The organism is Methylocaldum sp. 14B (genome assembly GCF_002005105.1).
Classification (GTDB): Bacteria; Pseudomonadota; Gammaproteobacteria; order Methylococcales; family Methylococcaceae; genus Methylocaldum.
Window position 1 is genome coordinate 57,672 of the sequence record NZ_MSCV01000013.1, and the last position, 57,671, is coordinate 115,342.

48 protein-coding genes (2 of these 48 cut by a window edge) are annotated in these 57,671 nt (G+C 59.2%); 24 read left to right on the plus strand and 24 right to left on the minus strand.

Annotated elements, in window-relative coordinates:
- From glcE to lnt, 8 genes are all read left to right on the plus strand, one after another.
- On the plus strand, positions 1-416 hold the 3' portion of the coding sequence (glcE, locus tag B2A78_RS11450) for a glycolate oxidase subunit GlcE (RefSeq protein ID WP_077730125.1). The gene continues 646 nt to the left of window position 1, outside the view; the window shows 416 of its 1,062 coding nt (coding positions 647-1,062); its start codon lies off the left edge, out of view; its stop codon occupies positions 414-416.
- Positions 416-1,621, plus strand: coding sequence for a glycolate oxidase subunit GlcF (glcF, locus tag B2A78_RS11455; protein ID WP_077730126.1), 1,206 nt, complete (start codon positions 416-418; stop codon positions 1,619-1,621). The genes glcE and glcF overlap by 1 nt, the downstream gene beginning before the upstream one ends.
- Before the next feature lie 133 nt (positions 1,622-1,754).
- Entirely contained in the window at positions 1,755-2,294 is a 540-nt protein-coding gene (locus tag B2A78_RS11460; protein WP_077730127.1) for a hypothetical protein, read from the plus strand.
- 116 nt (positions 2,295-2,410) lie between these two features.
- Positions 2,411-3,784, plus strand: a complete 1,374-nt coding sequence (gene miaB / locus B2A78_RS11465; protein WP_077730198.1) for a tRNA (N6-isopentenyl adenosine(37)-C2)-methylthiotransferase MiaB — start codon at positions 2,411-2,413, stop codon at positions 3,782-3,784.
- Between the two features lie 13 nt (positions 3,785-3,797).
- Complete coding sequence (locus B2A78_RS11470) at positions 3,798-4,775, plus strand: PhoH family protein (RefSeq protein WP_086135619.1); 978 nt, start codon at positions 3,798-3,800, stop codon at positions 4,773-4,775.
- A 239-nt stretch (positions 4,776-5,014) separates the two neighbouring features.
- Positions 5,015-5,470 carry an rRNA maturation RNase YbeY gene (ybeY, locus tag B2A78_RS11475; protein WP_077730129.1) on the plus strand — a complete coding sequence of 152 codons (456 nt, stop codon included), beginning with the start codon at positions 5,015-5,017 and terminating at the stop codon, positions 5,468-5,470.
- Positions 5,467-6,333: a transporter associated domain-containing protein gene (locus B2A78_RS11480; RefSeq protein ID WP_077730130.1), complete on the plus strand. Its 867-nt coding sequence runs from the start codon at positions 5,467-5,469 to the stop codon at positions 6,331-6,333. Before ybeY ends, B2A78_RS11480 begins: the two co-directional genes overlap by 4 nt.
- Before the next feature lie 13 nt (positions 6,334-6,346).
- The gene (gene lnt / locus B2A78_RS11485; RefSeq protein ID WP_077730131.1) at positions 6,347-7,843 is read left to right on the plus strand and encodes an apolipoprotein N-acyltransferase; all 1,497 of its coding nucleotides are present in this window, start codon (positions 6,347-6,349) and stop codon (positions 7,841-7,843) included.
- Positions 7,844-7,926: 83 nt separating this feature from the next.
- On the opposite strand, the gene B2A78_RS11490 is transcribed toward lnt, so the two are convergent.
- The 3 genes from B2A78_RS11490 to B2A78_RS11500 form a co-directional block, all read right to left on the minus strand.
- Positions 7,927-11,835: an EAL domain-containing protein gene (locus tag B2A78_RS11490; RefSeq protein ID WP_077730132.1), complete on the minus strand. Its 3,909-nt coding sequence runs from the start codon at positions 11,833-11,835 to the stop codon at positions 7,927-7,929.
- Between the two features lie 307 nt (positions 11,836-12,142).
- A complete protein-coding gene (locus B2A78_RS11495; RefSeq protein ID WP_077730133.1) occupies positions 12,143-12,586 on the minus strand; it encodes a response regulator in 444 nt (147 codons plus the stop codon).
- On the minus strand, positions 12,586-13,731 hold the full coding sequence (locus B2A78_RS11500) for an ATP-binding protein (protein WP_168175399.1): 1,146 nt from the start codon (positions 13,729-13,731) through the stop codon (positions 12,586-12,588). The genes B2A78_RS11495 and B2A78_RS11500 overlap by 1 nt, the downstream gene beginning before the upstream one ends.
- A 297-nt stretch (positions 13,732-14,028) precedes the next feature.
- Here B2A78_RS11500 and B2A78_RS11505 point away from each other — a divergent pair, with 297 nt between their 5' ends.
- Both B2A78_RS11505 and B2A78_RS11510 read left to right on the plus strand, forming a co-directional pair.
- Positions 14,029-14,580, plus strand: coding sequence for a DOMON-like domain-containing protein (locus B2A78_RS11505; protein ID WP_077730135.1), 552 nt, complete (start codon positions 14,029-14,031; stop codon positions 14,578-14,580).
- A gap of 22 nt (positions 14,581-14,602) precedes the next feature.
- A complete protein-coding gene (locus B2A78_RS11510; RefSeq protein WP_077730136.1) occupies positions 14,603-15,808 on the plus strand; it encodes a DUF1343 domain-containing protein in 1,206 nt (401 codons plus the stop codon).
- Between the two features lie 731 nt (positions 15,809-16,539).
- On the opposite strand, the gene fae is transcribed toward B2A78_RS11510, so the two are convergent.
- The 4 genes from fae to B2A78_RS11530 all read right to left on the minus strand — a co-directional run bounded on the left by fae (position 16,540) and on the right by B2A78_RS11530 (position 20,358).
- Positions 16,540-17,076, minus strand: coding sequence for a formaldehyde-activating enzyme (gene fae / locus B2A78_RS11515; RefSeq protein ID WP_077730137.1), 537 nt, complete (start codon positions 17,074-17,076; stop codon positions 16,540-16,542).
- A gap of 105 nt (positions 17,077-17,181) precedes the next feature.
- Positions 17,182-17,538 carry a YdbL family protein gene (locus B2A78_RS11520; RefSeq protein ID WP_077730138.1) on the minus strand — a complete coding sequence of 119 codons (357 nt, stop codon included), beginning with the start codon at positions 17,536-17,538 and terminating at the stop codon, positions 17,182-17,184.
- Positions 17,539-17,556: 18 nt separating this feature from the next.
- On the minus strand, positions 17,557-17,757 hold the full coding sequence (locus B2A78_RS11525; RefSeq protein WP_346425842.1) for a YnbE family lipoprotein: 201 nt from the start codon (positions 17,755-17,757) through the stop codon (positions 17,557-17,559).
- A gap of 84 nt (positions 17,758-17,841) precedes the next feature.
- On the minus strand, positions 17,842-20,358 hold the full coding sequence (locus B2A78_RS11530; RefSeq protein WP_077730139.1) for a YdbH domain-containing protein: 2,517 nt from the start codon (positions 20,356-20,358) through the stop codon (positions 17,842-17,844).
- Positions 20,359-20,408: 50 nt separating this feature from the next.
- Between B2A78_RS11530 and B2A78_RS11535 the strand changes: the two genes are divergently transcribed.
- Genes B2A78_RS11535 through arfB form a run of 3 tightly spaced genes read left to right on the plus strand, consistent with a single transcriptional unit; the run spans position 20,409 to position 21,449 of the window.
- Complete coding sequence (locus tag B2A78_RS11535) at positions 20,409-20,786, plus strand: YajD family HNH nuclease (protein WP_077730140.1); 378 nt, start codon at positions 20,409-20,411, stop codon at positions 20,784-20,786.
- A gap of 36 nt (positions 20,787-20,822) precedes the next feature.
- Positions 20,823-21,029 carry a SlyX family protein gene (locus tag B2A78_RS11540; RefSeq protein ID WP_077730141.1) on the plus strand — a complete coding sequence of 69 codons (207 nt, stop codon included), beginning with the start codon at positions 20,823-20,825 and terminating at the stop codon, positions 21,027-21,029.
- Between the two features lie 6 nt (positions 21,030-21,035).
- Positions 21,036-21,449, plus strand: a complete 414-nt coding sequence (gene arfB / locus B2A78_RS11545; protein ID WP_077730142.1) for an alternative ribosome rescue aminoacyl-tRNA hydrolase ArfB — start codon at positions 21,036-21,038, stop codon at positions 21,447-21,449.
- A gap of 17 nt (positions 21,450-21,466) precedes the next feature.
- Here arfB and B2A78_RS11550 read toward each other — a convergent pair whose 3' ends face one another.
- On the minus strand, positions 21,467-22,132 hold the full coding sequence (locus B2A78_RS11550; RefSeq protein ID WP_077730143.1) for a DUF480 domain-containing protein: 666 nt from the start codon (positions 22,130-22,132) through the stop codon (positions 21,467-21,469).
- Positions 22,133-22,227: 95 nt separating this feature from the next.
- Between B2A78_RS11550 and B2A78_RS11555 the strand changes: the two genes are divergently transcribed.
- The gene (locus B2A78_RS11555; protein ID WP_240502494.1) at positions 22,228-23,247 is read left to right on the plus strand and encodes a serine/threonine protein kinase; all 1,020 of its coding nucleotides are present in this window, start codon (positions 22,228-22,230) and stop codon (positions 23,245-23,247) included.
- A 156-nt stretch (positions 23,248-23,403) separates the two neighbouring features.
- Here the strand turns inward: B2A78_RS11555 and B2A78_RS11560 are convergent, their stop codons facing one another.
- From B2A78_RS11560 to B2A78_RS11590, 7 genes are all read right to left on the minus strand, one after another.
- Entirely contained in the window at positions 23,404-23,724 is a 321-nt protein-coding gene (locus B2A78_RS11560) for an RNA-binding protein (protein WP_077730144.1), read from the minus strand.
- A gap of 177 nt (positions 23,725-23,901) precedes the next feature.
- On the minus strand, positions 23,902-24,171 hold the full coding sequence (locus B2A78_RS11565) for an RNA-binding protein (RefSeq protein WP_077730145.1): 270 nt from the start codon (positions 24,169-24,171) through the stop codon (positions 23,902-23,904).
- Positions 24,172-24,954: 783 nt separating this feature from the next.
- On the minus strand, positions 24,955-26,190 hold the full coding sequence (locus B2A78_RS11570) for a lytic transglycosylase domain-containing protein (RefSeq protein WP_240502495.1): 1,236 nt from the start codon (positions 26,188-26,190) through the stop codon (positions 24,955-24,957).
- A 378-nt stretch (positions 26,191-26,568) separates the two neighbouring features.
- On the minus strand, positions 26,569-26,841 hold the full coding sequence (locus B2A78_RS11575; protein WP_077730146.1) for an RNA-binding protein: 273 nt from the start codon (positions 26,839-26,841) through the stop codon (positions 26,569-26,571).
- 301 nt (positions 26,842-27,142) lie between these two features.
- On the minus strand, positions 27,143-27,514 hold the full coding sequence (locus tag B2A78_RS11580; protein WP_139841173.1) for a hypothetical protein: 372 nt from the start codon (positions 27,512-27,514) through the stop codon (positions 27,143-27,145).
- A 247-nt stretch (positions 27,515-27,761) separates the two neighbouring features.
- Positions 27,762-28,739: a DUF6279 family lipoprotein gene (locus B2A78_RS11585; protein WP_077730148.1), complete on the minus strand. Its 978-nt coding sequence runs from the start codon at positions 28,737-28,739 to the stop codon at positions 27,762-27,764.
- 119 nt (positions 28,740-28,858) lie between these two features.
- A complete protein-coding gene (locus tag B2A78_RS11590) occupies positions 28,859-30,748 on the minus strand; it encodes a potassium transporter Kup (protein ID WP_077730149.1) in 1,890 nt (629 codons plus the stop codon).
- A gap of 457 nt (positions 30,749-31,205) precedes the next feature.
- Between B2A78_RS11590 and B2A78_RS11595 the strand changes: the two genes are divergently transcribed.
- Positions 31,206-33,581, plus strand: a complete 2,376-nt coding sequence (locus B2A78_RS11595; protein WP_077730150.1) for an EAL domain-containing protein — start codon at positions 31,206-31,208, stop codon at positions 33,579-33,581.
- 186 nt (positions 33,582-33,767) lie between these two features.
- Positions 33,768-34,751 carry a M28 family peptidase gene (locus B2A78_RS11600; RefSeq protein ID WP_143735151.1) on the plus strand — a complete coding sequence of 328 codons (984 nt, stop codon included), beginning with the start codon at positions 33,768-33,770 and terminating at the stop codon, positions 34,749-34,751.
- A 59-nt stretch (positions 34,752-34,810) separates the two neighbouring features.
- Here B2A78_RS11600 and B2A78_RS11605 read toward each other — a convergent pair whose 3' ends face one another.
- The 3 genes from B2A78_RS11605 to B2A78_RS11615 form a co-directional block, all read right to left on the minus strand.
- Positions 34,811-35,185, minus strand: coding sequence for a helix-turn-helix transcriptional regulator (locus B2A78_RS11605; protein ID WP_077730152.1), 375 nt, complete (start codon positions 35,183-35,185; stop codon positions 34,811-34,813).
- Between the two features lie 48 nt (positions 35,186-35,233).
- A complete protein-coding gene (locus tag B2A78_RS11610; RefSeq protein ID WP_077730153.1) occupies positions 35,234-35,635 on the minus strand; it encodes a DUF2202 domain-containing protein in 402 nt (133 codons plus the stop codon).
- Positions 35,636-35,698: 63 nt separating this feature from the next.
- Positions 35,699-36,199, minus strand: a complete 501-nt coding sequence (locus tag B2A78_RS11615; RefSeq protein WP_077730154.1) for a DUF1269 domain-containing protein — start codon at positions 36,197-36,199, stop codon at positions 35,699-35,701.
- A gap of 141 nt (positions 36,200-36,340) precedes the next feature.
- Between B2A78_RS11615 and feoB the strand changes: the two genes are divergently transcribed.
- Both feoB and B2A78_RS11625 read left to right on the plus strand, forming a co-directional pair.
- Positions 36,341-38,869 carry a Fe(2+) transporter permease subunit FeoB gene (gene feoB / locus B2A78_RS11620; RefSeq protein WP_077730155.1) on the plus strand — a complete coding sequence of 843 codons (2,529 nt, stop codon included), beginning with the start codon at positions 36,341-36,343 and terminating at the stop codon, positions 38,867-38,869.
- Positions 38,870-39,016: 147 nt separating this feature from the next.
- A complete protein-coding gene (locus B2A78_RS11625; RefSeq protein WP_077730156.1) occupies positions 39,017-40,423 on the plus strand; it encodes an MBL fold metallo-hydrolase in 1,407 nt (468 codons plus the stop codon).
- A 226-nt stretch (positions 40,424-40,649) separates the two neighbouring features.
- Here the strand turns inward: B2A78_RS11625 and B2A78_RS11630 are convergent, their stop codons facing one another.
- Entirely contained in the window at positions 40,650-41,831 is a 1,182-nt protein-coding gene (locus B2A78_RS11630) for a cytochrome c peroxidase (RefSeq protein ID WP_240502496.1), read from the minus strand.
- Between the two features lie 364 nt (positions 41,832-42,195).
- Between B2A78_RS11630 and B2A78_RS11635 the strand changes: the two genes are divergently transcribed.
- Genes B2A78_RS11635 through B2A78_RS11645 form a run of 3 tightly spaced genes read left to right on the plus strand, consistent with a single transcriptional unit; the run spans position 42,196 to position 44,754 of the window.
- A complete protein-coding gene (locus tag B2A78_RS11635; protein WP_077730158.1) occupies positions 42,196-43,398 on the plus strand; it encodes a hypothetical protein in 1,203 nt (400 codons plus the stop codon).
- 26 nt (positions 43,399-43,424) lie between these two features.
- Positions 43,425-43,859 (plus strand): DUF1232 domain-containing protein, encoded by a 435-nt coding sequence (locus B2A78_RS11640; RefSeq protein ID WP_168175400.1) that lies wholly within the window; start codon positions 43,425-43,427, stop codon positions 43,857-43,859.
- On the plus strand, positions 43,852-44,754 hold the full coding sequence (locus B2A78_RS11645; RefSeq protein ID WP_077730160.1) for a ZIP family metal transporter: 903 nt from the start codon (positions 43,852-43,854) through the stop codon (positions 44,752-44,754). Before B2A78_RS11640 ends, B2A78_RS11645 begins: the two co-directional genes overlap by 8 nt.
- A gap of 166 nt (positions 44,755-44,920) precedes the next feature.
- Here B2A78_RS11645 and B2A78_RS11650 read toward each other — a convergent pair whose 3' ends face one another.
- From B2A78_RS11650 to B2A78_RS11670, 5 genes are all read right to left on the minus strand, one after another.
- The gene (locus B2A78_RS11650) at positions 44,921-46,330 is read right to left on the minus strand and encodes a L,D-transpeptidase family protein (RefSeq protein ID WP_240502497.1); all 1,410 of its coding nucleotides are present in this window, start codon (positions 46,328-46,330) and stop codon (positions 44,921-44,923) included.
- A gap of 682 nt (positions 46,331-47,012) precedes the next feature.
- Positions 47,013-48,011 carry a dihydroorotate dehydrogenase-like protein gene (locus tag B2A78_RS11655; RefSeq protein WP_077730161.1) on the minus strand — a complete coding sequence of 333 codons (999 nt, stop codon included), beginning with the start codon at positions 48,009-48,011 and terminating at the stop codon, positions 47,013-47,015.
- Between the two features lie 13 nt (positions 48,012-48,024).
- Positions 48,025-51,615 carry a pyruvate:ferredoxin (flavodoxin) oxidoreductase gene (gene nifJ, locus B2A78_RS11660; protein ID WP_077730162.1) on the minus strand — a complete coding sequence of 1,197 codons (3,591 nt, stop codon included), beginning with the start codon at positions 51,613-51,615 and terminating at the stop codon, positions 48,025-48,027.
- Positions 51,616-51,617: 2 nt separating this feature from the next.
- The gene (locus B2A78_RS11665) at positions 51,618-53,258 is read right to left on the minus strand and encodes an NAD(P)-binding protein (protein ID WP_077730163.1); all 1,641 of its coding nucleotides are present in this window, start codon (positions 53,256-53,258) and stop codon (positions 51,618-51,620) included.
- A gap of 269 nt (positions 53,259-53,527) precedes the next feature.
- A complete protein-coding gene (locus tag B2A78_RS11670; protein WP_077730164.1) occupies positions 53,528-55,498 on the minus strand; it encodes a cation-translocating P-type ATPase in 1,971 nt (656 codons plus the stop codon).
- A 177-nt stretch (positions 55,499-55,675) separates the two neighbouring features.
- On the opposite strand from B2A78_RS11670, the gene B2A78_RS11675 reads away from it, so the two are divergent.
- The 3 genes from B2A78_RS11675 to B2A78_RS11685 form a co-directional block, all read left to right on the plus strand.
- Positions 55,676-56,332 (plus strand): peroxiredoxin, encoded by a 657-nt coding sequence (locus B2A78_RS11675; protein ID WP_077730165.1) that lies wholly within the window; start codon positions 55,676-55,678, stop codon positions 56,330-56,332.
- A 279-nt stretch (positions 56,333-56,611) separates the two neighbouring features.
- Positions 56,612-57,613, plus strand: coding sequence for a histidinol-phosphate transaminase (locus B2A78_RS11680; RefSeq protein WP_077730166.1), 1,002 nt, complete (start codon positions 56,612-56,614; stop codon positions 57,611-57,613).
- Positions 57,610-57,671: the beginning of a class I SAM-dependent methyltransferase gene (locus tag B2A78_RS11685; protein WP_077730167.1), read on the plus strand. It continues 577 nt past the right edge of the window; the window shows 62 of its 639 coding nt (coding positions 1-62); its start codon is at positions 57,610-57,612; its stop codon lies beyond the right edge, outside the window. Before B2A78_RS11680 ends, B2A78_RS11685 begins: the two co-directional genes overlap by 4 nt.

Here is a 57,671-nt window from a genome sequence, read left to right on the forward strand (position 1 = left end):
CGGGTTCGGACCGGGCCGTCGATGCCGTATACCGAAAATTCGGCGGCGACGTTTGCGCCGAGGGGGACGAGTTCTGGCGGGACTTGCGCGAGCAGCGTCACGAATTCTTCCGCGCCGACGGCAACCTTTGGCGGATATCCCTGGCACCGGCCACCCCGGCTCTGGATTTGCCGGGTACGTGGTTCTACGACTGGGGCGGCGCGCTGCGCTGGCTGAAGACCGGCGCTCCGTCGGAGAACGTATTCCGGGCGGCGGAAGCGGCCGGCGGTCATGCGAGCTTGTTTCGAGGTCGATCCGGCGACGGGCGGGTGTTTCAGCCATTGCCGAACGGTTTGAAAGCTTTGCATGCGAGTCTGAAGCGGGCCTTCGATCCCATGGGCTTGTTCAACCCCGCACGGCTTTACGAGGACCTCTGATGCAAACCAGGCTGGCCGATTTCGTCAAAGACACGCCCGATGGTCGGGAAGCTGACGCGATTCTCAGAAATTGCGTGCATTGCGGATTCTGTACGGCCACGTGCCCGACCTACCAGCTTTTGGGGGATGAACTGGACGGTCCGCGCGGCCGCATTTATCTGCTGAAACAGATGTTGGAAGGACAGCCGGTCACGGCCAAGACGCAATTGCACCTGGACCGCTGCCTGACCTGCCGGGCTTGCGAAACGACCTGCCCGTCCGGCGTTCGGTACGGCAGGCTGGCCGATATCGGAAGGGGAATACTCGAGGAGAAAGTCCGGCGTCCCTGGCTGCAACGCGTTCAGCGGCTGGCTCTGCGCAAGCTGATGCCGTATCCCGAGCGCTTCGGCCTGCTCGTGGGGCTTGCCAGGCTGGCTCGGCCCGTGCTGCCGGCGGCGGTCCGTGCCAAGATCCCTCCCAAGACTTGGAGCCCGGCGTGGCCGCCCGCGAGACATGCCCGCAGGGTGCTGATCCTGAAAGGTTGCGTGCAACCAGTGATGGCACCGGCCGTCGACGCCGCCGCCGCGAATGTCCTGGACAGAATCGGCATCAGCGCGATTCGCGTCCAGGGGAGCGGCTGCTGCGGGGCACTGAGCCATCATCTGGCGGCACACGAGGAAGGCGCGGCGTTCATGCGGCGCAACATAGACGCCCTGTGGCCGCATATCGAACGGGGGGCGGAGGCGATCGTCAGCACCGCCAGCGGCTGCGGGGTGATGCTGAAGGAATATGTCGACGTGCTCAAGCACGACCCACGGTACGCCGCGAAGGCCGAACGCATCTCCGCGCTGGCGAAGGATATCGGCGAGGTCTTGGCCGGCGAGGACTTGTCCCCGCTCAGGAGATCGAATGAACGCCGAATCGCGTTCCATTCGCCCTGCACGCTCCAGCACGGCCAGAAATTGAGCGGATTGGTCGAAAGCCTGCTGTCGGGATTGGGGTTCGAGCTGACTCCCGTCGACCAGCCCCATCTCTGCTGCGGTTCGGCCGGAACGTACTCGTTGCTGCAGCCGGAGCTTTCCCGGCGGCTTTTGGTCGAGAAAATCCGAGGTCTCGAACAAGGCCGGCCGGAGTGCATCGCGACCGCCAACATAGGCTGCTGGGCTCATTTGCGGTCCAGGGCCAAGGTGCCGGTCCGTCACTGGATCGAATTGCTTCAGCCATAATTCCGCAACTTTCGTCGCGACGCTGACCTCTTGACAAGCTCGATTGTCGAATGCTAAACCGACGCCGATATCAAGAAATGAATTGTTTCCTTCATGTAGCGAGTTGTGTCAATCAGCAATCAGGAGGACGGTCATGAAGCGTATGTACTATCTCACCAGTAATCTCGACAGCACCGAGCAGATTTCGAACGATATGCACCAGGCAGGCATTACCGACTGGCATTTTCATGTCGTCAGCAAAGACGAGGCAGGCCTTTACCGACGTCATATACACGCTGCAAATCTCATTCAAAAACATGACGTTATCCGATCCGGCGAACGCGGGGCGGTGATAGGCGGCATCGTTGCATTGTTAGCTACGGCGTATGTTATGGCCGCTGAGCCCTTCGGATCGGACGTCAGCGGCTTGGTCTATGTTGCGATCTTCGGCTTCATCACGCTCTTCGGAGCCTGGGTAGGCGGTTTGAGCGGCTTGGCTACGGAGAATCACGCCATAGCCCAGTACCACGACGACATTAACGCCGGGAAATATCTGATCATGATCGACGTGCGCCGCGACCAGGAGGAGAGCGTCCGCTCGCTGATGGCGGAAAAGCATCCGGAAGCACGGCTGATGCGGGTGGGCTCGACTTTCGTCAATCCGTTCGAGTTTGCCAAAACGACACCTGCCTGAATTATTAATCCTTTACGCTTGGCCCTCGGTATTCACGCGATACTAGGTCGTTTGGAACAAACGATCGGTGGCTAATTTTGGTAAAATTTGGCCACCGATTCGTTTTCCTGCCGAGAATGACCCAAAAACTTTTCATAGAAACCATTGGTTGCCAAATGAACGAGTACGATTCCGCGAAGATGCGCGACGTACTCCATGCTTCCCATGGCTTCGAGCTGACCAACGACCCCGAGGAAGCCGATGTCTTGCTGCTGAATACCTGTTCAGTCCGGGAAAAGGCACAAGAAAAGGTTTTTTCGGAATTGGGACGCTGGCGCCCGCTCAAGGACAAGAAACCCGGCGTCGTCATAGGCGTCGGCGGTTGTGTCGCCAGCCAGGAAGGGGAGGCCTTGCAGCGGCGCGCCCCCTATGTCGATATGGTTTTCGGTCCGCAGACCCTGCATAGGCTGCCGGAACTGCTGGACAAAGTAAGAAAGGATAGAGCGCCCGCCATCGATGTTTCTTTCCCGGAGATCGAAAAGTTCGATGCGCTTCCGGAGCCGCGCGCGGAAGGACCCAAAGCCTTTGTCTCGATCATGGAAGGGTGCAGCAAATATTGTACGTTTTGTGTCGTACCTTACACGCGGGGCGAAGAGATCAGCCGTCCTTTGGACGACGTGATCGCGGAAATCGTCGCTTTGACGGAGCAGGGCGTGCGCGAGGTGGTGTTGTTGGGACAGAACGTCAATGCGTACCGAGGTGTGATGGCCGACGGCGAAATCGCCGATTTTGCTTTGCTGCTGAATTACGTGGCTGCGATCGACGGTATAGAGCGCATTCGATTCACCACGTCTCACCCGGTGGAATTTACCGACAGTTTAATCGAAGCTTACGCGGAAATTCCAAAACTGGCAGACCATTTGCATCTCCCCGTACAAAGCGGCAGCAACCGAGTTTTGAGCTTGATGAAACGCGGACATACCCGCGAAGAGTACATCGAGAAAATCCAGAGGCTGCGGGAGGTCAGACCCAACCTCAGTTTGTCGTCGGATTTTATCGTCGGATTTCCCGGCGAAACCGAACAGGACTTCGAAGAGACCATGGATATGATAGAAACTCTGGGTTTCGATCATTCTTACAGCTTTATTTACAGTCCCCGTCCCGGTACGCCGGCGGCCGAAATGACAGACGATGTGCCCATGACGGTGAAAAAGGAACGCTTGGCCCGGTTGCAGACGAGAATCAACGAAATGTCGGCGGAAATTTCCCTCGGCATGGTCAATACGGTGCAGCGTATATTGGTCGAGGGCCTTTCGAAAAAGGATTACGCTCAACTGAGCGGACGTACCGAGAACAACCGGGTAGTCAATTTCTCGGGCCCGTCGAAGCTAATCGGTCAATTTCTGGATGTCCTGATCGTCGAAGCACTGCCCAACTCGCTGCGGGGCAGATGGGTAAACACCTCGGCTCCCGATTTTTCAACCCACGAGACCAGCGGTCTCACCGCATAACTTGCTTAATCATCTGAACTCCTTGCATCTCACTTTAGAACCCGCCGACAACGAGCGGCTGGCCAGTTTGTGTGGCCAATTCGATGAACATCTGCGCCAGATCGAAAGACGGCTGGGCGTGGAGATCGCCAACCGCGGCAATCAGTTCGAAATCATAGGCTCCGGCAAACCGGTGCAGGCCGCGTACAAAGTGCTTCAAAGCCTGTTCGATGCGACCTCGCACGAGGTGATGACGCCCGAGCGCGTCCATCTGTCCTTGCAGGACTCCAATATCGCCGCCATGCTGGAAAGTGCCGGCGACGAGGTCGAACCGCTCGCCATCCGAACCAAGCGTGGCGCGATCAAGCCGAAAGGCGCCAATCAGCAGCGTTATCTCAAGAATATCCAGAGCCACGATATCAACTTCGGCGTCGGCCCCGCCGGAACGGGCAAGACCTATCTGGCCGTGGCTTGTGCCGTTGCCGCCTTGGAACGGGACGAAGTCAGGCGCCTGATTCTCGCGCGTCCGGCGGTCGAAGCCGGCGAGAAGTTGGGCTTCTTGCCGGGCGACATGGCGCAAAAGGTGGATCCTTATTTGCGGCCCTTGTACGACGCTCTCTACGAAATGCTGGGTTTCGAGCGGGTGGCCAAGCTCATCGAGCGCAACGTGATCGAGGTGGCGCCTCTCGCGTTCATGCGCGGACGCACCTTGAACGAGTCGTTCATCATCCTGGACGAGGCGCAGAACACGACCGTCGAGCAGATCAAGATGTTTCTGACCCGGGTGGGGTTCGGTTCCAAGGCCGTGATCACCGGCGACATTACCCAGATCGACCTGCCACGCAACAAGGAATCGGGGCTAAGACATGTCTTGGAGGTCTTGCGCGATGTCGAAGGCATCAGCTTTACCTTCTTTACGTCTCAGGACGTCGTGCGCCATCCTCTGGTGCAACGTATCGTCGCCGCTTACGAGGCCTACGAGCGAGCGAATGTGACCGATCGATCAGCATGATCCTAGAAACGGCAGTTGACCGCTTCGATGCATCAGAAAAGTCCAATGAATTATAAGTGTCCAACCGTGTACCGATCTCACCTGTTCGGTGAAACCACTACGCGCGCGATTGCACGGCGGACGGGCCGCCTCCTGGCGGCGTTGCTCCTTCTTGTGGGGGACGGCCCCACGGCGGCGTCGCGCCTTGCCATCCGGCCCGTCCGCCGCACACTCGCGCGCGTCCAACTGCCGTTTCTAGGATGATAAGCGTCGAAGTCCAGCACGCCACAGTGCGGCAGTGGGTCCCGGAAGACGGAAAATTTCTGCACTGGGCGAGCGCGGCGGCGAAACGGGAGGATGCCGAGTTAGTCATACGGATTGTGGACGAGACGGAAAGCGCCGAATTGAACGAGCATTACCGGCACAAGGCCGGACCGACGAATATTCTCAGTTTTCCTTTTGAAGTGCCGGAAGGCGTTCCCAATCAGTTGCTGGGCGATCTCGTCATCTGTGCCGCCGTCGTCGAGCGCGAAGCGCGCGAGCAAGGCAAAACACTCGAAGCCCACTGGGCGCATATGGTGGTGCACGGTGTGCTGCACCTGCAAGGTTATGATCACATCTCGGAAAGCGACGCCGCCGTCATGGAGGCGGAAGAGATCGCTATTCTCAATGATCTAGGATTTCCCAATCCCTATGAGGAGATCATCACGTCATGAACGAGGAGCAAACGGGCGAGCATCGAAGTTGGCTCGAACGACTAGGCCTTTTCTTCACGGGTGAGCCCGAGGACCGCGAGGATTTATTGGAATTGTTGCGCGCTGCTCAGAAGCGGAATCTGATCGAGCTGGAAGCGCTTTCGATGATCGAAGGGGTCATGCAAGTCTCGGAACTCAAGGTCCGTGACATCATGATTCCCAGAGCCCAAATGGTCGTGGTTTCGCAGGATGCGGAACTGGAGACGATATTTCCGTTGGTGGCCGAGTCCGCCCATTCCCGCTATCCCGTCATTGGAGAGGATCGTACCGAAGTGGTCGGCATTCTCCTGGTGAAGGACCTTTTGATTCACAGCCTCAAGGACAAGACGAAGCGGGTAAAGGAAATCATGCGTCCCGCCCAATTCGTCCCGGAAAGCAAACGACTCAACGTGCTGCTCAAAGAATTCCGTACGACCCGCAGCCACATGGCTATCGTGGTCGACGAGTACGGCGCTGCGGCCGGTTTGGTGACGATCGAGGACGTCTTGGAACAGATCGTCGGAGAGATCGAGGACGAGCACGATTTCGGCGAAGAGGAATACATTTTCAGGAAGAACGATCGCGAATATACGTTGAAGGCTCTGACGCCGATCGACGAGTTCAACGATTACTTTTACGTCGACTTCAACGACGATGAATTCGATACCATCGGGGGGCTGATCGTTCACCAACTCGGCCATGTCCCCAAGAGGGGCGAGAAAGTGGAGATCGATCGCTTCCGCTTCATCGTGCTGCGGGCCGACAGTCGCCGCGTGCACTTACTGAAGCTGATCCTTCTGCCCCAGCCCGAAAGTCAATCCGAGACTAGCGCTCGCGTGGATTGATAAGATTCTGACCGTGTTTTACGACATCCTGGCTCTGATCGGCGGTCTATTGTTGCCGCTGGCGTTTGCCCCGTTCGACTATCCCATTCTTGCCGTCATCGGCTTATTTCTCTTGTTCGCAAGCTGGCTGAACGTCTCGCCGGGGAGGGCGTTTTTGCGCGGCTATCTATTCGGCTTGGGACAATTCGGCCTGGGCGTTTCCTGGGTCTACGTCAGCATGCACGATTACGGCGGCGCCAGTCCGCTGGAGGCCGCAGCGCTGACCTTCGTGTTCACGGCCTTCCTGGCGCTTTATCCGGCACTGGCAGGTTGGCTTTCGCGTCGCTTTTTCATCGGAAGCCGGATCTATCAATCGCTCATCGTTTTCCCGGCCGTTTGGATTTTGGGGGAATGGGTACGAGGCTGGTTCCTCACAGGGTTTCCGTGGCTGCAAGTCGGCTACAGCCAAATCGACACCCCGTTGGCCGCCTACGGCCCCGTCCTCGGGGTCTACGGTATCGGCTGGGTGGTGGCCTTCGTGGCGGGAGGAGTCCTCGCGGCATTTCACTCGGCGCGCAAACCGCGGACCCTCATAGCCGTCGCGATCGTCTTAGTGCTCGGCATGGGTAGGGTGCTGAGCGGCGTTTCCTGGACGCAGCCTGCGGGTGAGCCGTTCAAGGTGACCTTGCTCCAGGGTAACGTGCCTCAAGACATGAAATGGCAGCCCGAATTCCAGCGGGAAACGCTGCAAATGTACACCGAGATGACGCGGAAATCGTGGGGTTCGCGGCTGGTCGTTTGGCCGGAAACCGCCATTCCGGCGTTTTACCATCAGGTCAAGGAGACCTTTCTTTTCGATCTGGAGACGGAAGCGGCGGCGCGGGGTACCGATCTCCTGATCGGCGTACCGTTTTACGATCAAACCCAAGACCGCTATTTCAATGCTGTCGTTGCGCTGGGAGAAACGCCGGGGATCTATTTCAAACGGCATTTGGTACCTTTCGGAGAATATCTGCCGCTGCGGCCGGTGCTGGGTTTCATACTGGACATTCTGGAAATTCCTCTGTCCGATTTCGCCAGCGGAAACGGCGGCCAAGCGGCTCTGGTCGCTGCGGGGCATCCTCTGGCAGCCTCGATCTGCTATGAGGACATCTTCGGCCAGGAGTCGCTGGCCGTTCTACCTCAGGCGGCGTATCTCGTAAACGTTACGAACGACGCCTGGTTCGGCGACTCTATCGCACCCCACCAACATGTGCAGATGGCACGGATGAGGGCGCTCGAAACCGGACGTTACATGCTGCGCGCCACCAACACCGGTATAACCGCGATTATCAGCCCTAAGGGCAAAATCGATGTCGCCGCGCCTTTGTTTCAGCGTACTCAGGTGGCCGGGACGATCACGCCCATCGAAGGCAGCACGCCTTACGCGCGGTGGGGCGACTGGCCGGTCGTCGTGGTTCTGGTAACGGGCTTGAGTTTCGCCGCTTGGCGTCGTCGGCGCATCCTACAGACGGATTCGTCAGCCGAGTAGGTCGGGAATCCTTTCCCGACATCGCGGGTTGGTTAGGCGTTCGTCGGCAAAGGCTTGTTGATCGGCGCCTATCCCATGACGCCCTACGCCGCGATCGACGGCAATGGCAGCCTTCGGTTCTCGCGCAGCAGACGGCCGAATTGCTCCGCCGTGACCGGACGGCTCGAATAATAACCCTGCATGTCGTCGCACCTGTGCCGGCAGAGGAAAGTCAATTGTTCCAGGGTTTCCACGCCCTCCGCGATGACCTTGAGACCAAGGGTGTGGCCCAGCGAGATGACGGTCTGCACGATCACGGCGTCATTGGTGTCGGTTGCGATGTCGCGGACGAAGGACTGGTCTATTTTCAGCCGGTCGAACGGTAGCCGCTTGAGATAACTCAGGCTGGAATAGCCCGTTCCGAAATCGTCCACCGAAAGCTTTACGCCCAACTCTTTCAATTCCTCCAAAATCGGAATGAAACGCTCGGGATCGTGCATGACCATGGTTTCGGTCAATTCCAATTCCAGATAGCGGCCTTCCAGTCCGGTTTCCCGTAGCGTCTGGTTGACCAGTTTGACGAGATTTCCGCGTTTCAATTGCTTAGCCGAAAGATTGACGGCGACGTCGAACGGCGACAGTCCCGCATCCTGCCAGGCTTTGCTCTGCAAACATGCGGTTTTCAGAGCCCAAGAGCCGATCGCGTGGATTAAACCGGTTTCCTCGGCCATGGGGATAAACCGGGAAGGCAACACCAAGCCTAAGTCCGGATGGCGCCACCGGATCAGCGCTTCCGAGCCGATGATCCTTCCGCCCCTGAGTTCGACCTTGGGCTGATAAAAGAGCTCGAATTGCTGCTGTTCCAAAGCCCGCCGCAACGCGCTTTCCATTTTGATGCGTTCGATCGCGCGCTGGCTCATTTCGCGGGCATAAAGCCTGAAACCGCTGCCGCCTTCCTCCTTGGTTCGGTACATCGCCGTGTCCGCATGCTTGAGCAGCGTTTCCATGTCTTCGCCGTCGGCGGGATAAACGCTCGCTCCGATGCTGCCGCTCATGAACAGTTCGCGTCCCTCGATCAGGAAAGGTTTGGCGATAGCCCGCAAGATCTTGACGGCTACGAACTCGATGTCTTCCATTCTTTCGAGATCCGAGAGCAAGATGAGGAATTCGTCGCCGCCTTGCCTGGCTACCGTATCGCCCTCGCGGACGGACGCCTGGAGACGCTCGGCGACGGCCTGTAGCAAGGCGTCGCCGAGCGCGTGGCCGAAGCTATCGTTGACATCCTTGAACCGGTCCAGATCGAGAAACAGCAAGGCTAAAGGCCGCTCGGTGCGCTTGGCGTGGGCCAGCGCCTGGGACAGGCGGTCGGCGAGCAGGGTGCGGTTGGGTAAATGAGTCAGGGCATCGTGGGTCGCCAGGTACTCGATGCTGGCCTCATATTTCTTTCGCTCGGTAATGTCACTTGCGACGCCGTCGAGACGCATAGGGTTTCCGGCCTTGTCGTAAATGACCTTGACCCGGTCTTCCAGCCAGCGTATTTCGCCGTCCGGACGCAGAATACGGTATTCCGCGGTCAACGTACCCGTCTCCAATAGCTCTCCCAGGGTTTTCTGCATCCGCTCCCGGTCATCGGGATGGACGCTTTGCAGCCAGAGGTCCTTGTTCTTCATGAAGTCAGCGACGGGCCGGCCCCAAACTTTCTCCGCCGCGGCGTTGACGTAAAGCGTTTCGCCGGTCGTCGGCGAGAGAGACCAAACGATATTGTCTATCGAGCCGAGGATGCTGCTCAGTTTTTCTTCGGAAATCTTGAGTTCTTCCTCGGTACGTTTACGTTCCACGAACAGGCCGATTTGGCTGCCGATCGCGGTGAACATGTTCATCAAATCTTCCTTGGGTTTGCGGATTTCCCGGCTGAAAAACTCGATGGCTCCGAGCACCCGGCCCTCGAAGCGTATCGGAAAGCCGAATGCGGCGCGGAGCCCGGCATTTCCGGCGAGTGAGGCTCGCAAGAAGCTGGGGTCCCGTGAGAGATCCGCAATCCAGATGGACTTTGCGGACATCCAGATGCGTCCCGGCAGTCCTGCTCCGGGCGCAAAACTCATCGACCGGCTGGACGCTGCGAATTCCTCGGTATCGGAACCGTCCCTGCGCCAGAGGCCCGCGCAGCGCGCCACTTTCGCCCTGTCGTCCACCACCCATAGCGCCCCCACATCCACATCCCAGTTCAGAGTCTCGCAAATCACTTGCAGAATCTTTGGGCTCGCTTCCGCTACCGTTGCCGACTCGGCCAAAATCCGGGCTACTTCGTATTGCGTCGTCAGACGCCGTTCCGCGCGATCGCGGGCTGCTTGGGTTCGGAGGTTGGCTATGCCGTATGCGATATCGTCCGCCAGCTCTTCCATCAGGGCCTGTTCATCGGGACCGAACGCGCCCGGCACGTTGTCGTAAATGCTTAAGGCGCCAAATGTATGGGAGTCGGTTTTGAGGGGGAGGGCGATGACGGAGCGATAGCCCCGCGAGAGAACGTTTTCCCGCCAACCGGGCCATTCCCGAATGATCGCCAGGTCCGGCACGACAACCGTTCTTCCGCTGCGGATCGCCCTGCCGACGGGCGTGCAACAGCTGTCCGTGTCCATCTTGGTGAATCGCCATTCTTGAAGGCACCCGACTTCGCAACCTGCGTGGGCGACCGGGACCAGCGTTCTGTGTTCTTCGTCGCGGACCACGCCGATCCAAGCCATCGGATAGTGGCCCGCTTCGACCATGGTTTGGCACATCTGATCGAACAGGTCGTGCTCCTCCCGGGCATGAATCAACGCGTGGTTGCATTCGGCCATCACGGCGCGCGCACGCAAGGTTTTGCGCAACGACTCCTGAGCCTGCTTACGTTCGGTGATTTCGAGCTGCAAGGCCACGGCCCGGCGCTGCAATTCGTCGTAGAATCCGAGATTTTCATAAGCGGTCGCCACCTGGGCCGTTACGGTAGCGGCGATATCCTCATCGATTTCGTCGAATTCCGCCGCTCCCACCTTATTGGCGACATAAACCCAGCCATAGAGTCGGCTCGAGGATGCAATCGGCAAACCGAGGAGGGAATGGACCGGCGGGTGTGCGGCGGGCAGACCCAAGACCTCGGGATCGCCGCTCAATCCGGCAACGCGCAGTGGACGGCGTTCGGTCAGCAAACGGGCCAAAATTCCGCTTTTGGGCGGCAACGAGTTCGAAAGATCTATCGTTAGGTCTTCCATGCCGCGCGTGTAGACCCGGCACAGGTGTACCTCGTCCTCCTCCAGCAAGCCGACGACGGCATATTGGGCGGCACAGACGTCGTGGGCAGCCCGGCAAAAGGTCTCGAGCAGCCGTTCCGGATCGCGGACCGAGGTAAGTTCCAGTCCCAACTCGATGAGCGTGGCGAGCCTGAGACTGATCTCTTGCAGACGAGTCAGGGACATCGAGAAGCGTGCGGCAATGTCGCGTAACTCGGGCTCTCCGACTGCCGCCGGTGCGGACTCGATGATCCGCGCTACCGACTGGCGGATCGTCTCGATATCGGAGAAGTAGCCTGTGAGCTGGCCGGTTATATCGCCGAGCGACTCCGTACCGCGCTGAGTCGCCGTCTCGGGCAGACGGTCGGGTTCTATCGCGGGCAGCCCGAGCACGTTTTGTACGACGCCGAGAATTTCCTCGGGCGAGGAGGGTTTGGCCAACACGGCGGTCACTCCGCAGGCCTCGGCCAAGCTTCGCGCTTCCGGCGTGCGGTAGGTTGCGGTGTAAAAGATCACGCGGGTATCCGCGAGCGACGGTTCGGCGCGGAGACGGTTTACCAGTTCGTATCCGTCGATAGCCGGCATCAAGATATCGGTGATAACCAGATCGGGATGCTCGGCTCGGACGAGGTCCAGAGCTTCCGCGCCGTCCGAAGCCTCGAGCAGGCGATGGCCGCCGTAGCCGAGGAGCGTTACCAGAAACTCTCGGTTTAGGGGGCGGTCGTCAACGATCAGAATCTTAGCCATACCGGGCTCCGTCCAGACAATGCTCGATCATTTTCAGCGAGTCAGCGGTTCGATGGGTTTATTAACCCGGCCCATAAATGTAGGCCGAGTTATTTCGGGGCAAGGACGCCCCGGTGCGGCGACAAGCCGCGTGAGCCCAGGCCGGGCGTGTACCGGCCCGGGCGATGGCCAGTAAACGCCAGGAGGGTATTTAGGGGCCTGATTAATTGGTTTCAAGCGGTTGACGCCCTGGCTCGGCATGAGTTCCCGTGCCTTGGCACCAGGCGCCCAGGCGGCGATGAGAATGACTGGCGCGGCTCTGGCCGCTCTAGGAATGCTCCGGTCGTTCATGTTGGGCATCTTCAGGTCGGTCAAAATCGAACCCCAGCGAGTTGGAACGCAAATAGTTCGGCAAGAAACGTTCCAGTTGCCCGACGAAAGACTCCGGCTCGATGGGTTTGGAGAGATAGCCGTCGAACCCGGCAGCAAGCAGAGCGTCGCAATCGCCTGCCATGGCGAAAGCGGTAACTGCCACCACGGGAATGTTCCGGAGGTCGGTACGGCGTCTGAGTTCCCGAATCACGCCATAGCCGTCCAGCTTGGGCAGCTGGATGTCGCAAATAATAAGATCGGGCAGCTCCCGGCGGGCGATCTCCACACCCGCTTCGCCGTCGCGGGCGGCAAGCGTGACATGCCCATACGCTTCCAGCAGATAGGCCATTAGATCCATGCTGTCGGGATTGTCCTCGATGAGGAGTATACGCGCCGGCATCAGCCAGATGTCTTTGACGGCAAGCTTAGGGTGAATGTACTGCCGGCACCGAATTCGCTCCGTACATCGATGTGTCCGCCGATTAGGGAAGCCAGCTTTTGGCAAAGGTACAAGCCCAGTCCGGTGCCTTCGGAGGGACGGTTGGCGGCGGCGTTCACTTGGGTAAACGCCCGAAACAGCTTGGCTTGGTCTTCCGGTTTGATCCCGATGCCGGTGTCCAGCACGCTGACGTCGACCATCGTGTTGCCGTTTTCATGGCGCCGGCTCAACTCGATCGATATCTTGCCCTGTGAGGTGAACTTGACGGCGTTGTTCGCGAGATTGATTAGGATTTGTACGAACGCGCGCCGATCGGTTTCGATGACGATGTCGTCCCGCGGAAGCTCGATATCGAGTCCGAGGCCTTTTTGTTCCGCCATCGGACGCAGGGTTTCGGCGACCTCCCGAATCGCCTCCTGGCACACAAAGGGTTCCGGATTGGATTTGACTTTGCCCGATTCGATCTTGGCGAGGTCCAGCAAATCATTGATCAGCGACAGCAGATGCTTGGCGCTGGTCTGAATGATCCGGAGCTGTTTTTCCTGTGCCGCGGTGAGAGGCCCCGGCAGCCTCATCAGCATGGTGCCGGTGAAGCCGATGATGGCATTGAGCGGCGTGCGCAGTTCATGGGACATGCCGGCCAGAAAATGGTCCTTGGCCAGATTGGCCCGTTCCAATTCGAGAATCTTCTCGCGCAGGGACTCGTCAAAATGCTTGCGCTCCGTGATGTCTCGGATTGAGGCGATAACGAGGATGCCGTTTTCGGATTCGAGCGCGCTGAGCCCGATATCGGCCGGGAACTCGGAGCCGTCCCGGCGCAGGCCGTGTAGGTCAAATGCGGCATCGATCGGCCGAACCCCCGATTCGTCCAAAAAAGGATTGCTGCGCCCGGCCTGTTCGCCGCGGAAACGATCGGGCATCAGAATATCGACGTTGCGGCCGAGCAGTTCGCTGCGGTCGTAGCCGAACAATTTCTCGGTTTGCGAGTTTACGAATGCGATCCGGCCACCGCGGTCGACGATGACTATAGCGTCCGGCGCCGTTTCCAGTAATTCCCGGAAGCTCTCGGTTCCGGTGATCGCGCCGGACGGGCAGCCCGTTGTCATCGGATTGTTATCGGACTCGATTAGTGACGACATGCCTCAAGCAGATAATGGTGTTCCTGGTCGGACTTCGTCCGCTGTCCAAGGCGGCGAACGAACGCTGTTCTCAGTACTCGGTTCCGCTATTGGTTCGTAGACCGTTTGTCATCTGAAAAAATCCCCTTTTTAGGTGTAAAAAAGTCATTACCCGCATACGCTCCGTGACAATCGTCGATCCGGTTAGCCGGTACTGGATAGCCATGGACCTTCAATCGGCGCGGTTTGTACGGGCTCCCGGTCGGCTCGGGATATAATCCTCCCATGCAAACGATTCCGTTGAATAGTCACCCGTCCACGCCCTGCGAGCTCATCCGCCGTTTCACGGTGCGTGTGCAGAAGACATCGGATGGGGTGCTCGCCCTCGAGTATACGGTCGAAGGGGATGTGGCGGGTCTGCATATTCCGCGCCCTCGGGTTGCACGACGCACCGACGGCCTTTGGCGGCATACTTGCTTCGAGGCATTTCTGATGCACCGCGAAGGGTATTATGAATTCAATTTCGCGCCGTCGAGCGAATGGGCCGTCTATCATTTTGAGTCTTATCGAGACGGCATGTCGGTCGTTAGACAAGCCCCACCTCCGAAAATTTCCCTGACGCTCGATGCCTATCGGCTTGGGCTGAATGCAATGATCGACCTGAACGGTCTATCGACCGAGATCGAGAGCGCAACCCTGAGCCTGGCATTGTCTGCCGTGATCGAAGAGCAGGACGGCAGGCTATCGTATTGGGCGTTCAAGCACCCGCCGGGCCAGCCGGATTTCCATCACCCGGACGGTTTCGCGCTCAGGCTCGATTCCGCCGGCAACAACTGAGATTTGCCACAAGGAGACATCGATGAAGTTTGGCATCGACCGGCTGCTCGACAGCCCGGATCTTCGCAAGCCGCTCCGGGGCCGCCGTGTGGCCTTGCTCGCTCATCCAGCCTCCGTCACCGCCGATCTGGTTCATTCCTTGGACGCGCTGGCCGCGCTCGACGGCATCAAGCTCGCGGCCGCTTTCGGACCTCAGCACGGTCTGCGCGGCGACAAGCAGGACAATATGGTCGAGTCGCCGGATTACACCGATCCAGCGCACGGCATTCCGGTCTTCAGCCTATACGGCGAAGTCCGGCGCCCGACCGACGCCATGATGGACAGCTTCGACGTGCTGCTGGTCGATCTGCAGGATCTCGGCTGCCGAATTTATACCTTCATCACGACTTTGCGATACGTACTGGAGGAGGCGGCCAAGAAAGGCAAGACAGTCTGGGTGCTGGACCGGCCGAATCCGGCGGGCCGTCCGATCGAGGGGCTGCGATTGCGAGCCGGTTGGGAGAGTTTCGTGGGGGCCGGCGCGGTTCCCATGCGGCATGGACTTACGCTGGGCGAGTTGGGCCGCTGGTTCGTGGAGAGCCTGCGCCTCGACGTGGATTACCACGTGGTGACGATGGAAGGCTGGGACCCGGCGAATGCGCCGGGCTACGGTTGGCCGCTGGGCGAACGCACCTGGATCAATCCCAGCCCTAACGCGCCGAATCTATGGATGGCGCGCTGCTACGCCGGCACGGTCATGCTGGAAGGCACGACCTTGTCCGAGGGCCGCGGCACCACCCGTCCCTTGGAACTTTTCGGCGCGCCCGATCTGGACGCGAACCGGATCGTCGCCGAGATGCGGGCGCTGGCTCCGGACTGGCTGCAAGGCTGTCGGCTGCGCGTCTGCTGGTTCGAACCGACGTTCCACAAGCATGCCGGAAAGCTATGCGAAGGCGTGCAGATTCACGTCGAGGACGGCGCCTACGATCATCAAGGATTTCGGCCCTGGCGCTTGCAGGCACTGGCATTCAAAGCGATTCGCAATCTCTGGCCGCACTACGATCTCTGGCGCGATTTTCCCTACGAGTACGAATACCATCGTCTCGCCATCGATCTGATTAACGGCAGCGAACTGCTGCGCCAATGGGTGGACGACGCCGCCGCCGCTCCGCGCGATTTCGATGCGCTGACATTGCCCGACGAGCGCTCGTGGCAGGAGGAGCGGGAAGGGATACTCCTGTATCGGTGATCAGTTTCCAGCCGGTATTCTTCCGTTTTGGGGATACGGCCAAAAACAGCCGACGTTTCAAATGGTCCTCGGTCCAAGTCTTTGTTTCTTTACCGTAACATGTTTGTTTTTGCGGCTTTTGGACCTCGGGCAATAGCACGTAAATTCTTATTGATAGCTCGCGGGCGCCGTATCATCTAGCTTTGCGAGATAGAGCAAAACGAGCTGACGGGAGCGGTTCATGCCGTGGGCCCATTATTTGTAACGGAAATGATGCAATTTCCATCTCAGCTTTCCCGTTTGCGGCGTCAGGGAATTTTACGTATCTAACGCCTTGTTTTAGTGTGAGAAGCCGGTCAGATATCACTATTGTGAAACATCTCCGGTCGGATAAAGGGCTCCTTTGGCCTCGTTTTTTTGAAGAGCGCGTCAAAGATTTTTACGGGTCTGAGGCTGCATGGCAGAAGCCGTTTGTCGAGCAAGATGTGCAGGTTGAGGGAATGTTCACCGACCGCCAACCGCAGTAAACGTGAATCCAGCGGCCGAAACAGGAAACGCCATCGGCAGCGAGTTTTTGGAAAACGGCTCTGCCCTCATCGTGAGAAAAGACGAATCGTCCGCCTTTGCCGCGGAGCATCGCGTGATATACGGTTGAATAAACGAAAGCCGGCTGAATGCTCCTGAAACGCGCTTAGAAGAGAAAAAATGCCGGCAGGAAGCCGGCGTTTTTGTTTCGATTCGGCCAAATGACTCTAAGCTTCCGGATCGTACATATCGTGCTTTATCGTATGGCGGTTGGCTATCAGTTCGTCGATCGACGGTTCGTCGTTGAGCGCTCGCTTGATGGCCAGTTTGGTCGCTTCGTAATTGGTGCGGTACAGGTCCTTTTCGTCCAGATTGGGATCTTTGGCGCACTCTGGATCGATCCAGACCAGGCTGATGATGCAGAGGTCATTGACCTGATCGCGAGGAATGATGCCTTCGATCACGCAATCCAGCACGGCATCCGCCGTGGCCGACTGAACCACGCCGCCGAACAGGTTGACGTAGGCACTGCTTTTCATGGTGACTTTCGGCACCATCAGCGTCGCCGGGCGCACCTGCTGATTGCAGGCTCTGATCGCGAACATGCGGGTATGGCCCGCGGTCTGCCCCATCATGTTGGCGAAGGCTTGTCCGACCGGGCCGTTCACGTCGCCGATCAGAATTTCCGGCATGGCGTCGGTATATTGTCCCTCGGCGGCGAGTACGGTGGCTTCGCCGGTCTTGAAGATAATCTTGTCGGACATGGTCTGTCTCCTTAATTGTTTTTTGAAAAAGTCGATATCCGGGGTAGGGAACCGAAGGTGTACGCGATCCCGACGCCGCCGGAATATTTTCGGACCGTCGTCACTCTATTTCTTAATCCAGCGCCCCGATGGCGATCTGACGTACTGACCCGGCGGAGTTTTCTCGATCGCCGTTTTCCCAGCCAATGTCTCGACAACATTTAAACTGGTGCCGTTGGTTTTGGCGACCTGTTCATATTTCTGGCGGCGCTTTGCGTTGATATCCGCGATGAGAGCCTTGACATCCGCGGGCGGATTGGGCACGACCGCCTCAAGATAACCGTTAGGCTGTTCGCCCACCAAACCTTGCCTCTTCGCCTCGTCGAGACCGATCGCCCAACTCTGCGACGGCCAGCCGACCATGGCTAGCAGCAACGCCAATAAGGGAGCAATGACCCCACGCAAAGGAAAATATTTGGACATGGCAAATCCTCGTTCGAATCAGAACAGTCCGCTCTCTTTCGAGAGAATCTCTTCCAAGTCTTTTTCGACTTTGACCCGGACTTCGTGATCGATCTTGACGTTGAGATTGATGGTGATGGGCTCCTGCGGCGCAGCCAACTCGACTCGAGGGGTACATGCTGCCAAGAGCGCCATCACGGCGACAGAAGAGACCTTTGCAAAAAAAGTGTCTCGCATCATTGTTGTTTTCTGTATCGAGGCCGAAAAGAGCGGCTGAGGATAGCATCGGGATTTCCCGAGATCTAGCCGCCTTATCGATTCCGTCTAATGTATTTTCCGGTAATGCTCCTGGATTTGCCGGTTCATGCGGTCGGTCAAATCGTCGGCGACGCTCAGGCTGCGCAGGAGCATCAAGATGTTTTCCTGGAGGTTTAGATTGAGATGTATAGGCCGGCCGGACTGCCAATCCGGGTTGTGCCCCTTCAGTTCGACCCGTAGCGTCAAGTCGCCTTTTGGGGTGCTGTCGGCCTTGGCCTTCAGTGTGTTGTACTGGAGGTTGCTCAGGGCCTGATTCACGAACTGTAGGCTCAAATTGTCTTTCGCCATCGCTTCGACTTGTTCCGTCGGCCGATAGCGAATCCAGCCTCCGGGCGGACGCGCCTCAAGCTCGCCCCCGCGGAGCGCAACGTGGGTATTGGTGATTTCCAAGGGCAGCCGTCCGTCGAGGAGGCCCGAACCTTCCACGCCTTGGTGTTTTTCAAGCGCGATGATTTGACTCAGGGACAGCCCTTTTAGCGTAAGGGTCACTGGGGTCCCCGGATGGACGGTATCCCATCGAACGGGGATGGCATGGACCGTTCCGCCGAGGATATTGGCGCCAAACTGCCTTAGGTCGATTATCGGGCCGGCGCTTCCGGCATAACTTGTAACCGCCGCTTTCATGTCCAGGTGGGTGACGGAAACTCCCGAATCCAGGTGTTCGACACTGACTCGAGCGGGATCGACGGTTCGTAAACCGTCTCGGTCAGACAGGACGAGATGGGCGTCCAAGCCTTCAAACCGGATCGTTTTGAATCGGCCGGCCAGACCATTTGCGTCGACGGTGACCTCGTTTTCGAACCGTAGCGTTTCGCCGGCGCCATGCTTGGCCGACCGGCTCCAGGAGCTGCCCCCGAAGCCGTGGATACGGCCCCCATGGAAGTCGATGGGAAAAGGCCAGGGTTCCAGCAATCGGCTCAGCGTGAAGCCGGATTCACCGAAAACGACGGGTGCCAGTTCGAACTGCGCCGATCCTTGGCCGCTGGCGAATTGATGCCGTGCCCGACCGTTAAGGAGCAATTTTCCCTGGGAAAGCGTTGCAGTACTCTGGAGATCAAGCTGCTTCGAATCTCCCTGGAATTTGATCAGTATGTCGCCGGCGGGTAAGGGCTTGCCCTGAAATTTCGGTTTGAGGCCCTTAATGCGCAGATCGCCTCTAGCTTTCCAACCGGCGTTTCCGCCACCGAGCTCGGCGACCTCGAAGCTGAGCGCATCGGCCTCGATCGCGCCCTTCGGCGCAGTTAGGGCTGCCGGCCGTGTCGAGAGCGTAAAAGGCTCGAAGTCCCATCGGGTGGGTTCCGTGCCGTAGCGGAGTTTCGCTCCATTGGCGAGTTCGACATCGATTCCGGAGGATGAGATGCCATTCCAGTCGACTGGGGCAAGATGTATCGGAAATTCGGGCGTGAAGTTAAACGTCAGATTCTCCGGTGCTATTTCGACGAGGCCAGCCAGGCCTTTCGGGAAAGTCATCGCGACCATGGGCTCAGCCGGAGAGTTCATCGGACTCTTGATGCGCGCCGACAACTCCGATTTATCCCCGATGCGCCAACGGATTCGGCTCCCTTCGATCCAAGCGCTAGCTTCGATGCTGGACGCGGCGGTTCGGATGGCGCCGTTCGATGGTTCGGTCCTGATCTCGAGATGATGATCGCTGCTGATCTTCACGCCTTCCCATGTTTTGCCCTCAACCGGAACGGCGCCTTGCCAGCGGCTTTCTACGCTGCCCGCCAGCAACGGGAGTTTTTGGTCGGGTCCGAACCAAGGCCGCAGCAAACCGTTGACGGCGTCCAGCCTCGCCCGAGCCGAGCCGGCTATGTTCAGGTGGCCTTTTTCGGTTTCGTCGGCACGGTTGGCGACATAAAGGACCGGAGGTGCCGAAGTTTCGGCAGGCCGGATATCCAGTTCGAACTCGCCGCTCACGGCGGCATGTGCCGAGAACGTGAACACTTGTTCCTCCGCCGGACGGATTTCTCCGGTCAGTGTCCCCTGTCCGTTTCGGATCTGGGCCGTCGCGTGCGCCGTGTAATTACCGCCTGCTGGAGTTCGGAAATATAGGTCTAAGCGCTCGAGAGACAGTTCATCCGCCGGCAAACGGGACAGCCAATGATTCGGTGCGAAAGCGGTAGGTGCGATGTTTTTGCCGGCATCATGTTGAGCCGGCACCTGGCTATCGACAAAGCTGCTTTCGACCTCTGCTCTTGCGATCCGAATGCTGACAAGCCGCCCCGACAGCAATTCCAAGGGTCGATAGCGAGCCTTCAATCCCGTCGCGCGCAGGGTAAGCGCCCGGTTTCCGGAACGGCGGCTCATTTGAATGGTGTCGAAGCGCAGTTCATCCCAGGGCGGGCGTCCGGAATTGACGTCGATCCGAGTAAACCCGGCCAGGGCGAGTCGGTATCGAAGAAATTCCGCAATGACTGCGGGGAGCGCCCAATATATCGTGATGAGCGCCAGCATGCCGGCCAGCAGGACGAAATAGCGCCGTTTTTGAGCCGCGGGACCGGTTGCTTTCATCGCGAACATCGGGTGTATTCTTGAATCAAACTTGGCTATGAACGATCGGAGGGCGAATCATGACCGTCATGAAAACCGGGTCCGATAGCAATAGGCTCGATCAGGTCGTTGCCGAAGCCCGGCGTAACCGGGAGGAGCGGGAACGCGGCTATCGGGAGCAGGCTCTGAAACTATACCCTTGGGTTTGCGGGCGTTGCGCCCGTGAGTTTTCACGCGAAAATCTCAGCGAGCTTACGGTCCATCATAGAGATCATAATCACGACAATAATCCGCCGGACGGAAGCAATTGGGAACTGCTTTGCATCTACTGCCACGATAACGAACATTCCCGTTATTTGAACGCAGGGCAATCGAGCGGAGAAGAACGGCAGAATGCGAGCACCACCTTCAAGCCGTTCGCCAACCTCGATGCCCTGTTGAAAAAGCAGGAATCATGAGGCCTAATCCGCGTTTTCCATCTCGAAGGTCGAAGCATGATCGAAGAACGCTTGGTAGACTTGGAAACCAAACTCGCCTATCAGGAAGATACGATTCAGGCATTGAATAACGTCGTGTGCGAACAGCAAAAACAGATCGATCAACTGGAGGCGACTTGCAAGCTTCTCATCGACCGCATCGGGCAGTTGGCGGCAGCTGCCGAGCTGGGCAAGATCGTGGATGAGAAACCGCCCCACTATTGAAATGCCGTGTTGAAAATTTCGAACCAGGTCTGCCTTTCGCTCTCCGAAGTGGAACTCAACCCCACGCGTGCCCAGGGAGCGGGCGGGCAGAACGTTAACAAGGTGTCGACGGCCATTCATTTGCGCTTCGATATCAGGGCATCGTCCTTGCCCGAAGTGTATAAGGAAAAACTGCTGACGCTGAAAGATCAGCGCGTTTCGAGCGAAGGCTTCGTCATTATCAAGGCTCAGCAGTTTCGAAGCCAGGAACAGAATCGGGAGGATGCGCTTGCGCGGCTGATTTCGCTGATAAAAAGCGCCGCGGCCACCCGCAAGACGCGAAAATCGACTCGCCCGACCAGAAGCTCTCGGAAAAGGCGGTTGGACAGCAAGGACAAACACGGACGACTCAAGGCATCGAGACGCAAACCAGCCGAGTAGGGCGGGCGATGCCGATCCTATGACCCACGCGTGAGCGAGGCCAATTTCGATTCGAGCCGATTCACGTCTGTCTTCAATTCATCGACCAATCGCTCCAGGCGATCCAGCCGTTCGCGCTCGGAAACCGAAAGCTCAAGCTCTCTTTCCGTATCCTCGCTGTTCGCCGTTAGCTGGTCTTCGCCAAAAAACAAATGCATGAACCTGGATTCGCGCTTTCCCGGCTCGCGCGGCAATCTCGCGATCAGAGGCTCTTCCCGATTCATCAGCTTGGCCAGCGTGTTCTCGACCTCCTGCACGTCGCCGAACTTGCATAGGCGCTCGGTCCGGGTGCGTAATTCGCCCGGCGTTTGCGGCCCACGAAGTAGCAACTCGCAGGCGATACCAGTCTCTTGCTTGGAGAGCTTCAGATCGCCGAATTCCGCATTGCAGAACCGGTGCTGGTATTTGGTGACTCGATTGCCGAATCCGCTGCCGGCACTGACGAGGTATTTCTTTACGAGTCCATCGACTATCTGCTGCACCGTCGCTTCGTCGAGATCGAGCACCGGATCGCGATTGCTTTTCTGATTGCACGCATTGGTCAGGGCGTTGAGCGATAGGGGATATTGTTCGGGGGTGGTGATTTCCTTCTCGATCAAACAACCGATGACGCGGGCTTCATAAGGCGTGAGCTTAATTTTCATTAGGGTTTATACGTAGAGTTTGAAGTGCGGAGCGTTGCCGGCTCAAGGATAATCAAAAATCTAATCTTAGATTGCGCTTTTTGGGAGAGACGAGGATGGCAACCTGTAGAATGGCGTTCATGAATACGGTCACAGACGTCCATCCCTTTTCGTCCTTAACACCCGATTGCGTCATGAACGCATTGGACAGCGCAGGCTTTCACAGCGACGGCAGCCTGTTGGCGCTCCACAGCTACGAGAACCGTGTTTATCGGGTCGGCATGGAAGACGGATCGCCGGTGGTCGTGAAATTCTACCGACCCGGACGGTGGAGCAAAGCCGCCATTCTCGAAGAACATGCCTTCGTTCGGGAGCTTGCGGAGTCCGAATTGCCGGTCGTGCCGGCCTTGCCGGGTGCCGGAGGCTCGACATTGCACGAGTTCGGCGGCTTTCGCTTCGCCGTGTTTCCGACCCAAGGCGGATATGCTCCGGAATTCAACGACCACGCCGCATTGATGCGAATGGGGCGGCTAATCGGCCGTATTCATGCTGTCGGTTCGCTCAAGCCGTATCGGCACCGTCCTGCCCTGGATATCGCCAGTTTCGGCGAAGAGCCCAGAGATTATCTGCTGTCTCACGGCGTGATTCCGGCGGACATCGTCGACGCTTATCGGGAAGCGGCGAATCAAGCGCTAGCGGGCGTGAGACGCTGTTTCGAGCGCGCGGGTTCCGTGCGCACGCTGCGGCTGCACGGAGATTGCTATCCCGGAAATATGTTGTGGGCGGACGATGGTCCGCATTTCGTCGATTTCGACGACAGCCGCATGGGGCCTGCGATCCAGGATTTGTGGATGCTGTTGTCGGGAGACAGTACGGAGATGACGCAGCAATTGAGTCCTTTGCTCTCCGGTTACCAAAGTTTTTTCGAGTTCGATACCCGCGAGCTGCATTTAATCGAAGCGCTGCGCACCCTGCGGCTGATTCACTACACCGCATGGATCGCAAGACGCTGGGATGACCCCGCTTTCCCGATCGCATTTCCGTGGTTCAATACGCCGCGTTACTGGCACGACCGGATACTTGAACTGCGCGAACAGATTGCCGCAATGGACGTACCACCCCTTTGCCCGGAATGAAAACGGGCAAACGATGAAGAATGGCGCCCTGCGATCGCAGGTGCTGTCCGAAGAGTGACTTAGCGGGTAAGTCGTTCCGGCCTTTCCGAGTTCGGAGAGGCCGGAACGGATTCTAACCGGCGCCGAGGCGGGGCTCTGCCGCCGGTTTAGCGAATATCAATAGCGGTGTCCGCCGCCGCCGAATCCGCCGCTGCGTCGGCCGCCACCGAAACCGCCGCCGGATCTTTCTTCGCGGGGGCGGGCCTCGTTAACGGTGAGGCTACGTCCACCGACCTCTTTGCCATGCAGGGCGCTGATTGCGGCTCGGGCCTGTTGATCGGTACCCATTTCTACGAAGCCGAAGCCTTTGGAGCGGCCGGTTTCGCGATCCATGATCACGTTCGCGGACTGCACCGTACCATGTGGGGCGAAGAGTTGCTCCAGCTCGCTGTTGTCAATGCTGTAGCTCAGGTTGCCGACATACAATTTCGTACTCATCAAAAATTCCTCGATAGGAAAACAAACAAAAAACACTTAATAAACACAGATCGAGCCCGTAATCGCGGGTGCGCTGGGTCTATTAATAAACACCTTTTCTGGAAAGGATTCTGTAGGTAAAAGTTCGTGCTGGACACGAAAGCTTTCGTATATTAGTCCGGTTCACTCGCCCGGTACTTAACGTCGCCGGCCGCGGCCGCTCCGCTCGCGGGGACGCTCCTGATTAACCCGAAGACTGTTGCCCCTCAAGTTGCGGCCATTCAGTCCGGCGATTGCCGCGCGCGCTTCGTGGCCCTCCATCTCGACGAAGCCGAAGCCGCGGCAACGACCGGAAAAAATGTCGCGAGCCAGTTCGATCGAGCGTACCCGGCCGTATTCCGCAAAAAGTTCGTTGAACTCCCGTTCGGTAGTATCGGCCGGCAGATTTCCGGCATAAATTCTCAGCATGGATTGTCTCCTGTGGGCGCAACCAAGATAGGCGGCGTCATGGTTGAATGATCCGAGGGCATGGACCGATCGATCCGCGCCTCGGCGTTGATTGCCGCATCAGCCGGGTAATCTGTGGACCAGGATTTCCGACTGTTTGCGGTGTATAGCCTTCCGGTGAAGGAAGAGCGGGAAGTTTGCGGCCAAGCAGCTGCTCGATGTTTTTCAGCTGTAAAGTTTCGTGTCGAAAGACCGGCGATGCTGCATCGTTGTTCGAGCCGGTACGGCCTATGCGACGTACGTATTCTGCCGCCGATACCCGTCTGGGCTTCGGTTAGCAAATCACCTCCATTTAGTACGGCTGGAATGGTCTGCGATTGGATCGGCGTGGGAGCCGTGTGGGCTTGATCGGCGACAATGCGTGACGGGATGTTGGATAGGCTGAGAGACTCAAAGGGCATTCGAACTTTCCTGGCTCTTGCCTGCCACGACGAGCGTGGCACCGGTCGAGCACGAGCACTGTTGCTGTGACCACAGGGCGGACCCGAAGGACGCACCGCGTGCGGTTTGCGGGAGGAGGCGGGGACTAGCAGGTGCCGTTAAGGCATTGACTGAAAGGAAAATTCCGTATCCTCGTGGCGAAGACCGGTCTTGCGCCGCGACAAACTATGTGCAGCCTACTCCAATTTCGTCAAAGAAGCTAGTCCGATCGTAGAAAACGTATTCGAACATGGAACATCGACAGCACGGCGGTATGGCAAGTACCACTTTAACCTTTCGATCAACCACAACCGTCCGCTTTTTTCACCGAGCGAACGCCTGAGTTTTTGCCAGCTTGTAGTTGCCGTTCTTGGGGCTTAATGACGCATTGGTTCTGGTCGCGGTGCCGCCGGCCTTGACGTTGCCGGGATAGCTTACCTTAACGTGAGCTGATGCCCCTTTGTTTTCCGGTTGCTGCGCTGCCAGACGATTCTGCTGCGCCCGGTACGCGATCTGCCGGAGTGTACCCGAGGGTAGCCAGACCGCCGTGCCGGCGGGTAAAGCCGCCCTGTCGGACTGAGCCGGTCCGCTCCAGGCCGCATTCAGGGCGATGAGCTGAGACTTGTCGGTTGCGTATTGACGAGCCAAAGTCGAAACGAAGGTATTCTGCGTTATGACGACACGGTCCCAGTCAAGAGGCTTTTCATATCGTATGCCCTCGGCAAAGAAACGTTCGGGCTGACTGGCGACCTCCCGTGCTGCCAGAAATTCGGCGTAGAAATTACGGGAAGCGAAACCGAATTGGGGATGGTCGTAATCGGAAACGATCCGCATGAAGTCATGGCCGAAAGACTGCTTCGCGCGCATCATGCCCGAAATGCCATGATTGTAGGACGTGATTGCCAGGGGCCAGCTGCCGAGCTTGCCGTAGGCATAGCTTAGATAACGGGCGGCGCCGTGAGCCGAAGCGATGGGATCCAGGCGCTCGTCGATGATCGTGTTGACGTTCATGAATCGCTCGGCCGCCCCGCGCGTAAACTGCCACACGCCCACGGCGCCTGCCGAGGAACGCGCCTGCGTTTGGAACGACGATTCCACATGGGGCAAATGCGCTAAATCCTCGGGGAGGCCCGCGTGGCGGAAAATCTCCCGAAAGTGGCGATCATAACGACCGCTGATTTCCAAACCCCTCTTGAAGCGCTCGCGAAGGCCGCGCTGACCGCGGAGCCGCTCGCTCGCGCCCAGTAGTGCCGTCTTGAGATCCCCGCGTGGACTGATCTTCACGGCCAGTCTTCGGTCGTCCTGGGTCAGAGGAATTCCCGCAGAGACCTTTTGTTCCAGGTCGCGCAATCGGGACTGCCAATAGGCTGTCCGTTCGCGCACCAGTTCTTTCTGGATCGGGGTATAGCCCTCGGTGATATTGCCGGGGAGCTGAATCACTTCATAAATCACATCCAGAAAACGGTTATCGTGCAGAACGACTTGAGAACGGCTCCAGACGCCGTAGACATTGCGCCAGAAGGCGACTTGCGTTTCCAGGGCCACGGGCTTCGGGAACATACCCGAGGTAATCGAGACGGAAGACATCGCGCGAAGCCGCGACGATGCATCCGCCGATTGCGCCATCGAGGCCGCGGGTGCTACGGCCTTCTGGTGAAGGCTTCCATGGTGAATCCGATGATGTTTTTGCATCGTGGAAGGACCGGAACAGCCGCCTGCCATGAGAACAGGCACAACCATCAGAAGACACTGGATCAGTCTGCGAGTCATCGACGAGCCCCCCAAGCCGGCTCAAGAATTTTTTTCGGAAGAAACGCTTTTCGCCGAGAACTCAAACGACCCGCGATTGCGGATCGAAATTCGGCTACGTGGATAAAATCATTGTAGCTCGAGTATGCGGAAAGTTGGGGGACATTCGAGTTAGCAGAGTTTTTCCAGCTAACGTCGGCGGCCACCGCCGCCGCGCCGGCCGCGCGGCCGCTCTTCGTTAACGCGTAGCGTGTTGCCCCGCAGATTGCGGCCGTTCAATCCGGCGATCGCCGCACGCGCCTCATGACCCTCCATCTCGACGAAGCCGAAGCCGCGGCAACGTCCCGAAAAGATATCGCGAGCCAATTCGATCGAGCGTACTCGTCCATAGGCCGCAAATAGTTCGGTAAACTCCTGTTCCGTCATATCCGGGGGGAGATTGCCGGCATACACTCTCAACATAATGCTTCTCCTTTGGTGCCGTCCGGATAGGCCTGACATGGTTCCATACGAAGTCCAACCGGGCTGCAACGTTTCGTTGGGGAAAACCGCCTGGTGGGGTGAGGCCCGATGCGCTGCACGAGATTTGGACGAGGAGGCGAGGCTTGGGGGACGTCTGGCAGTGTAGTTGCCTGACAAGATCGAATCCTCGGGGTGCAGCGCTCTTCGCCACCGAACGATAATAGGTCAAGGATACCGCGATGGCATCGCTTTATCCAAAACCGCTTATGTCGCGAAGATCGGAGTCGGCCCGGTTCGGCAGTCAGCATATGACAAGAACCGGCCAGCAAACGTTCGTGTCGCCGTGCTGCCAACATCGCTCCTCTTCGAGGAACCGGGCGAACGGTTCGTGATCCGTGTAGACGCTTCCGTCGGATATGAAGAAATGCTCGAAAGGACCGAAACGTTCGGACCCGCCGCCAAAGGTGTCCTCAAAATGAATCGAGGCGCCGGTCCGGCAGTCGCATCGGGAAAATAAATTGCCCTGAATCTCCCAGAAGTGGTTTTGATAGCGCCCCACGATTTCGTTGTCCGGACCTTGGCGAATCACATGACCGCTGATTCGAAAATACGGGGCCGGACCCAAAGTAACAGCATGTTCCGGAATGACGGATTCGAAGCTTAATCGGACCATAATCGCATGCTCCATAGAATTTCTTGAATCGCTTCTCCTTCCCGACACCGAAAAGGCACACTGGTTCACTGACCGGCAGGCTGCCGGCCATGAAGACCAAGATCGCGATAGCCGTGAATTTCTGTGGATTTCGAGATCTTGCGATCGGTACTTGGGCGGGCCGGATACTTATCGTTTGTTGTTTTTCGAGACAAAAAACGAACAATTCCGCCCCACGGTTAGGCCATGGGCAGAGCGAAAAACGACGCTAAGGAGAACTTCGGAAGCTCTTCGTTTCCGGTCCTCTTAATTTTTCGTTCGGGCGCGATGGAAAAGTCCACTGTCCAAACCTGCGATCTTCTCCGGCCAAGGCGGCAAGGTCGGCGGCATAGCCTTGTAATTTCTCGTCCAGGGCAGCTCGCTGTTCGGGCGTTGCGGACGTAATTACTTTGGCGATCAACTCCGCATTCGACTGACGTAGGGTCTGAATATAGGCGCGCCGCTGGGGGTCTGTTTGGTCGGCCAGTTCGGCGAAATAGGTGCGAATCCAGTCCGTTGCGACTCGCTCCTCCGGCTTCCGTTCCTGGATTTTCGAAAGCAGGGCTAGAAAATCGCGCTGCCGTGCTTCGCGCTCGTCTGCCCAGGTGTAGTTGCCGTTGTCGCGTCCGGCTATGGCGTTTCGGATGATGGTTCGTTGTTCGTCGGTGAGTTTCCCGAGCCAAAACTCGGCACGCTTGATAAAAAGCTTCGCCTTGGCTCCGGGGGCATTGTCCGCGCTGTTATGCAGATAACCGTATTTCTTTCGGAATTGTGCATTGTCATCGCTGAGTTCGCGCTGTACCTGCGCGATCTGATTAGGCTTGAGCGTCAGTGCGAGCCTGGCGATTTCCGGGGCGGCCCGCTCGCCGAGTATTTCCAGGCGTCGGTTGATCCTCTGTTGAAAATCAGTAACCTCGGATGGCGTCATCGGCCCCTTTGCTTTCGTCCGAATGTCGTCGAGTAAGGCCGAATAAGCATGCAATTGCGTCGCGCGATGCCAGGCCAGTAACGCGTTGATTCGATCTTTAGCCAAGGTTTTCTGCGTCTTTTCCAGATCGAAATACTCATCAAGCCGGAAGATCAGCAAGGTATCCGCATGGTTATAACCGAACCGAATGCTGGTGCAGGCCGCAAGCGGCAGCACTATCGCGGATACGACGATCAAGTGCCATCGGCGGATCAGGATGGTGAGGGACGATACGTTCATTTGCCGTCCATATTCTGGCGAATACACGTCGAGCTCCTATCGTGAGGTACGCTGTCACTTAGTAGAAGAGAAAAATTCAAAGCCATTGCGAACGATTTCAGTTTACGAAGCGGAGCCAGTTAGATTTCAACCACGGTCCCGAGTTCGATCACACGGTCCGGAGGTATTCTGAAAAAGTCCATGGCGCTCTCGGTATTGCGCGCCAGGCGGATAAAGAGGCGCTCGCGCCAGAGAGCCATACCCGGGCGGGGCGTCGAAATGACGGCTTCCCGGCTGAAGAAAAACGAGGCATTGGCCAAATCGATCTCGAGGTCCCGTTCTTTGCACAAGGCCAGGGCGTCCGGCACATTGGGCTCCTGATTGAAACCGAAGTAAATCTTGACTCGGTATAACTCGTCGCCGAAGTGCCTGATTTTGATGCGTTCGGAGCGAGGCACCCAGGGCACGTCTTTGACGATTACGGTCAGCACGATCACCCGTTCGTGCAGAATCTTGTTGATCGCCAGATTGTTCAAGAGGGACTGAGGGACACCCCGGCGGCCGGCTGTGAGATAAATGGCGGTTCCGGGAATACGCCGCGGCGGTTCTGCGTGAAAACGCATGAGCAAGGTTTCGAACGATATCGCTCTTTCGTTCAAGCGTTTTCCGAGCAACGTGCGTCCTTGTTGCCAGGTGGTCATCACGGTAAACAGGACAACGCCAACCCCAAGGGGAATCCACCCGCCTTGGGTGAATTTCAAGCTATTGGCCATAAGGAAGGCGGTGTCGATAATCAAGAAGCAGCCTACGACCGCCAGGCTGGTCATCCATCTCCATTGCCAGAGCCTTTTGAATACGAAGAAAGCCAACAGGCTCGTGATGACCATCGTGCCGGTAACGGCGATGCCGTAAGCGGCGGCCAATCGTTGGGACGATTCGAATTGCACGACCAGGGTAAAGACTGCGGCCAATAAAAGCCAATTGACGGTCGGCAGGTAGATTTGGCCGGGGAAAAACAGCGACGTGTGATAAATACGCACCCGCGGCAAGTAACCAAGCTGGATCGCCTGCAACGTCGTCGAGAATACCCCGGAAATTACGGCTTGGGAGGCAATCACCGTCGTAATCGTCGCCAATATGAGCAGCGGGAGGGCTCCCCATTCCGGTGCTAGAAGGTAGAACGGATTTTGGGTAGCCTCCGATTCGCGCAGCAGCAATGCGCCTTGGCCAAAGTAGTTCAGCAACAGGGCCGGAAGAGCCACGGCAAACCAGGCCATGCGAATCGGCCGAACGCCGAAATGGCCGATATCCGCATAAAGAGCTTCGGCTCCGGTCACCACCAAGACAACCGCGCCCAGGACCACCAGCGAATACCATTCCTCTTCGATCAAAAAACGAGCGCCGTACCACGGATTCGCTGCTACCAATACCTGCGGGGTAGCGAGAATGCTGCGCGCACCGAGGATTCCGAGGCAAAAAAACCATAGGAGCATGATCGGGCCGAACAGCCGGCCGACACGACTCGTACCCTTGCGTTGGAGAAGAAATAAAAGGGTCAGGATCGCCAGGGTCACCGGCACGACAAATTCGTTGAGTTTCGGAGCCACGACCGCCAGGCCTTCGACGGCGCTCGTAACCGTAACTGCGGGTGTGAGAATGCCGTCGCCATAAAATAAGGCGGCGCCGATGAGACCGATCAGAACGATTACGCGTCGCCGGCGGGGTGAATCGATCGCAGCGCGAGACGCAAGCGATACCAAGGCCATGATTCCGCCTTCGCCTCGGTTGTCGGCCCGCAGCATGATCGCGGCATATTTCAGGCAGACGATCACGATCAGCGACCAGAAAATAAGCGACAGCACGCCGAGTATATTGGTCTCGCTGGGCGCAATGGCGTGAGGTCCGCTGAAGGCGACGCGCATGGCATAAAGCGGACTGGTGCCGATGTCGCCGAACACGATTCCGAGCGTGCCGACCAGCGTAACGGTTCTACCGGGCTTTAGGCGTTGCAATGTCGAATGCGCTTGCATTTTTCAGGCGTGTGGCGGTCGAGACGAACGATGGTTGCACTTCACAATGCGGAGATCCTTGTGTTTTATCAATGACCGCTCACGGCAGACTTTGCCCTTTGACTCCTCGGCCGGCTCATTGCTCCCCAGAACGGCAACGCAAAGACCCGTCCGACGGCCGTCTCCGGATTTAACGACAGACGGGCGTCGAAAGATTGGCGGTTGTTCGCTGGACCGTGCCAGGCGCTCACCTTTACGATACTCGCCTTAGAATTGAGGGGCGTACCGTTAACCCGATGAAAATGTCCCATACTTAGCTCCTATACAGTCGATCGCGGTTAGCAGCGGCCCGATCGGCCATAACGAATGCAGCGATTCGGAACGGCCTATGCGAGATCGGTAGCGTACTGCCGAAACGGTTTTCAAGGCATTGGGCTTTGAACGCGACCGATGCGAGTCGTTCTCAACGGGGTGGTGGATGAAGGTAGATACACTAATGCAATCGGAGGAACGGCTTCGGCGAAACCGCAACTCCTTGCTGGAGCAACAACGCGCGCTGGCCTCGCTAACGCGTAGCGAAATTTTTTCGGCTGAGGATGCCCTCGAGGCGATTCGCCTGCTGACTCGAACCACCGCGACGGAGTTGGACATCGAGCGCATCAGTGTATGGCGGTTTACCGAAGACCGGCTCGCCATCGAATGCATGGATCTCTACGAGCGCTCCCGGCAACGGCACAGTTCCGGGATGACATTACGCCAGGAGGATTTTCCGAGCTATTTCAAAGGACTTGAAACCGAGGAAGCCATCGTGGCGAACGATGCGTGTCATCATCCTTCTACCGCCGAGTTTTCCGCTGTGTACCTGCGTCCTTTACGGATCAGCTCGATGCTCGATGTGCCGATACACGTCTTCGGGCGCGTCGAGGGCGTCCTATGCTGCGAGCACACCGGCGAAACGCTCAGCTGGTCTGCGGAAGAACGCTTTTTCGCCATTGCCGTGGCCAATCTCGCCGCTCTTGTGATCGAACAAAACGAGCGCAAACGTACCGAGGCCTTGTTGCGCGGCCAGAGAGACATGCTGGAGATGATCGCCAACGGAGCGCCCCTCGAGCATACCCTGGCTGCACTGGCGCGTACGATCGAACAGCAGGATGACAAAATACTCTGCTCGGTGCTTCTCCTGGATAAGGACGGCGTTCATTTGCGGCATGGGGCCGCCCCGAGTATTCCCGACGATTACAACCGGCAAATAGACGGCATCGCCATCGGACCTTCCGTGGGATCTTGCGGCACTGCGGCATTTCACCGGCAAACGGTAATTACCAGCGATATTCGGACGGATCCCCGTTGGGCCGCCTTTCGCGATCTCGCCGAGCAGTACGGACTTCGCGCCTGTTGGTCGACACCCATTTTCGACGCGAGGCAAAACGTCATCGGTACCTTTGCCGTTTACTATCGCGAACCGCAGCGGCCTTCGGACAAACACGCCAGGCTGGTAGAGACGGCGATTCATACCGCTGCGATCGCCATCGAGCGCAGTCGGGTCGAGGACCGGATCCAGCGTCTCGCTTTTTACGATGCGCTAACAGGGCTTCCGAACCGTGCCTTGTTGATGGACAGGGCTGCGCAGGCCTTAGCGCTTTCAGCCCGTGACAAGAAAGAAACGGCCCTGCTGTTTCTGGATCTCGACCGATTCAAAACGGTCAACGATTCCCTGGGACATCATGTCGGCGACGGGCTATTGCGGAGCATTGCGGGCCGCTTGCGGGGATGCCTGCGGGATACGGACACCGTGTCCCGGCTGGGAGGCGACGAATTCGTCGTACTGCTCCCGGAAACGGGAGGCGACTCGGCCGCTCAGACCGCCGAAAGGATTCTGAGCGTGGTCGCGCAGCCTTATGTCATCGAGGATTACCGGCTGAGCATCACGCCGAGCATCGGCATCAGCATGTATCCGCAGGACGGCGGCGACGTGGAATCCTTGGTCAAACATGCCGATACCGCCATGTATCACGCTAAAGAAAAAGGACGCAATACTTATCAATTCTTTACCGAAAGCATGAATTCCGCCGTGCTGGAGCGGCTTACGATCGAAAGCGGTCTGCGGCAGGCTCTGGAACGTGACGAATTCTTGCTGGAGTATCAGCCTCAGTACGATATCGAGACGCACGGATTGGTAGGCCTCGAGGCCTTGATCCGCTGGCAGCATCCGGAATGGGGCCGGGTAGCGCCGGGCCGGTTTATTCCCATCGCCGAAGAAAGCGGCCTCATCGTTCCGATCGGGGAATGGGTGATCCGCGAGGCCTGCCGCCAAAACGTGTACTTGCAATCCCTCGGTTTCGCCAAGGTTCCGGTTGCCGTCAACATTGCCTCGCCACAATTCGTTCAGCGATTCGAAGACCTCGTCGCACGGGTGTTGGGAGAAACGGGTATGGAGCCCGAGTATCTTGAACTCGAGTTGACCGAGGGAATCGTCATGCAAGGAGAGGGATCGATTCAGAAACGCTTGCACAAGCTCAAGGACATGGGCGTAAAGCTGGCTATCGACGATTTTGGGACGGGCTATTCAAGCCTCAGTTATCTCAAGCGATTCCCGATCGATAAGCTGAAGATCGATCAGTCCTTCGTGCGCGACATCATCGATGATCAGGATGATCTTGCGATAACCCGCGCAGTGATCAGCCTGGGCCACAGCCTTCGACTGACGGTTATCGCCGAAGGCGTCGAAACGGAGCAGCAATTGGCCTTTCTGCGGGATGAAGGTTGCGATCAAGCTCAAGGCTTTTTCTTCAGCCGTCCTCTTTCTGTCAAAGCGCTAGGCGACTGGTTTTTCGAGAGTTCGACGAAGGCTTAGACAAAATCTCGGTGGGATTCCTCGGCAAGGTATTCGACCGCTCGCGGAGTCCCGGCGATGCCGAACGGAAAGACTCGGCGGCGATCCAATGGTTACTGTTGACCCTCGCCGCGCGGGTTTTCAGTATGCCTGTCTTGAAAGCGGAATTGGAGCCGTGCAGTTCCACGGTTGTCTGGAGTGTATTGCATGGATGTCCGAAATCGTTCGCCCATGTCGGTTTGCGGAGCAATCGTACTAGCCTGGGCATGCTTTCTGGTGATTGCACTCCGGTTCTGTCTGGCGGAGCCCTCGTTTGCCGGCACGGACGAGGCCGCGCCGCCCACCATCGATCCCGGGCGCCTGGAAGCCGATGTCCGAACCTTGTCGGAGATGCTAGGGCCAAGGGATGCCGGTCATCCGGATAATCTCGATCGCGCGGCATCGTATATCCGTTCGGCGTTCGAGCAAGCGCAGGGCAAAACCGCGGACCAGCCGTTCCGGGTCGGCCGAACGACTTACCGCAATATCATGGCTAGTTTTGGCCCGCCGTCCGAGGAGCGGATCGTCGTCGGCGCACATTACGATACGGCCGGTCCCTATCCCGGAGCCGACGATAACGCGAGCGGCGTCGCCGGATTGATCGAACTGGCGGGACTACTGGGCAAAGCCGATCTCGCAATCCGGGTGGATCTCGTAGCCTATACCCTGGAGGAACCGCCATTTTTCAGGAGCGAGCACATGGGGAGTGCCGTGCATGCCCAGTCGCTCAAGGCGAAGGGGGCGAACGTACGCGCGATGCTTGCGCTCGAAATGATCGGCTATTTCACCGATGCGAAAGACAGCCAGTCATTTCCCGCGCCGGGACTTTCGCTTTTCTATCCGACCACCGGAAACTTCATCGCCGTCGTGGGAAGGATAGGGGAGGGACGGCTGGTGCGAAGTATCAAGAAGGCGATGTCCAACGCCTCAAGCTTGCCGGTGCATTCGATCAATGCTCCGCGCTTTCTCCCGGGCGTCGACTTCTCGGACCATCTCAATTATTGGGAAGCAGGCTATCCGGCCGTAATGATCACCGATACGGCTTTCTATCGTAATCCGAACTATCATGCCGCCACCGACACGCTGGACTACCGGAGAATGGCCCAAGTGGTAGCGGGAATCTATGCCGCAGTGCTCGAGCTCGCGCGGTAGACCTTCAAATTGCCGATGCGTCAAACGACCGCATCCGCTTCGCATGGTGGAGGCCTTGACTATACCGTGCGAAGGATATTTTCCAGGTGCACGCCTAACACTTCGGCAATACGCTTGAGCTTGTCGATTCGGCATGTCGGCCGTCCCCGGTCGACAAGGGCAACGAACGATTCCGTTATGCCAGCCCGCTCGGCCAGTTCCTCCAGCGTCAGCCCGCGGAACTCGCGCCAGATCCGGATGGCGTTCTCTCCGGCCAAAAGGCGCGCCTTCAAGTCGTCCGGAAGTTGTTCTTCGCCCGGCACAAGCCGTTCCTCGGTTTTGACGTCGGACGCCATGTCCGCCGCCAATTCGGCCAGTTCCACGAGGGACAGATAGTCGTCATATGGAATCATCGCCCATTTCGCGCCGTCCTTTTCAATGATTTGCACGTCCATTCCTAGTCTCCTGCACAGCGGTCTCGTTCTGCGAACGGAGGTGCCGCTTTACCTATTTCTTTGAAAACAATGTTTGAAAGCTGGCAAATGACGATCGCGGGAGGCGGACCGAAGGTTTTCCAAAACCCGGCGGACATCCGGTTCCGGGGTGGCGGCAAGCAGGCGGTCGTACATCGCCATATTGTATATCTCGGCCTCGACCGCGCTGCGGCAGGCCTCTTCAACCGTATCCGGCGCTGTCACGCGCTCAGGCCAGCGGTCTTCCGGCACGGGTATGCCATAGCGTTCGAACAGCGAGAGCAGGGCAGCGGCATGCCGCGCCTCGGCTTCGACGATGTTAACGAAAGGACGTATCGGACCGAACTTTTCGATGACCTTTCGATAGGCGGCAAGCGCCTTGTATTCATCATCGAGCGCTTCGGTCAGGCGATCCTTCAAGCTCGAATTCATGAGCATTTCCTAGAGTGGCGGGTGCTGAGTGGCCAGACCATCGCGTGTTCCGACCGCAAAACCCTAGGGGAAGGTATGGGGGTCGGTGCCTTCGCACTCGGCTTCGGGATGGTGTTTCTTGATGATGGCCTCGATTTCCTCGACGCGATCTCGGGGCACGTCGATCATCAGCAGGAACTCGCCTTTTTCCATGGCCTCCTGGAATTGCTCGATCCGCCGGTTGCCGATGCTGCTGCCGACCATGCTCGACATCAATCCTCCGACCCCCGCGCCAGCCAGGGTAATCGCAAACAGCGCTCCGCCGCCCAGAACCAGTCCCGTGGGCAAGGCGATCGCCACCAGCCCGGCCAGGAGTCCCGTCGCGCCGCCGAGTGCGACGCCCTGTTCCAGGGCCGGAAGAAAATCGGTCTTTTGCAGGAAAGTGGCTTCGGGCAGATCTTCCAAAGGCGTGCCGCGTTTGGTCAGCACATGGATGTGGCGTTCCTCGATCCGCGCCAGCAACAACTCGTCCACGATCTTTTTGGTAATTTCGATGTTCGGTACCAAGAAATAGATGCGTCGCATGATTCTTGCTCCGTTTCTGATAGGGTGTCTTGGATCAGTCGCCGCAAGCGAACGACGACCCAAGTTTGAACCTTGCGGTAATGAGCCGCAAGCCTCGGCTGGGTAGCGGGTTAGACCCGATCTCGAGAAGGAAATTGCGTGATGAGTAAGAGATTGCATGAGCTCACGCCCGGAGAAAAGGGCCGCATCGTGGGCTTCGAGGGAGGAAACCCAGTATACCGCCAAAAGCTTTTGGCCATGGGGTTGACGCCGGATACGGAGTTTACGGTCATCCGCTTTGCCCCCTTGGGTGATCCGATCGAAATTCATGTCCGGGGATTCGACCTCAGCCTGCGCCGGGAGGAGATCGATTGCGTCAAGGTCGAGCGTCTGGCGAACGAGGCCGCTGCGGCGGCCGAAGCCGACGAGGCATCGGCCGATTTCACCATCGCCGTGGTCGGGAATCCCAACAGCGGCAAGACGACCATCTTCAACGGCTTGACCGGTGCCCGGCAGCGAGTCGGCAATTGGCCGGGCGTCACGGTGGAGAAGAAGACCGGCCGTTTTTCCTTCAGAAATCGCCGCGTCGAGGTCGTGGATCTACCCGGTCTGTATTCGCTCGATGTCCGGGAGGAGTCGGTTTCCCTTGACGAACAGATCGCCCGGGATTACATCCTGTCGGGGCAAGCCGATCTGGTTGTCGACATCGTCGATGCCTCGAACCTGGAACGAAACCTCTATCTCACGGTACAGCTTCTCGAGATGAAGGTGCCGCTCCTGGTGATCCTCAACATGATGGACATCCTCGAACAGCGCGGCGCCGAGCTGGACGCGGCGAAGCTGTCGGAGCGCCTCGGCGCGCTCGCCGTCCCGGTGATCGGCACGCACGCGGAAGGCATGGCGCCGGTCAAGCCGATCATTCTCCGGCTGGCGTCCGAGCAGACCGCTACGCCGTTCAGGCTCAGCTATCCCGATATTATCGAGCAGGCCATCGCACGCCTCCAGCCATGCATCGAGCGGATCGCGCCTGAACAGAACGCCCGCTGGCTGGCCCTGAAGCTCCTGGAAGGCGATGCCTGGGCTGCCGAACGGATGGACCCCGAAACGCGAAAACTCGTCACGCAACAAAGAAAACTCATCGAAGAGCTTTCCGGCGAGGGGGCGGATCTTCTGATCGCTGACAGCCGTTACCGTTTCATTCGCACCCTGATCCAGGAGACGCTCACCGAGGCGGCTTCGCCCCGGCGGCCGATTACGGATGTGCTCGACCGCGTCGTGCTTAACCGCTGGCTGGGATTGCCGATCTTTCTCGGCGTCATGTACCTGATGTTTTTCTTCGCCATCCAGTTGGGCAGGGCGTTCAAGCCGTTTTTCAATCTTTCGGCGCAAGCGCTGTTCGTCGACGGTTTCGGGGCGGCTCTGACTCGTTCCGGGTTGCCCGAGTGGATTACGGCTTTGCTTGCGGACGGGCTCGGCAATGGCATCCGCGAGGTGATCGCGTTCGTTCCGATCATCGCCTTCCTGTATATCTTCATTTCTCTGCTGGAAGACTCGGGCTACATGACGCGGGCCGCGTTCGTCATGGACCGCTTCATGGGATTTCTGGGACTGCCGGGCAAATCCTTCATTCCGATGGTGGTTGCATTCGGCTGCAACGTGCCGGCGGTGATGGCGTGCCGCACGCTGGAACGGCCGCGCGACCGGATCTTGACCATTCTCATGATCCCGTTCCTGTCCTGCGGCGCTCGGCTGCCCGTGTATGTGCTCTTCGCCGAGGCTTTCTTTCCGCGGCAGGCTCATATCGTGGTCTTCGGTCTCTATCTCACCGGCATCGCCTTTGCCATCCTGACCGGGCTGATCATGAAAAACACGCTTCTCAAGCAAAAGGCCTCGTTTCATATCCTGGAAATGCCCCCGTACCATACGCCTCGCGTCAAGAACGTGTGGCTGAATACTTGGCAGCGGGTCAAGGCGTTCATCTTCAAGGCCGGCAAGTTTATCGTGCCGATGGTCATGCTCATCCAGATACTGAACAGCTTCGGGGCGGACGGTACGTTTCCCAATCGGAATGTCGACCGTTCCGTGCTGAGCGCGGCGGGCCGCACGCTGACTCCGGCTTTCGAACCGATGGGCATCAGCGAGGAGAATTGGCCGGCTACCGTGGCCCTGTTCACCGGCGTTCTGCATAAAGTCGTGGTGATCGGGACTCTGGAAGCGATTTACACTCAGGCAAGTCGGCCGCAAAGAGCAACGGCCGAGTTCGATCTCTTGGGCGGACTCCGAAACGCGGTCGCCACTATTCCCGCCAAGCTGTCCGAGTTGTTCGGTATCGGTCCTGCCCGGAATCAGGCCGTCCCCAAAACTCGATTCGTTACCGAGATGAAAGACCGGTTCACCGGCCCGGCCGCGGCTTTCGCTTATTTGCTGTTCGTGCTGTTGTATTTTCCCTGTATCACCACGACAGTTTCCGTTTTTCGGGAAGGCGGCAGGCGCTGGGCGTTATTCTTGATCTTTTGGACGACGGGCTTGGCTTATATGACCGCCACCGCGTTCTATCAAGCCGCCACCTATGCGCAGCATCCGGCCTCTTCGGTGTTTTGGCTGAGTGGCTTTCTGGCGTTGTTCGTAATCGTGGTTTGGCTGTTCCATCGTTGGGGAGACCGTGAGGCGAGTCTGCGTACGCCGGTTTGAGACGCGTTGCCTCGCTCGGGTTTTTGATGGCGAACTTTTCTACATACAAAGGTGCGATGTGTCCGCGAGCGACGAGTTGACCGGGATCATTGTCCCGGCCCGTCGTGTCCAAGGAAATGCATTACGCCAACCCAAGAGGAGGCCTCCATGTTCTTCAAGCAGTTCTATCTCGGCTGTCTCGCCCACGCCTCTTATCTCATCGGCGATGAAGGGACGAAAACCGCCGTCGTCGTCGATCCCCAGCGCGACATCGAGCAATATCTGGAAGAGGCGCGCCGGGAAGGTTTCGAGATTCGCCATGTGTTCCTGACCCACTTTCACGCCGATTTCATTGCGGGACACCTGGAACTGCGGGATCGTGTCGGCGCCAAGATCCATTTGGGGGCGAGGGCGGATGCCGAATATGCGTTCATTCCGCATCCCGACGGCGATACGCTCGAATTCGGTCAGGTCCGCCTGAAGATCCTGGAAACACCCGGGCATACCCCCGAAGGTATCTCGATCGTGGTTTACGATCAGGCCAAGAGCACGGAGATTCCCTATGCCGTGCTGACGGGCGATACGCTGTTCATCGGGGACGTGGGACGCCCCGACCTTTTGGCCTCGTTCGGCGTTTCGGCCGAAGACCTGGCCGCGATGCTTTACGAGTCTCTGCACGAAAAGCTGTTGCCCCTGCCGGACGAAACCTTGGTTTACCCGGCTCACGGCGCGGGGTCCATGTGCGGGAAAAGTCTCAGCACCGACCTGTTCTCCACCATGGGAACGCAGCGCGGGTACAACTACGCGCTCAAACCCATGAGCAAGGAAGACTTCATTCGCCTGGTCACGGCGGGCCAGCCGGAAGCGCCGAAATATTTTTCCCATGACGCGGTACTCAACCGCAAGGAGCGCGCAACCCTCGAAGAAACCCTGGCGACCGGGCTGAAACCGCTCTCGCTCGACGCGGTGCTCACGATGAAACAGGCCGGGGCGCAGCTTCTGGACGTGCGCGAGACGGCGGATTTCGCAGGGGCGCACCTGGCGGGCAGCGTGAACATCGGCCTCGGCGGCCCTTATGCCACTTGGGCGGGCACATTGCTCGATCGCACTAGGCCCATCGTGCTCATCGCCGAACCCGGCCGCGAGCAGGAAGCCGCGATGCGTCTCGGCCGAATAGGTTTCGACAATGTTGCGGGTTATCTCGAGGGGGGCATGGAAGCGCTGGAGCAGCGGCCGGATCTCATCCGGCGGACCGACCGGATCGCAGCCCCGACCCTGGCGGAAAAGCTGGCCTCGGCGCAGTCGCCCCTGGTTCTCGATGTGCGTACCGAAAACGAATGGCAGCAGAAACGCATCGGCGAAAGCCTCAATATCCCGTTAACCCGGCTCGCGGAACGGAGCGGCGAACTGCCCCGCGACAGGCCCATCGTGGTCCATTGCGGCACCGGCTACCGCTCGTCCATCGCCACCAGCTTGCTGGAAGATCAGGGATTCGATAATACGATCGATCTCGTGGGCGGTTTTAACGCGTGGGAGAAATGCTGTCCCAGTAACATCGCCGGTGGAACGGGTTAGAGCATTTTCCGGTTTTCTGTAGCGCTTCCCCAAGGTGTAGGTCGGCAATCCCTTGCCGACGAAGACGCTCGGTCGGAGCACGGCGTCGGGAAAGGATTCCCGACCTACGGGGCGGCAGGGTGGTCGGCAATCCTTTGCCGACGAACCGGGTCGGCAAGGAACGTTGTCGGCAAGGGATTGCCGACCTACGCGCTTCCCGTACCGCTAAACCGTGGTGAAAAACGCGCTACTTGCCACGCCTCCATTGGAGCGGGCGATATCCGTCGGTCAGGGTGTTCAAGAAGGCAACGAGGTCGTCCATTTCCCGTTCGGTCAGTCCCAGGTTGCCCAGTTCGTCATGGTTGACATTGTCCGCTATCTCGGGGGCGGGCCAGCAACCTTGCTTGAGGGCATCGCGCTCACGGGTCATGGCGTCCCGGCAGGCGGGCTTGACGTCCCGGTTGTTGTAGAACTCGACCACGCCACGCAAGGTCTGGAAATAACCGTTGTGCATGTAGGGACCGGTTATCGCGATATTGCGAAGGGTCGGGACCTTGAACTTCCCGTCCTCGGCAACGCTGCCGACGCTGGCGCCCAGGCCCCGGTCCGCGAAGTCGCGGCCGGCGGAATTGAACTCGGGCGGCAAGGCGTAGAAGGGATTGTCCGGATTCTTTGGAACGCCCAGGTTGTCATAGGTGAAATCCGTGAACAACGGCGGGGAATCCTCCTCCGACGGCCGGTTGGGATGGCAGGCGGCGCAATTGCCCTTGGCGGGATCCTCGTACACCTTGAGCCCCCTGAGCTCCCGCGGGCTCAATTTGACCTTTCCGGCCAGATACGCGTCGTATTTCGAGCTGAAGCGGTTGAATGCACGGATATTCTCGAATGCGGCGATCGCGTCGGCGATGAGATCGTAGGCCCGTTCGGTGTCATCCAGGGCACCCCGTCCATACACTTCTTCGAACAACCGGGCATACGGGGCCTGACGTACCTTTTCCACCACGGCAGTTCGACTCGGATTGGCCATTTCGACCGGATTCAGGAACGGCTGTTTCGCCTGTTCTTCCAGAGTCGCGGCGCGGCCGTCCCGGAATTGGCCGCCTACGAACAGCCCCTCCTGTTCGTCGTAGTGGAATGCCGGGCTGAATGCGGCATACATGACGGTGGGAGTGTTACGGCTGCCGAACCGTCCCGAAATCACGCCCTCGGAGGTGGGAATCCTCTTGTCCGGGTCGGTGAATGCGCGTTTGGGCTCATGGCAGCTGGCGCAGGATTGCCCGGCCGGCGAGGAGAGACTGGCGTCGAAGAACAACTCCCGGCCCAGTTTGGCCTTCGGCGTGAGCCACTGGCCTCCGGGCAAGGCTTGATCGTCGGCTGCGGCCTGAATGGCAAGGAGCGTGAATACGGTGCCCCATGTTTTGACCTTCATGATCATCCCTTTTGTTTTTCGTAATGAGAAGAATTCTCATTTGTAATCATCGTCGAGTCAAGAATCCATCCCATGCAAATACACACAAAACTCCGTTTCGAAATGGAACCCCATGGAGGTGCGTGCGGATGCTCGAATGACGACCGACCTCTTTCTGACGGCGCATGGCGAACATTCGGCTTTTCTTGGCTATAACCGCTTTCGCTATTTCAGAAATCGGGCAACCGCGATGTCATCCTTCTGAGCAAGTGTGCAAGCCTTGATTTATTCGCGCCGGTCCGTGAACTCGTCGTATAGTTCAGGGAGTCGAGAAGTCGAAGCTGTTGTAGGAGGTTGATCGGTGGTGCGACCCAGCAGGAACTCGGTGTGGCTACTTTTTCTGATTGTTTTCTCGCTGCTCGGCGCGGTTGGGTATGCGAACGGTGCCGAATCGGAAGAACGTAAAGTCGATGTTTACTTTTTCTGGAAGGACGGCTGTCCGCATTGTGAACGCGCAATGGATTTCCTCAGACGATGGGAAGGCGAGGAGGCGAGAGTTCGTGTTCATTATCTGGAAATCAGCCGTTATACCGGGAACTACGATGTCTTTTCTGCGCTGGTCAGGCAATTCGGAATCGAGCGCCCGGGGGTGCCTCTGACCGTGGTTGGTAAGACATACTTCGAAGGGTACGATGACGACTCGACGACCGGAGCGGAGATCCGGTCGGCCGCAAAGGCCTGTCAGGAAGTCGTTTGCAGGGATCTCGTATGGCCGCTGTTGACCGGCATACCGGAGACACCGGCCGAAGACCTTCCGCAGCCTGTCAAGAAAACGCCAAAGGTTCTGAAACTGCCGATATTCGGAGAAGTGACCATCGGCCAGGTCTCTCTTCCCGTGCTGACTTTGATGCTCGCGGCCGTGGACGGCTTCAATCCGTGCGCCATGTGGACCTTGCTTTTCCTGATCAGTCTGCTGGTGGGATTGCGCAACCGGTTTCGGATGTGGGTGCTGGGCAGCGCATTCATCGTCGCCTCGGCTGCGGTTTACTATCTGTTCATGGCGGCCTGGTTAAACTTGCTGCTTTTTTTCGGCATGCTGCTCTGGATTCGCATCTTGGTGGGAACGCTGGCGCTGGGCGGCGGGACTTATTACCTTCGCGAATATTTCGTGAATCCCGAGGCTATCTGTAAAGTGACCGCACCCGAATCGCGGAAGCGCGTTTTCGAGCGGCTGCGTTCCCTGGCCAGCGAGCGGCGCTTCCTGCTCGCGCTGGCGGGCATTATCCTGCTGGCCTTTGCGGTGAACCTGGTGGAACTGATCTGTTCCGCCGGAATACCGGCTATTTATACCCAGGTGCTTGCTCTGAGCAACCTGCCGACATGGCAATATCATGCTTACCTCGGCCTTTACATACTGGTGTTCATGCTGGACGACCTCTTCGTGTTTTTCGTCGCCATGCAGACCCTGCGGGTGACCGGGCTGACCGGGACATACGTGCGGTATGCTCACGCCATCGGCGGCGTTGTGCTGATCGTCATCGGATTATTGCTGCTGTTCAGGCCCGAATGGCTCGCTTTCTCGGTCTAGGCCGCTGACGGAAGGGAGGGATACCCGTGGATGAAGAAGACCGGAACGAACTGAACGAAGCTTTCTTCAAGCGCAACGGCGGGAAAATCACGGATCGGCATTTCGACCGCATCATCGAAAAGGCTCGCGAGATCGAGAACAAGGTCAAGAAGATTCCGGCGCTGTATCAGGTCTGGCTGGATATCCTGCTCTGCCTGGAATTGATCCGCGATTACCGATCGGGGATATACCGGGATATCGCGGCCTGGGCGATCGCCGCCGTGGCCTTCGGTCTCCTGTATCTGATCAACCCGGCGGAGTTGATCCCGGATGTGATCCCTATCGTCGGCTATCTGGACGATGTGGCCGTCATGGCGCTGATCTTGAAGCTCGTGAAGGTCGAACTCGAAAAATACGCGGCTTGGCGAAAGGCTCGCGACGAGTATCAGGAAGCGCTTTCCAGACTTTTCGCTGATGAGTGACGCAGCGAGCGATTTTGCCTCCCGTGCCGCGAACGGCGACCTATCCGCCTTCGGCATGTATGTTCAAGCCCACTTTTCGACCGTTTCCCGCTGGTTCGCCGAGCGTGCCCACATTCTGCAAGCCCTTCTCGCCTCGTTGTTCACCTGGGGAATGACCGCGCTCGGCGCCGCCCTGGTGTTTTTTACCAAGCGGATGAACCAAAAGCTGCTTGATGCCATGCTGGGATTCTCGGCGGGAGTGATGTTGGCCGCGAGTTACTGGTCTTTGCTCGCGCCCGCGCTCGATTTATCGGAAGGCTATGGCCGTTTTGCCTGGCTTCCGGCGGCAACGGGATTCGCCCTCGGCGCTTATGCGCTGAGTCTTTGCGACTGGCTGTTGCCCCATTTCCAACTCGGCGCGGCGATGCAGACGGAGGAGGGGGTCGTCACGACCTGGCGGCGTACTATGCTGCTGGTGCTCGGCATCACCCTGCATAACATTCCCGAGGGGCTGGCCGTGGGCGTGGCCTTCGGCGCCTTGGCCTGCGGTTTGGATACGGCCAGTCTGGGCGGTGCGATTGCCTTGGCGATCGGCATCGGTCTGCAGAATTTTCCGGAGGGCGCGGCGGTGGCCATGCCCTTGCGCCGCGTGGGCTGGTCGCGGCTGCGCAGCTTCTGGTACGGGCAGCTGTCCGCCGTGGTCGAACCGGTCGCCGCCGTCATAGGCGCCGCCGCCGTATCCGCGTGCTTGGCCATCATGCCTTATGCGCTTGCCTTCGCGGCCGGGGCCATGATCTACGTGGTGTTCGAAGCGATAATTCCCGAGTCGCGGGAACGGGGCAACACCGACATCGCCACGCTGGGGGCCATACTCGGTTTCATTGTCATGATGATTCTGGATGTGGCCTTGGGCTGAATGGGGTTGAGACATTTGGATCAAGCCAAGCGGAGAGGATGCGCAGGGCAGTCTCGGTATCCGGAAGCACGCGCAATATCAGTTCGTTACCAATGCGAGTCGCCGGGCAACCGCTTCGTCTACTGTCGTATCCGAAGCGGTGTCTTCAAGCATTGCATTCACGACGTCATCTGCTCCTGAGCCGCTCGTCGCCTCCGTTTCCTCCGGTACCGTCTTCAGGTTGGTCGGTCCGGCTCCGATATGTTCGGAAAACACGTTTCCCGGGTGGCAGGTTTGGCGGGCGACTTAGCTGCCTGCTCGCTTTTGGCGGCAAGATGCGCCCGTCCAGTTCCAGATCGACCTTGAGACGCTTCACGGCGGTTTTGGCGGCCTTGGCGTTGGCGAACGGCCCCGCTATAACCTGATGGCGTTCGCCGCTCGGAACAACTTGTGCCGGTATCGGAGGACCCTGATGATTGAGTATGGCGGCGAGTCGCTGCGCTGCCGTTTCGCTGGACATGACGGCGGCGGACACGTACCAGCCGTTGCTGGCTTTCCGCGCCGATTCGGGTTGTCCGAACCACTTGTCGGGTCGCACGATAGGCTGCGCCCCCGCGAGTACGGCATCGATAGGCGGTGTTCCCGCGGCAATCGGTAGCGGAATGCCCAGTCCTTCTTGGAGAATGCGTTCGATCTTTCCCCAATCCAGGGGCTGGTTCTGATCCTGCTCCCACTTTTTAAGATTGGCGCGGACGGTTTTCTTGAGCGATTTTTCGTTTAATTCCTCATGGCTCCGGTAAGCCTGCAGGTAGACTACCCCGTCACGCCAGCCCACGAGATAAGGCTGATTGACGATATACACCGGCTCGTTCAGTGGAATCTGCGAGTACAGCTTGCTGGCGTCCTCCGGATACAAGCGGATGCAGCCATTGCTGGCTCGAAGCCCGACGCTATAAGGCTTGTTCGTGCCGTGAATGAGATACATCTGTCGGTTCAGGTACAGGGCATACTTGCCCAAGGGGTTGTTAGGTCCAGGCGGCACTGCGGCCGGCAAGGGATCCCCCCAGCGGAGGTGGTCGTCTCGGATGTTCTTTGTCGGATACCAGGTCGGGTTTTTGATCTTTCGGGCGATTCGCATTGCCCCGCTGGGAGTCGCTCGCCCTTCCCGGCCGATACCTATGGGATAAGTGACAACCTCGGCGCCGTTTCCCTTGGCCGGAAAATAGAACAGCCGCATGGCGGCGAGATTGATGACCAGACCCCGCCGCGGCGCCCGCGGCAGTACGAACTGCACCGGGATCAACGCTCTGCCGCTCGCGTCCGGTAGCCACGGATCGAGCTCGGGGTTTGCCGCGACGATCTCTTCGTATCCCAATCCGAAGTGCCGCGCGACATCGGGAAGCGTGTCCCCTTGCTGAAGCGTAATCACTCCGAACGACCCGACTACCCCTTCGTCCTTGGCGACAGAGAATCGGTGCTTCTCCAGCGACGCGATCGGTGGGCTCGCAACAGGCGCCGACTCTTGCGCCGGTTCCTCCATCGGCTCCTTGATCGGAGGCGGTAACCAGCCCCACTCGCCATGCCAGTGATTTGACATCTCTTGCATCGGGCGATAGGCGCATGCAGATAGTCCGCAGCAGAAGCCCAGGATAAGAATCAGCCCCCGCTTACGGCGCCGTGGCTGATGCGATGCCCACGGCTGCGAACGCTCCACAGGAACATTCAATCGTGCTTCTCCTCTCATGCCGGAGGTATCGGCCGAATTCGGACCATTTTCCATGAGTGCAACAGGCATGCGGGTCGGCTACCGCGGCAAACACTAACTCTGTCGCTCCTCAAATGTTTGCGCCACAGCAAACATTTCGACGCATTAGACCTAAACGGCGGTGCAGAAGTGCGATAGAACGGAGACGATGCTGTTGGCCGGGATGACTATTGCGAATCGGTGAGGGTCGTGGCCGATACTGTGGCTCGATTTAAGGAATCTCTGATTAAGTCCTTCGACAGGCCCTTCGACTTGGCTTAGGACAGGCCCTTCGACTCGGCTCGGGACAGGCTTGTCGAACGCTCTCCTGAGCCTGTCGAAGGGGCATGAACGGAATCCACTCGTTCAGAGCTTCCTTAAAAATATCTTGGCTTGTTCGAAAAATGAAATTGGCGCTCGAAGTAGGTCGGCAATCCTTTGCCGACACCTGCTGAGTCTGCGTCGGCAAAGAATTGCCGACCTACTTCTGGTCCGGCCTCGGCTCCCTCGGTCTACCTGGAGGCCGCGCAGGCCATCAGTAGCTTTCCAGTATTTTAATGTAATTGGCGCGTTCGAAGGCTCCCGGATTCGCTACTTTGGCGCGGCTCATGATGCCGCGCATGGGTTCCAGTGATTGAAACCCGCGCTGGTCCATCCAGTCCCTCAAACCGTCCACCAGCGTGCCGGCATAGTCCGGACCGTTGCGCAGCAGGGCGGAGGCGACCATCACCACGTCCGCGCCGGCCAGCAGATATTTGATGATTTCGACGGCGCTTTCCACGGCGCTTTCCACGCCCCGCGTCGCCGCGAGCGAAGCCTTGAGCCGGCCGCGCAGAAGGGCGATCCAGAGCAGGGGCAGGCGAATCTCCCCGGCGTGACTGAGGGAGAGGGTCGGAGCGACCTCCAGGTTGACGATATCGAGATCGGGCTGATAGAAGCGGTTGAACAGGACCAGGGCATCGGCGCCCTCGGCATCGAACTGCCGGGCGATATGGCCGAAGGCGCTGAAGAAAGGGCTCAGCTTCAGCGCCACCGGAATGGAGACGGCTTGCTTGACCATCCGCAGGATGTCCAGGTAGCGCTGCTCGACCTCACGCCCCGAGACATCGAAATTCGCTTCGATGCCGTAGATATTGAGCTCCAGGGCTTTGGCGCCGGCCTCCTGCAGTTGCCGGGCGTATTCGATCCAGCCCTCGCCGGTCACACAGTTGAGGCTGGCGATGACCGGAATGTCCACGGCCTCGGCGGCGCGCTGCACCAGGCTCAGATAGCTGTCCGGGCCGACACGGAAATCGCCCACGTCGGGGAAGTAGCTCAGCGACTCGGCATAACTTTCCGACGGGTGATCCATCAGCTGAACGAACGCCATCCTTTCCTGGCGGATCTGCTCCTCGAACAGCGAGAACAGGACCACCGCCGAGACCCCGCCGTCCTCCAGCCGGCGAATGCCGTCCAGCGTCTCGGAAAGCGGCGAGGCCGAGGCGACCACGGGATGATCGAGCTCCAGTCCCATATAGCGTGTCTTCAGATCCATGCGGGCTCCCCTGTTACGGAAGGTCGACGCTGGCGTCGGGATGAAAGCGGCTGCCGGCGCGGCTGGCCATTTCCTCGTAAATGTCCCATTTTTGATCGACTACCTGCTGCGCCATCTCCATCAAGCGTTCGAAGTTCCGGGGATTGGTATGGCTCAGCATCATAAAGCGCAGCTCGTTGTAGGCATACTCCTTGAATCGGATGCGCGGACGCGGCGAATCCAGCACGAACGGATTCCGGTCCGACCGGCGCAGCGCCGGGTTGTACCGGATCAAGGGCCAATAGCCGCTGGCGACGGCCAGATCCTGCTGGCGCATGCCGTGTTGCAGATTGTAGCCGTGGGCGATGCAATGGCTGTAGGCGAGGATCAGGGAGGGACCGGGATAGGCTTCCGCCTCGCGGAAGGCGAGCAGGGTCTGCTGCGGGTTCGCCCCCATGGCGACGCGCGCCACATAGACATTGCCGTAGGCGATCGCCTGCAGGGCCAGGTCCTTCTTGGCGACGGTCTTGCCGGCCGCCGCGAATTTGGCCACGGCGCCGAGCGGCGTCGCCTTGGACATCTGCCCGCCGGTGTTGGAATACACCTCGGTGTCCAGCACCAGCACGTTGACGTCGCGGCCCGAGGCCAGCACATGGTCGAGGCCCCCCGAGCCGATGTCGTAAGCCCAGCCGTCTCCGCCGACGGTCCAGATACTGCGCCGCACCAGTTGGTCGACCACCGACAGAAGATCCTTCGCCTTGTCGTCGGTCCGTTTCAGCAGCATGGCCTTGAGCTTGGCAACGCGCTCGCGCTGGGCGCGGATCTGCGACTCGGTGAGCTGCGGTGCGGCCAGGATTTCGTCCACCAATTCGGGATCTAGCGAATCTTTCAGCTCGCGGGCGAGCCGCTGCGCCAGAGCCAAGTGCTGATCGGCGGTAAGGCGAAAGCCGAAGCCGAATTCGGCATTGTCCTCGAACAGCGAGTTCGACCAGGCGGGGCCGTTTCCTTCGGCATTCACGGTCCAGGGCGTGGTCGGAAGATTGCCGCCGTAAATGGAGGAGCAGCCGGTGGCGTTGGCGACGATCAGGCGATCGCCGAAGAGTTGCGACAGCAGCCGAACGTAGGGCGTCTCGCCGCAGCCCGCGCAGGCGCCGGGAAATTCGAACAAGGGTTCGAGAAACTGCGCGCCGCGCACCGACGAGAAATCGATCCGGGCGCGGTCGTTCACCGGAATGGTTTCGAAGAAGCGTGTGTTCGCCTTCTGCGGTTCCTGTATCGGGTCATTGGGCCGCATGTTGATGGCCTTGACGCCGCTCCGGGTGAGGCTCTTGGCCGGGCAGACCTCGACGCACAGGCCGCAGCCCGTGCAATCCTCGACATAGACCTGCAAGGTATAGCGGGTTTCCGGAAAACCGTAGGCGGTGACCGGCGCCGACAGGAAGGTTTCGGGCGCGTTCTCGAGCCGGGATTCGTGGTAGAACTTGGCGCGGATGACGCTGTGCGGACAGACGAAGCCGCAGTTGCCGCACTGGATGCAGATATCGGGCTCCCACACGGGCACGGATTGCGCGATGTTCCGCTTCTCCCACCGGGTGGTGCCCGACGGGAAGGTGCCGTCCGCCGGCATCAGGCTCACCGGCAGTTCGTCGCCCCGGTCGGCCATCATCATCGCCGTGACCCGGCGCACGAAATCGGGCGCCTCCTCGGAAACCACCGGCTGGCGCTTGAGGGTGCCGGTCGCCTGGTCCGGGACTTTCACCTCGTGCAGGGCGGAAAGGGTTCGATCGACCGCCTCGTAGTTCTTCCGCACGATCTCCTCGCCCTTCTTGCCGTAGGTCTTCTTGATCGCTTCCTTGATCTTGGCGATCGCCTGATCGCGCGGCAAAACGCCGGACAGGGCGAAGAAGCAGGTCTGCATGATGGTGTTGGTGCGTCCGCCCATGCCGGTTTCCAGGGCGACCCTGGAAGCGTCGATCACATAGAGCTTCAGCGCCTTGTCGATGATCTGCCGCTGAACCTCGTAGGGCAGCCGGTCCCATACGTCGTCCGGGCCGTGCGGGCTGTTGAGCAGGAGAACCGCGCCATGCTTGGCCTTGGCCAGCACGTCGAGCGTCTCGATGAAGCTGAACTGGTGGCAGCCTATGAAGTTGGCCGACTCGATGAGATAGGGCGATTCGATCGGCTCCGGCCCGAACCGCACGTGAGACGTGGTCCTGGAGCCGGATTTCTTGGAGTCGTAGACGAAATAGCCCTGCGCATGGAGATCGGTGGATTCGCCGATGATCTTGATGCTGTTCTTGTTGGCGCCGACCGTGCCGTCCGCGCCCAGACCGAAGAACACGGCGCGCACCACGCCGTCCGGCTCGATGTCGAAACCGGGATCGACGTCCAGGCTGGTGTGCGAAACGTCGTCGACGATGCCCACGGTGAAGTGGTTCTTGGGTCTTTCCTTCTTCAGCTCGTCCAGCACGGCTTTCGCCATGGCCGGATTGAACTCCTTGGAGGAAAGCCCGTAACGGCCGCCGACGATCTCGGGCCGTTTCCCGGCCGGAAGGAGACCGCTGGCCTCCGCTTCCGCCAGCGCCGCGACCACGTCGGTGTACAGGGGTTCCCCGAGCGCGCCGGGACTCTTTAGGCGATCCAGGACGGCAATGGCTTTGGTCGTCGAGGGCAGGGCGGCGAGGAAATGCCCGACGGAAAACGGCAGGCACAGACGCACCTGAATCACGCCTACCTTCTCGCCCTGCTTGGCCAGAAAATCGACGGTCTGGCGCAGGGTGTGCGCGCCGGAGCCCAAAATCACGGCCACGCGCTCGGCCTCCGGATCGCCGTGGTATTCGAACAGGCGATACCGGCGTCCGGTCAGTTCTCCGAAGCGGTCCATGGTTTTCTGTACCAGGCTCGGCAAACGCGCGTAGTAGGGATTTACGGTCTCGCGCCCCTGGAAATAAACGTCCGGGTTCTGCGCGGTGCCGCGGATAAACGGATTGTCGGGATTCAAGGCCCGCGCCCGGTGCGCGCGGACCGTCTCCTCGTCGATCATGGCCCGGATTTCGTCGTCCGAAAGCAGCACGATCTTGCTGATTTCGTGGGAGGTCCGGAAGCCGTCGAAGAAATGCAGGAAAGGAATCCGGCTGTTCAAGCTCGCGGCCTGGGCGATCAGCGCCAAGTCGTGCGCCTCCTGCACCGAGCCCGAGGCGATCTGGGCGAAACCGGTGCCCCGCACCGCGGCGACATCGGAATGATCGCCGAAGATGGACAAGGCTTGCGCCGCCAGGGAGCGGGCGGCGACATGGAACACCGTCGGGGTGAGTTCGCCGGCGATCTTGTACATGTTCGGGATCATCAGGAGGAGACCCTGCGAAGCGGTGAAGGTCGTGGTCAAGGCCCCGGTCTGAAGGGCACCGTGCACGGCCCCGGCGGCGCCGCCCTCGCTTTGCATCTCCACCACCACGGGCACCTCGCCGAAGATGTTGGTCTTGCCCTCGGCCGCCCACTGGTCGGCCAGTTCCGCCATGGTGGAGGAGGGCGTGATGGGATAGATGGCGCACACTTCGTTCACGCGGTAGGCGACATGGGCCACCGCCTCGTTGCCGTCGAGCGTAATGACTTTCGGTTTCGCCATCGTTATTCCCCTCGGGGTTCCGGAATCATTTCGATCGCATGGCAAGGACACTGCTCGTAGCAGACCGCGCAGCCGGTGCAGAGGTCGTAATCGTAGCGATAGCGCTTGCCGGGTCCCAGCTTGACGATGGCGTCCTCGGGACAGGCGCCGTAGCAGCCGTCGCACTCGAAGCAGTTGCCGCAGGAGAAGCAGCGCTTGGCTTCGAACAGAGCCTCGTTCTCGGAGAGCCCCGCGACCACTTCCTCGAAGCCGTAACGCCGTTTCTCCAGTTCGAGTTCGGCTTCCCGCTTCTGTTCGGCTTCGGTGAAGTACCACAGGCGCAGCATATCGGCGCTTACCGGCGGATGCTTGGGCGGCTTGACGTAGCGCGTGCCGCGAAGATAGGCGTCGATACAGCGCGCGGCTTTCTTGCCGTGGCCGACGGCGACGGTCACGGTCCGCTCGCTCGGTACCATGTCGCCGCCCGCGAAGATGCCGGGACTCCCCGTCATCATGTTGTCGTCCACGATCACGACGCCGTCGGGCTTGAACTGGATGCCCGGCACCTCGTGCAGGAAGCGCGTATCGGTTTCCTGGCCCAGCGCCAGGATCAGCGAGTCCGCCTCCAGGGTTTCGAACCGGCCGGTCGGTTCGGGATACCCTTCCGGGTTGATCCTCATCACCTCGACGGTGATATGCGTCTGGTCGATCTCCTTGATGGTGCGCAGCCAGTTGATCTTGACACCTTCCTCGATGGCTTCGTCGGCCTCGAATTCATGGGCCGGCATGTGCGCCCGGTCGCGCCGATAGATGACGAGCGCCTCTTCGGCGCCCAGGCGCCTGGCCGTGCGCGCCGCGTCCATGGCGGTGTTGCCGCCGCCGTAGACGGCCACGCGCCGGCCGAGCTTGGGCGCTTCGCCGGTGGCGGTCTGGCGCAGGAAGGTCACTGCGTCCAGGATCTTGCCGGCGTCACGCGCCGGAATGCCGACGCGCTTGCTCAGATGCGCGCCAACGGCGATGAACACCGCGTCGAACCGGCCGGACTCCTTTTCCGCCAGCACGTCTTCCACCTTGTGATCGAGAACGATCTTGACGCCCATGGCCTCGATCCGCCTGATTTCGCCCATCAGCTCCGCGCGCGGCAGGCGGTAGGCGGGTATGCCGAAGTGCATCATGCCGCCGGCCAGGGGACCCGCTTCGTCGATCTCCACCTGATGGCCCAGCCGGGCCAGGTGATAGGCGCAGGACAGGCCGCTGGGCCCCGCGCCCACGATCAGGACCCGCTTGCCGCTGGCCGGGGCTTTCACGACCTGCCAGCCTTCGCGCAAGGCGAGGTCGCCGAGGAACCGCTCGGCCGCGTGGATGCTCACCGGGCTGTCGATGGGGCCGCGGTTGCAGTGGGTTTCGCAGGGGTGGTAGCAGACGCGTCCGTGCACCGCCGGCATCGGATTGTCCTCCATCAAGACCCGCCAGGCCTTTTCATAGCGGCCGGCGCGCAGGTCGAACAACCAGGACTGGATGTTCTCGCCGGCCGGGCAGGCGTTATTGCAGGGCGGCAGGAGGTCGACGTAAATCGGACGCTGCGTGCGGAAGGGGCCGGTGCTCCGCCCGTGTTGCAAGAGGTCCGCCGGTCGCGTCAGGTCGCTGGATTTGCGATTGCTCATTCTAAAAGTCTCTCCATCCTCGATCGGCGGCCTAGTCGATGGCCAAGCAAAGAGAGTCCGCGATCATGCGCCAAAGCTTCGAAGCAGACGGCGCTGCGATGTGCTCCCGTGTCTCGGGGCAAGCGTTTCAGGGTTCGGACGGTGCCTGCCTGGGCAAAGTTTCATCAACCGTATCCGAACTCGGCTGTCCCGTCCCGCTCGAGCCGGTTCGGTGTACCGGCTTTTCGGCTGCGGGACGAGAAGGGGATCGTTACTCGTCTCGAGAATGCTCATGCCTCCTGGCCCCTGTGCGTCAGAAACCGGCTCACCTGGCTTTGCCATCGATTCAGGCCCGTCATCACTCGGTCCATCAGATCGGCGGCCGTGTTGATGCCGGCATAGAGCCGTGCCGCATTGGCGACGACGAAGACCGAGCTGATATGGTGTAAGAACGCGGCGAGTACGGGATTGAGGAAGCCGAAGGTGGCCAGAGCGAGCCCGACGGTATTGAACGACATGGCCCAGGCATAATTCTGCTTGGTTATCTCCGACATCTTGCGGCTGATGTCGAGTACGGTGAGCAAATCGCCGGCATCGTCGCCGAGAATCACGATATCGGACGAGGCGATCGCGAGGGCCACGTTCTTGTGTCCGCCGATGGCGATGCCCACATCGGCGGCGGCCAGGGCCGGAGCATCGTTCACCCCGTCGCCCACCATCGCCACCTTGCCGGACGACTGAAGTTCCTTCACCAGTGCCGCCTTGTCGTCCGGCTTGAAGTTGAAATAATATCCGTCGGCGCCGATCAGATCGGCCACTCGCCTGGCTTCGGACTCCTCGTGATCACCGGTGGCGACGAGTACGCGCTTGACGCCCAGTTCGCGGATCGCTTGCCCCAGGTTGGTCATCTCCGCGCGCATCACGTCCTGAACGACGATGGCGCCTTTGACTTCACGGTTCATGGCGACCCAGATCGCGCGGCCGGAATATTCGAGGTCCGGTATTTCGATTCCGAGCGCCTCCAAGGTTTCGGGACTCCCGATCAGCACTTCGCGGTCTTCCAGTCGCGCCTTGACCCCGCGCCCCGGCAGGTCCTCGGCGTCGCTCACGGGTTTGAATCGCGTGATGTCCTGGTTTCGCGCGAAATTCAAAATGGCCCGCGCCAACGGATGGCTGAAGCGCGTTTCCACCGACGCCGCGATCTCGATCAGCTCGCGCTCATCGGCACCTATCGGTATCACCCGGCTGACCCTGGGTTCGGCCAGGGTGACCGTGCCGGTCTTGTCGAGGATTACGGTGTCGATCTCGTGCATGATGTCCAGGGGTTCTCCGCCCCGGGCGAGGATATTGAGCCGCGCCGAGCGGCCTATGCCGGACGCGAACACGGTCGGCGTCGCGAGCGCCCAGGCACAGGGACACATTACCGACAAGGCGGTCGCCATCAAATCCAGGCTGCCGGTGACGAAAAACAGCAGGAACGCATAGCCGGTCACGCCCAGGATGAGGTACTGGACGATCTTGTCCGCCCTTTGCTGCAGCGTGGATTTTTTCTGAAGGCTTTTTTCGATTTCGCCCGCGATCAGGGCAAGAAACGAAGCGTCGCCGTTCCTGGTGGCCCGAATCTGCAAGGGCGCGGAAAGATTGAGCGTGCCGGAAGTGACTTCATCGCCCGGCACCTTGTGGATCGGAAACGGTTCGCCCGTGACGAAGGATTCGTCGATGGACGATTTTCCCTCCGCAATGCTTCCGTCGACCGGGACGGCGGTGCCGCGGGGCACGATCAGCACGTCGCCCTGCTTCACCTCTTCCGCCGGGATTTCGCGGATTTCGCCGCCGGCGAGCACGAGGGCCGTTCGCTTGGCCTGCTTCACCAGGCTTTCGATCTTTTCCCGATTTCTGCGAATGATGGTGAAGGAGATATACAAACCGAGTCCGATGAACCAGGCCACCATCGCGCCGCTGAGCGGCTTGCCGTCGATCAGGGTGACAGTCATCACCAGCACGATCAGCAGCTCCGCGGAAACCTGCCGCAAAATCAGGAGCGATTTTAGGAGCCCCTGAACGTAGAGCGCCAGACAGAAGAGATAAAACGGCAGCCCCAGCCAGTAAAAGAACGGCATGCCGTAAAGTGCGTCCATGGCCAGGAAGATGACCGCCAGGAGCGCCACAATAAGGCGCAGCAGGAATACGTCTCTCTGAGGGCTGAGGCTCAGGATGCGTCGATCCAGTTGCTGCAACAAAGTTGTCAATTGAGTATCCATAAGAACTTCCGTTCCTTCTTTGATATGGGACACCGCTCGACACGGCTTTGCACGGATACGGCTCGGGGGACCTTTAAAGAGCCGATTCTGTCTCAAATCTAATCATTGGACAAACGAGTCGGGCAGACGCACAGCGTCCCTTGTCCGATTCCGTACCCGTTTCAGAGGAGATAGATCATGGAAAATATCACTTCATCCAAACCACTCGAAATGCCGCGCCTGAACGAGCCGGCGCCCGCTTTCGAGGCGAATACCACCCACGGCGTCAAGAAGCTCGGCGATTACCGCGGCAAATGGCTGGTGCTGTTTTCCCACCCGGCCGACTTCACGCCGGTGTGCACCACGGAGTTCATGGCTTTCGCCAAGGCCTATCCGCAGTTCCGGAGTCTGAACTGCGAGTTGCTCGGGTTATCCATCGACAGCAATTATTCACATATTGCCTGGATGCGCACGATCAAGGAGAAGTTCGGCGTGGAGATCCCGTTCCCGATCATCGAGGACCTGTCGATGCGGGTGGCCAATACTTACGGCATGATTCAGCCGGGCGCCTCCGACACCTCGGCGGTGCGCTCCACCTTCATCATCGACGACAAGGGCACCCTGCGCGCCATGGTCTACTATCCCATGACCAACGGCCGCTCCATCCCCGAGTTCCTGCGCCTGGTGCAGGCGCTGCAGACCTCGGACAAGCAGGGCGTGGCCACGCCGGAAGGCTGGCAGCCGGGCGACAAGGTGATCGTGCCGCCGCCGAAGACGGCCCAGGACGCCGAGGCGCGGCTCCAGGAGGGATACGAGTGCGTCGACTGGTTCTTCTGCAAGAAGGCCGCATCATAGCCGCAGAGCGCAGGGGCATCGGGAATAAGTGACTTGGATGGACTGCTTGACACCGCGCGCCGACAGGAGGGAGCGAAAATGAAGCGGTGCCGTAGGCCGGCAATTCGTTACTGACCCCTCGGATCGGCGAGAGCTTTGTCGGCAAAGGATTGCCGACCTACGACCTTCCCGATCCAGACTGCCAAACCGTGGTGAAAATTGGTCTAAGCGCTGCTGATTATGGCCGGGATCGGTGCCATCGCTTTCTTCATGCCCGGCCGCCGATAAAGGATTTCGAAAATGAGCAGCAAGGCAGAAAAGGGTGGCGGCGTCTTCCGAGGCATCAAGCTGCTGCTGTGCGAAAACCCCTTGCCTCCGATCGAGGAGGCTATCGAGGCGGCTCGCGCCGAGCTGCCCTTGAGCAATTACTATACCGAGCCGTACTCGGAACCGTTGCGCCGGCTCATCAGCGAACGGACCGGCGTGCCCGAGCGGCTCATCCATATCAATGCCGGTTCGGAACTTATTCTGCGCCAGCTGTTCCAGCGCTTGGGGCGTCAGGTACACCTGCTGACTCCCACCTATGTCCTGTTTCCGGAGATTGCCCAGTCCTACACCGAAACGCGGCTGCGGCCGGAAGCGGATTTCCGCTTCGACCTCTCCGAGCTGGAGGTCCCCGCAGGCACCAGTCTCGCTGTCATCGTCAATCCCAACAACCCCAACGGCGGCACCTTCGACATGGCGCCGCTGCCCGGTCTGCTTGAGCGATATCGCGACACTTATTTCCTGGTGGACGAGGCCTTCATCGGCATGGCCGGCCAGAGCGTTGCCCTCCTGGTGCCGCGATACCCGAACCTGCTGGTCACCCGGACCCTGTCCAAGGCTCACAGCCTGGCGGGTTTTCGGGTGGGCTATGCCATATTGCCGGAAGCCCTGGCGGACGATCTGAACACGAGCAACGATGCTTACCCCTTGGCGAGAGCCAGCCACGCGGCCGCCATCGCCACTTTGGAAAAAGAGGACAAGATCCGGGAGCGGGCCGCCACCCTGCGCGGCTGGGCCCGTGATTTGGCCGGTGAACTCGAGGCGCTGGGGGTGAGAACATTCCCCACGGAGACCTATTTCTTCCTGGCCGATTTCACACCGCATGACGCAGGCAAGATCGCTGAAAGCCTGAGACAAAAGGACATCCTCATCAAGCCCCTGAACGACCCGCAGCTCGGTCCTGCCTACATGCGGGTGACCACCGCGACGCCCGAGGACAACACCCGCTTTGTCGCCGCGCTGCGGGAGCTGCTGTGACGGACGAACCCAGGGCAGGGCCATTTAGCCTGCATCACCGGCGCTATGAGGACTGGTT

Excerpts from the sequence above, each read along its gene's own strand:
- B2A78_RS11650 (WP_240502497.1), bottom strand. The coding sequence starts at position 46,330 with ATGTCAAATCACTGGCATGGCGAGTGGGGCTGGTTACCGCCTCCGATC.
- B2A78_RS11535 (WP_077730140.1), top strand. The coding sequence starts at position 20,409 with ATGACCGTCATGAAAACCGGGTCCGATAGCAATAGGCTCGATCAGGTC.
- glcF (WP_077730126.1), top strand. The coding sequence starts at position 416 with ATGCAAACCAGGCTGGCCGATTTCGTCAAAGACACGCCCGATGGTCGG.
- feoB (WP_077730155.1), top strand. The coding sequence starts at position 36,341 with ATGAGTAAGAGATTGCATGAGCTCACGCCCGGAGAAAAGGGCCGCATC.
- B2A78_RS11480 (WP_077730130.1), top strand. The coding sequence starts at position 5,467 with ATGAACGAGGAGCAAACGGGCGAGCATCGAAGTTGGCTCGAACGACTA.
- B2A78_RS11575 (WP_077730146.1), bottom strand. The coding sequence starts at position 26,841 with ATGTTGAGAGTGTATGCCGGCAATCTCCCCCCGGATATGACGGAACAG.
- B2A78_RS11630 (WP_240502496.1), bottom strand. The coding sequence starts at position 41,831 with ATGAAGGTCAAAACATGGGGCACCGTATTCACGCTCCTTGCCATTCAG.
- B2A78_RS11495 (WP_077730133.1), bottom strand. The coding sequence starts at position 12,586 with ATGCCGGCGCGTATACTCCTCATCGAGGACAATCCCGACAGCATGGAT.
- B2A78_RS11680 (WP_077730166.1), top strand. The coding sequence starts at position 56,612 with ATGAGCAGCAAGGCAGAAAAGGGTGGCGGCGTCTTCCGAGGCATCAAG.
- B2A78_RS11525 (WP_346425842.1), bottom strand. The coding sequence starts at position 17,757 with ATGATGCGAGACACTTTTTTTGCAAAGGTCTCTTCTGTCGCCGTGATG.
- B2A78_RS11555 (WP_240502494.1), top strand. The coding sequence starts at position 22,228 with ATGGCAACCTGTAGAATGGCGTTCATGAATACGGTCACAGACGTCCAT.
- B2A78_RS11560 (WP_077730144.1), bottom strand. The coding sequence starts at position 23,724 with ATGAGTACGAAATTGTATGTCGGCAACCTGAGCTACAGCATTGACAAC.
- B2A78_RS11625 (WP_077730156.1), top strand. The coding sequence starts at position 39,017 with ATGTTCTTCAAGCAGTTCTATCTCGGCTGTCTCGCCCACGCCTCTTAT.
- B2A78_RS11600 (WP_143735151.1), top strand. The coding sequence starts at position 33,768 with ATGGATGTCCGAAATCGTTCGCCCATGTCGGTTTGCGGAGCAATCGTA.
- B2A78_RS11565 (WP_077730145.1), bottom strand. The coding sequence starts at position 24,171 with ATGCTGAGAATTTATGCCGGAAATCTGCCGGCCGATACTACCGAACGG.
- B2A78_RS11530 (WP_077730139.1), bottom strand. The coding sequence starts at position 20,358 with ATGTTCGCGATGAAAGCAACCGGTCCCGCGGCTCAAAAACGGCGCTAT.
- B2A78_RS11585 (WP_077730148.1), bottom strand. The coding sequence starts at position 28,739 with ATGAACGTATCGTCCCTCACCATCCTGATCCGCCGATGGCACTTGATC.
- B2A78_RS11595 (WP_077730150.1), top strand. The coding sequence starts at position 31,206 with ATGAAGGTAGATACACTAATGCAATCGGAGGAACGGCTTCGGCGAAAC.
- B2A78_RS11570 (WP_240502495.1), bottom strand. The coding sequence starts at position 26,190 with ATGTTCCCGAAGCCCGTGGCCCTGGAAACGCAAGTCGCCTTCTGGCGC.
- B2A78_RS11510 (WP_077730136.1), top strand. The coding sequence starts at position 14,603 with ATGAAGTTTGGCATCGACCGGCTGCTCGACAGCCCGGATCTTCGCAAG.
- B2A78_RS11655 (WP_077730161.1), bottom strand. The coding sequence starts at position 48,011 with ATGGATCTGAAGACACGCTATATGGGACTGGAGCTCGATCATCCCGTG.
- nifJ (WP_077730162.1), bottom strand. The coding sequence starts at position 51,615 with ATGGCGAAACCGAAAGTCATTACGCTCGACGGCAACGAGGCGGTGGCC.
- B2A78_RS11610 (WP_077730153.1), bottom strand. The coding sequence starts at position 35,635 with ATGAATTCGAGCTTGAAGGATCGCCTGACCGAAGCGCTCGATGATGAA.
- fae (WP_077730137.1), bottom strand. The coding sequence starts at position 17,076 with ATGTCCGACAAGATTATCTTCAAGACCGGCGAAGCCACCGTACTCGCC.
- B2A78_RS11670 (WP_077730164.1), bottom strand. The coding sequence starts at position 55,498 with ATGGATACTCAATTGACAACTTTGTTGCAGCAACTGGATCGACGCATC.
- B2A78_RS11665 (WP_077730163.1), bottom strand. The coding sequence starts at position 53,258 with ATGAGCAATCGCAAATCCAGCGACCTGACGCGACCGGCGGACCTCTTG.
- B2A78_RS11605 (WP_077730152.1), bottom strand. The coding sequence starts at position 35,185 with ATGGACGTGCAAATCATTGAAAAGGACGGCGCGAAATGGGCGATGATT.
- B2A78_RS11490 (WP_077730132.1), bottom strand. The coding sequence starts at position 11,835 with ATGGCTAAGATTCTGATCGTTGACGACCGCCCCCTAAACCGAGAGTTT.
- B2A78_RS11520 (WP_077730138.1), bottom strand. The coding sequence starts at position 17,538 with ATGTCCAAATATTTTCCTTTGCGTGGGGTCATTGCTCCCTTATTGGCG.
- B2A78_RS11580 (WP_139841173.1), bottom strand. The coding sequence starts at position 27,514 with ATGGTCCGATTAAGCTTCGAATCCGTCATTCCGGAACATGCTGTTACT.
- ybeY (WP_077730129.1), top strand. The coding sequence starts at position 5,015 with ATGATAAGCGTCGAAGTCCAGCACGCCACAGTGCGGCAGTGGGTCCCG.
- B2A78_RS11500 (WP_168175399.1), bottom strand. The coding sequence starts at position 13,731 with ATGACAACGGGCTGCCCGTCCGGCGCGATCACCGGAACCGAGAGCTTC.
- B2A78_RS11460 (WP_077730127.1), top strand. The coding sequence starts at position 1,755 with ATGAAGCGTATGTACTATCTCACCAGTAATCTCGACAGCACCGAGCAG.
- B2A78_RS11615 (WP_077730154.1), bottom strand. The coding sequence starts at position 36,199 with ATGCGACGCATCTATTTCTTGGTACCGAACATCGAAATTACCAAAAAG.
- miaB (WP_077730198.1), top strand. The coding sequence starts at position 2,411 with ATGACCCAAAAACTTTTCATAGAAACCATTGGTTGCCAAATGAACGAG.
- B2A78_RS11540 (WP_077730141.1), top strand. The coding sequence starts at position 20,823 with ATGATCGAAGAACGCTTGGTAGACTTGGAAACCAAACTCGCCTATCAG.
- B2A78_RS11675 (WP_077730165.1), top strand. The coding sequence starts at position 55,676 with ATGGAAAATATCACTTCATCCAAACCACTCGAAATGCCGCGCCTGAAC.
- B2A78_RS11550 (WP_077730143.1), bottom strand. The coding sequence starts at position 22,132 with ATGAAAATTAAGCTCACGCCTTATGAAGCCCGCGTCATCGGTTGTTTG.
- B2A78_RS11645 (WP_077730160.1), top strand. The coding sequence starts at position 43,852 with ATGAGTGACGCAGCGAGCGATTTTGCCTCCCGTGCCGCGAACGGCGAC.
- B2A78_RS11505 (WP_077730135.1), top strand. The coding sequence starts at position 14,029 with ATGCAAACGATTCCGTTGAATAGTCACCCGTCCACGCCCTGCGAGCTC.
- B2A78_RS11590 (WP_077730149.1), bottom strand. The coding sequence starts at position 30,748 with ATGCAAGCGCATTCGACATTGCAACGCCTAAAGCCCGGTAGAACCGTT.